This window comes from Vallitalea sp. (assembly GCF_025211055.1).
GTDB lineage: Bacteria > Bacillota > Clostridia > Lachnospirales > Vallitaleaceae > Vallitalea.
Map to the genome: position 1 here is coordinate 115344 of NZ_JAOARO010000094.1, position 41538 is coordinate 156881.

Below are 41538 nucleotides of genomic sequence, written 5' to 3' on the forward strand. Positions count from 1 at the left end.
CTATGGATAAAGTGAAAAACATAACTTTGGTGGTGGCTAAGAGGAATTATATTTATTTAATCTGCTAATATCATGGAAAAATTTTGTGCAAACATATGTTTGCATTTTTTTTGTGATATGGTATAATAATTAAGACTAAAATAATGATTGTTTATATACATATATATTATGTTTTTGATAATTAGTATAAGATGGTAATTATTTTATTTTACTTATAATATTAGCTTAATAAGATTGAATTAATTATCTATAAAGCCTGTGATAATTGATTTGATGTGCAAATAATGAGATAGAGGTGATAATATGGCAAAATTTGAAATTCAATCAAAATTTAATCCTACAGGAGATCAACCTCAAGCTATTAAAAAATTGGCTAAGGGATTCCAAGATGGTAATAAATTTGAGACTTTACTAGGGGTCACAGGTTCAGGGAAAACATTCACTATGGCGCATATTATAAAAGAATTAAAAAAGCCAACTTTGATTATGGCGCATAATAAAACATTAGCAGCCCAGCTGTATAGTGAATTCAAAGAGTTTTTCCCAAATAATGCTGTTGAATACTTTGTAAGTTATTATGATTATTATCAACCAGAAGCATATGTCCCTCATACAGATACTTTTATAGAAAAAGACTCATCAATTAATGAAGAAATAGATAAACTAAGACACTCCGCTACAGCATCTTTAGCAGAGAGAGACGATGTTATTATTGTAGCCAGTGTATCATGTATATATGGACTTGGTAGTCCGATAGATTATAAGAATATGGTACTTTCCTTAAGACCTGGTATGACAAAAGATAGAGATGAGATATTGAGGAAACTAGTAGATATTCAATATATGAGAAATGATATGAACTTTGTCAGAGGTACTTTTAGAGTTAGAGGAGATGTTATTGAAATATTCCCTGCCGCTTCTTCTGATAGAGCAGTTAGAATTGAATTATTTGGAGATGAAATAGATAGGATAACAGAAATTAATGTTATCACTGGTGAAATACTAGGTTATATGGAACATATAGCCATATTTCCTGCGTCTCATTATGTAATTGAGACAGATAAAATAGAAAGAGCTATATACTCTATAGAGAAAGAAAGAACAGAAGTAGTTAAGTCATTTAGAGAAAAAGACAAGTTATTAGAAGCCCAAAGAATTGCCCAAAGAACTAATTATGATGTGGAAATGATAAGGGAAACAGGATTCTGTTCAGGTATAGAAAACTACTCAAGGCATTTAACTGGTTTACCACCAGGGGCTCCTCCACATACTCTTTTTGATTATTTTCCTGATGACTTTTTACTTATTATAGATGAATCTCATATGACGGTTCCACAAGTAAGAGGTATGTATGCAGGTGACCAGTCCAGAAAATCAACTTTGGTAGAATATGGATTTAGATTACCTTCAGCTAAAGATAATAGACCTCTTAATTTTCAAGAATTTGAAAGTAAACTTAATCAAGTATTATTTGTTTCAGCAACGCCAGGACCATATGAATATGATCATAAGCAATTAATGGCAGAACAGATAATTAGACCTACTGGTCTGTTAGACCCTAAGATAGAAGTTAAACCAGTAAAAGGTCAAATAGATGATTTAATATCCAATGTTAGTAGAGAAATTGAAAATAAAAATAAAGTATTAATTACAACATTGACAAAAAGAATGGCTGAGGACTTAACTGATTATATGAAAGAATCAGGTATACGTGTTAGGTACTTACACTCAGATATAGATACTCTTGAAAGAATAGAGATAGTACGTGATCTTAGAATGGATGTTTTTGATGTTCTTATAGGTATTAACTTGCTTAGAGAAGGATTAGATATACCGGAGATTACTTTAGTAGCTATACTTGACGCAGATAAAGAAGGTTTTCTACGTTCTGAAACTGCATTGATTCAGACAGTAGGACGTGCTGCAAGAAATGTTGAAGGTAAAGTTATTATGTATGCAGATATTATTACTGATAGTATGAATAGAGCTATTAGTGAAACTAATAGAAGAAGAAGTATTCAAGAACAGTACAATAAAGAACATAATATAATACCTAAGACCATTAATAAACCTGTAAGAGATATTATTCGTATAACTCAGGTTGCAGAATCCGAAGCAACTTATGAATTAACAAAAGATCCTGAATCTATGAGTAAAGAAGAATTAGAAGTAAAAATACTGAAATGTTCAAAAGATATGAAACAAGCTGCTATGGATCTACAATTTGAAAGAGCTGCACAGTTAAGAGATGAATTATATGAATTAAAAAAACAATTAAATACATTGAATTAAACTTTACTCATATTTAATTCAATTTCAGCTTACCCACTTCAATATTCTATACAGGTAAGCTGATTAAAAGCTTTGCAGAATAAAAGTATCATCATAAATTATAAGAGGTGGCGTATGGGAAAAGATGTAATCACCATAAAAGGTGCAAGAGAACATAATTTAAAAAATGTAGACTTAACTATACCAAGAGATAAATTTGTTGTATTTACTGGACTTAGTGGTTCAGGGAAATCTTCCTTAGCATTTGATACAATATATGCTGAGGGGCAAAGAAGATATGTAGAATCATTATCTGCCTATGCAAGACAGTTTTTGGGTCAAATGGAAAAACCAGATGTAGATAACATAGAAGGTCTATCACCTGCTATATCAATAGATCAAAAGACTACAAGCAGGAATCCAAGATCTACAGTAGGAACAGTTACAGAGATATATGATTATTTAAGGTTGCTATATGCTAGAGTAGGAATACCTCATTGTCCAAAGTGTGGAAAAGTTATCAATAGACAAACAGTTGACCAAATGGTAGATGTAATAATGAAATTGACAGAAAGAACTAAGATAATGATAATGGCTCCAGTAGTCAGAGGTAGAAAAGGTCAACATATCAAACTTCTAGATCAAGCTAAGAAAAGTGGATATGTAAGAGCTAAGATAGATGGCAACATGTATGAATTATCAGAAGAAATATTATTGGAAAAAAATAAAAAGCATACTATAGAAATAGTAATAGATAGACTGATAGTAAGAGAAGGAATAGAAAAAAGACTGACTGACTCTATTGAAACAGTCATGAAATTGACTGGTGGATTATTAGTTATTGATGTCATTGATGGACAACCAATGTCATTCAGTCAAAACTTTTCGTGTCCAGACTGTAATATAAGTATAGATGAGATTGAACCAAGACTATTTTCATTCAATAATCCTTTCGGGGCTTGTCCTGAATGTCATGGTTTAGGTTTCAAAATGAAATTTGATCCTGAATTAATTATTCCTAACCCAAAACTAAGTATAGTTGATGGAGCTATTGTTGCTCCAGGATGGGCTTCGGCTTCTAATGAGGAAAGCTATGTAAGAAGAATGTTTGAAGCTCTAGGGAAAAAATATAAGTTCAAGATTACTACACCATTTGAAAAATATTCTGAAGAAGTAAAAGATATTATCATGTATGGTACCAAAGGCGAAAAATTCATAGTCAAGTACAAATCAGATAAAGGTATGGGACAATATGAAACTGTATTTGAAGGATTGGTTCAAAGTCTCCAGCGTAGATACAAAGAGACAACATCTGATTATATGAAGCAAGAATATGAATCATTTATGACTAATACCCCATGTAGTGTTTGTAATTGTGCAAGATTGAATCCTATAGCATTAGCAGTTACGCTTGGAGGTAAAAATATATCACAGGTAACAGAGATGTCAATAAGAGATATCAAAGATTTCTTTGATAATATACAATTAACTGATAAGCAACTTATAATTGGGGAACAGATTCTAAAAGAAGTTAATGCTAGAATAGGATTCCTAGTGAATGTAGGTCTTGATTATCTATCACTATCTCGTTCAGCTGGTACATTATCAGGTGGGGAAGCTCAGAGAATCAGATTAGCTACACAAATAGGGTCAGGATTAGTAGGTGTGGTATATATATTGGATGAACCTAGCATAGGATTGCATCAGAGAGATAATGAAAAATTACTGCATACATTAAAAAGACTAAAAAAACTAGGAAACACTTTAATTGTAGTGGAACATGACGAAGAAACTATGTTTGAAGCAGATTATATAGTAGATATTGGTCCAAGAGCAGGAGAGCATGGTGGTGAAATTGTTGCTGAAGGTACAGCAGAAGAAATTATGAAGATTGAGGACTCAATAACTGGTGCATATCTAAGTGGAAGAAAAAAGGTAGAAGTGCCACAAATTAGAAGAGCTACTAATGGAAAATGGATTAATATAAAAGGTGCTTCACAGAATAATTTAAAGAATATTAATATAGATATTCCTCTTGGGATTTTTACTTGTGTTACAGGAGTTTCAGGTTCTGGTAAAAGCTCTTTCGTAAATGAAATATTATATAAGAGACTAGCTAGAGACTTGAACAGAGCAAAGATGAAACCAGGTAAACATAAGAATATGTTAGGATTAGAACATCTAGATAAAGTAATAGCTATAGATCAATCGCCTATTGGTAGAACGCCTAGGTCTAACCCTGCTACTTATACAGGAGTTTTTGACCATATTAGAGATATATTTGCAAGTACAGCTGAAGCAAAAATGAGAGGATATCAAAAAGGAAGATTTAGTTTTAATGTAAAAGGTGGCCGTTGTGAAGCCTGTAAAGGTGATGGTATAATCAAGATAGAGATGCATTTTTTACCAGATGTTTATGTACCATGTGAAGTGTGTCATGGTAAGAGATATAATAGAGAAACATTAGAAGTTAAATATAAAGGTAAAAATATATCAGAAGTCTTGAATATGACAGTTGAAGAAGCTCTTGCCTTCTTTGAAAATATACCTAGAATCAAGAAAAAGCTTCAAACACTTTATGATGTTGGATTATCATATATTAGATTAGGACAACCATCAACCACATTATCAGGAGGAGAAGCACAGAGGGTTAAACTGGCTACTGAATTAAGTAAAAGGAGTACAGGTAAAACCATGTATATACTTGATGAACCAACAACTGGTCTACATTTTGAAGATGTTAATAAATTAATTAAAATATTACAACGTTTAGTTGATGGAGGAAATTCAGTTCTTGTAATTGAACATAACCTAGATGTTATAAAAACAGCAGACTATATTATAGATTTAGGACCAGAAGGTGGCGACAAAGGTGGTTTGGTTATAGCAGAAGGAACACCTGAAAAAGTAGTAAAGTGTAAAAAGTCCTATACTGGAAAATTCCTAAAGAAAGTTTTAAATAAATAATATAATACAACCGTTAATAATATAAACTATTATAATTAATATATTATTAGCGGTTTTTATTTTACGTAATGTAAGTAAAACCATTAAAATTAAACAATTGAGTATAACAAGGTTAATAAGCTAAAGAAAACTGATTATTTGACTTAAATTAATAAGATTAATTTTACTTAATCATATATGATGTTAATTTTAAAAATAATTATTTCACAATATTTAATATAAAAAAGTAAAAAAATAATATTCTTAATGAAAAAAACAATATTGAGCAAGTAAAAGAACTAATTTTAGATGGAAGTAATTTACTTAATATATTACGTTTTTTTGTTGAAAAACTCTATTTTCATGGTATAATAAAAAGTGTTATAAAAGCAATAGTAGAATATAGTTTCTTTACATTTATTTCTATTTTTGTTATAATAACAGGGATGTGTGTTTGTCGAAATTGATAAAATATTAACAAAAAATATAGACTATATATGGAGCGAATTTATGAAATTATACTATGATTTTCATATTCATACAGCTCTTTCGCCTTGCGGAGAAGATAGCATGACACCTAATAACATTGTGAACATGTCTTTGATTAATGAATTAGATGCCATAGCTATAACTGACCATAATTCTGCAGAAAATGTCGAAGCAGTAATGAAAGTAGCTAAGGGGAAAGATATTATTGTTGTTCCAGGAATTGAGATAGAAACAAAAGAAGAAATACATGTAGTAGGATTATTCACTAACATTGATAGTGTATACAATGTTCAAAGAAAATTATATAGTAAATTACCCTATATTAATAATAAATCTACTGTCTTTGGACATCAGTATGTTTTGGATGAGAATGATGACATTATAAAAGAACTGGACAAACTTCTACTAGCATCTGTGGCAATGTCATTAAATGAAGTTATAGATTTGATACATGATAACAATGGGATAGCAATACCTGCTCACATTGATAGGCCTAGTTATAGTATATTAGCTAATATAGGATTTATACCAGACGACTTGAATACTTCTATACTCGAGATTTCGAGATTTTCTAACTTAGAAACTTATAGACAAAAATACAAAGACTATCATATTATACAATCTTCAGATGCTCATGAATTAGGGTATATTGGAATTAAAAAAAATTCATTAGAAGTTAATGAAAAAAATATAGAATCAATATTTAACGCACTAAAACAACATGAATAGATAAGAAAATAATTTGAACTAATAATAACAATTCCAGTTCAATTTATATATATTAATGTGTTGGATTGATGTATTTTCTAATGTTATTAATTAAACACACTATTGCATATTTAAACATGAGAATTTTAATAGACTTTCTTTTTTAAGTTTATTATGCATTATACTTTATTGAATAAGGTTAATTATCCTTATCCTTTTATTATCTAAACTGAAAAATACCTAATTACTTGTAAAACTTGTAGAAAAAACATGATATATATGATTCAACCCCATAAAATGGTAATAATGTAGCTTTTCGTGTTAAATATATAACTTTGGTTTATAATTAATAAATTAATATAATTTGTTAATCATTTACATTATATAATAAGGAGGTAAACAAATGGCAGCTAATTCAGCATTAACAGATGAAAAGTTCCAAGAATTAGAGCAGTATATTGATGCAATGCCAACTACAAAGGGAGAACTAATACGTGTTTTACATAAAGCACAAGATATTTTTGGATATTTACCAGAAGAAGTTCAAAAATTTGTAGGAAAAAAATTAAAACTATCAACAGCAAAAGTATTTGGAGTAGTTACATTCTATTCTTATTTCACAATGATTCCAAAAGGTGAATTTAACATTTCAATATGTATGGGTACAGCTTGTTATGTTAGAGGTGCTGAAGATGTTTTGAATGAATTAAAAAAAGAATTAGATATTGAAGTTGGTGAAACAACACCAGATGGTAAATTTTCACTACAATCACTCCGTTGTGTAGGGGCTTGTGGACTTGCTCCAGTTGTTATGGTTGAAGATAAAGTCTATGGTCGTGTTACACCAGATATGGTCAAGGATATTCTTGCAGAATACAAATAATTGTATTTTAAAAAGGAGGAAAAAAAATGGCAAAGATTAAATCTTTTGATGAACTTAAAAAAATCAAGGATAAAGTAAGATCAAATGTAGAATTAAGAGAAAAAGGCGAGAACATTGATAATTTAATACAAATAAAGGTTGCTATGGCTACATGTGGTATTGCATCTGGTGCTAGAGAAGTAATGAATTTTCTAATTGATGAATTAGCAAAAGAAGGCATTAACAACGTAGTTGTAACACAAACCGGTTGTATGGGATATTGTTATGCAGAACCAACAATTGAATTAACTATGCCAAATAGTGAACCAGTTGTATATGGTGATGTAACAATAGAAAAAGCAAAAGAGGTTATTGAAAAACATATTAAAAAAGGCGAGTTAATTGATGGAATAATCCCTGTAACTCATAAAACTATTGAATAAAAAAAGTTAGGAGGCTTAAAAGATGTCTAACTATAAAATGCACATATTAGTTTGCGGAGGTACTGGATGTATATCTGCAAAATCTGATGAAATAGTTGATAATCTAAAGGAACAACTAAAAATCAACAACATGGACAACGAGGTTAAAGTACTAAAAACTGGTTGTTTTGGTTTCTGTGAAAAAGGTCCAGTTGTAAAAATATTACCAGATAATACATTCTATGTTCAAGTACAACCTGAAGATGCTGAAGAGATCGTAAAAGAGCATATAGTAAAAGGTAGAAAAGTAGGAAGATTATTATTTGAAGATCCTGAAACACAAGCAAAAGTTAGTGATTCTAAGAATATGGATTTCTATAAAAAGCAAATGCGTATTGCGCTTAGAAACTGTGGATTTATAGATCCAAGTAATATTGATGAATATATTGCACGTGATGGATATCACGCTTTGGGTAAAGTATTAACTGAAATGACTCCTAGCGATGTAATTAATGTTGTTAAAGAGTCAGGACTTAGAGGCCGTGGAGGCGGAGGATTCCCTACAGGCTTAAAATGGGAATTTGCTAGTAAATATGAAGCAGATCAAAAATATGTAGTATGTAATGCTGATGAGGGAGACCCAGGTGCATTTATGGACCGTTCTATCTTAGAAGGTGATCCACACAGTATTGTTGAGGCTATGTCTATTTGTGGTTACTCAATTGGAGCAACTAAAGGTAAAGTTTATATTCGTGCAGAATACCCACTTGCAATTAAGAGATTACAAAAAGCTATTGATGATGCAAGAGAAGCAGGATTATTAGGTACTGATATAATGGGTACTGGATTTGAATTTGATATTGAACTTACATATGGGGCGGGAGCATTCGTATGTGGTGAAGAAACAGCGCTTATACATTCTATGGAAGGTCAACGTGGAGAACCAACTACTAAACCACCATTTCCAGCTGAATCAGGATACTGGGGCAAACCAACAAATGTTAATAATGTAGAAACATTTGCTAATATCCCTGTTATCATATTAAAAGGAGCAGATTGGTTTAATAAGATTGGTACAGAAAAATCAAAAGGAACAAAAGTATTTGCCTTAGCAGGTAAAATTAATAACGTTGGACTTATTGAAGTTCCTATGGGAACAACTCTAAGAGAAGTAATATATGATATTGGTGGAGGAATTAAGAACGGTAAGAAATTCAAGGCTGTTCAAACAGGTGGACCATCAGGTGGATGTTTAACAGAAAAAGACTTAGATACACCTATTGATTTTGATAACTTAATTGCAAAAGGATCAATGATGGGTTCAGGTGGTATGATTGTTATGGACGAAGATAACTGTATGCCAGCAGTAGCCAAATTCTATCTTGAATTTACTGAAGAAGAATCTTGTGGTAAATGTACACCTTGTCGTGTAGGTACTAAGCGTTTATCTGAATTATTAGAATTAATAACTTCTGGAAAAGGTACAATGGAGCATTTAGATGAGCTTAAGAGATTAAGCCGTGTAATTAAGGATACAGCTCTTTGTGGATTAGGACAAACAGCACCTAACCCAGTATTATCTACATTGGAAGTATTCTGGGATGAGTATGTAGCTCATGTAAAAGATAAAGAATGCCCAGCAGGTAACTGTAAGGATTTATTAAAATATTACATTCAAGAAGATAAATGTATTGGTTGTACAGCATGTTCAAGAGTCTGTCCAGTTGGTGCAATTTCAGGAACTGTTAAAAACCCACATACTATCGACCAAGATAAATGTATCAAATGTGGTGCTTGTATGGATAAGTGTAAATTCGGAGCGATAATTAAGAAATAAATAAAAGTGAATTCTTTAGAATCTAGAAAAGGAGTGTAACCTAATGTCAGAGGTAAAAATTACTATTGATGGTAAAGAAGTACAGGTACCAAAAGGTAGTACTATATTAGATGCTGCTAAAAAGTTAGGCATTGATATTCCAACATTATGTCATTTAGACTTGCATGATACAAAAATGGTTAATAAAACAGCTTCATGTCGTATATGTGTAGTAGAAGTTGAAGGTAGAAGAAATCTAGCACCATCATGTGCTACACCAGCAGTTGACGGCATGGTTGTTAGAACAAATACAATAAGAGTATTAGAAGCTAGAAAAACAGTATTGGAACTATTATTATCAGATCATCCAAAGGATTGCTTGACTTGTGCAAAATCAGGTCGTTGTGATTTACAAGACTTAGCAGAAAAATTTGGAGTAAGAGAAGTTAGAGTAACTGGAAAAGCTCAATCAACATATAAGCAAGATTATTCACCTGCAATTATTAGGGATATGGATAAATGTATTATGTGTAGAAGATGCGAAACTATGTGTAATGAAGTTCAAACTGTTGGTGCGTTATCTGGAATTAACAGAGGATTTGACGCAGTTGTATCTCCAGCATTTGAATCACCATTATCAGAAACAGTATGTACACACTGTGGTCAATGTGTTGCTGTATGTCCAGTTGGTGCTTTAACTGAAAATGATCATACATGGAAAGTTGTAGAAGCATTAGCTGATCCAGATAAATTTGTTGTAGTTCAAACAGCACCAGCTGTAAGAGTTGCAATAGGAGAAGAATTCGGAAAAGAGCCTGGTTCAATTGTTACAGGTCAAATGGTAACTGCATTAAGATCTTTAGGTTTTGATCGTGTATTTGATACAGATTTTGCTGCAGACTTAACAATTATGGAAGAAGGAACAGAATTATTAGGAAGACTTAATAGATTCTTAGCAGGAGACAAAGATGTTCCATTACCAATTTTAACATCTTGTTGTCCAGCATGGGTTAACTTTATTGAAAGTCAATTCCCAGAATTAATTGATATTCCATCATCAGCAAAATCACCACAACAAATGTTTGGTGCTGTTGCCAAATCTTTCTTAGCAGAAAAAATGAATATACCTAGAGAAAAAATGGTTGTTGTTTCAGTTATGCCATGTTTAGCTAAGAAAGATGAAGCTGCTAAAGATGAGTTCAAAGTTGATGGTAATCCAGATGTAGATATATCTATTTCAACAAGAGAGTTAGCTCATTTAATTAAGAGAGCTAATCTTAACTTATTAGAATTAGAAGAATCTGAATTTGATAATCCTTTAGGAGAATCAACTGGTGCTGCTGTTATCTTTGGTTCAACTGGTGGTGTTATTGAAGCTGCAACAAGAACAGCTTACGAAATCCATACAGGTAAATCATTAGATAAAGTAGACTTTGAAGAGTTAAGAGGATTTGATGGTGTAAGAGTAGCATCTGTACAAATGGATGAATTTACACTTAATATTGGTATTGCTCACGGACTTGGTAATGCTAGAAAATTATTAGAAGAAATTGAAGGCGGTAATCCTAGAAACTTACACGCTATCGAAATTATGGCATGTCCTGGTGGATGTATTGGTGGTGGAGGTCAACCTTACCATCACGGTAACTCAGATATTCTTAAAAAACGTATGGCTGCAATTTATGAAGTTGACAAAAATATGCCTTTAAGAAAATCTCATGAAAATCCATCAATCACTGCATTATACGAACAATATCTTGGAGAACCAATGAGTGAATTAGCTCATAAGTTACTTCATACTCATTACTCTGTAAAAGATAAAGTTTAATAAATATATTTATATTAAGTAAAATGGTTTCTGTATTATTATTAATGCAGAAGCCATTTTTAAAATAGTTTCGGATATAATGAAGATACAATTCCATATGAAGAAAATTATTTGCGCTAAATTTTTTTGGGGAAAAATTGTCAGATAACTTTTGTTGACATAAAATATTACTGTTGATAAGTATCCACATTTTTTTAGATAAAAATTGATACGATATTAGGTTATTCACAGAGTTATGCACATTATCCACAGATATTATGAGATTTATAAAATGAAAAAAGATAATTATCAACATGAAAAAACATAAATCTCTTTTATTTAGCAGAAAATTACGAATAGGAATAAATATAAATTTATATCAATTAAAAGGATTTATTGATTGAATATCGAATATAATAATATAGGCTATTATATATAAAAGTCTATGATATTTCGGAAGGAGTTGGTAGTATGCGCTACATCATAAGTGGAAAAAACATAGAAATAACCAAAGCATTAAGGGAAGCAACTATCGATAAGTTGAGCAAAATGGATAAGTATTTCAATCCAGATAACGAAGCTCAAATAACAATGAGTGTTCAAAAATTAAGGCATATAATAGAGGTGACGATTCCGATTAAAGGCAGTATCATTAGAGCAGAAGAATCAGCTGAAAATATGTATACTGCTATAGATAAAGTGGTTGATGTATTAGAAAGACAACTTCTAAAACATAAGAATAAATTAATATCTAGACATCATAGTGCTGGAACTTTTAAAAATGACTTTGTTAATGAAACTATGGAAGAAGACCTTGATGATAAAAAAATTGAGATAGTAAGAACTAAACGCTTTGCAATGAAACCTATGAATGCAATGGAAGCATGTTTACAAATGGATCTATTAGGACACGACTTTTTTGTATTCATGAACAGTGATACAGAAGAAGTTAATGTAGTATATAGAAGAAAAAATGGTGCTTATGGTTTAATAGAACCAACATTCTAATATAAAAAGGAACCTAAAAGGGTTCCTTTTTAATGCCATTTATTAATTGGACAACTTTATGATATAAGGGATATTGGAGGATAGATATATACTAATATGAGCGTATACGCAACCTAAAATTGATTTGTTTCCCCCAAAATTGTTGATTAACTGGATGATATGGGTTATATTATAGATTATACGTTAACTATTCTACCTGACATGATAAAGTATCATTTATAAAAGAGTTTTAATACTTATAATAAAGTAAAAATATATAATACAAGTTAACTTGACAGAATATGTAAAAATGGAGCTGAGATGTATGAATGTATTAAAAAAAGATATATTTCATAATTGTATTGATGTAAAGGTATTAAATAATAAGATGTGTCCTATAAGGTTTAGTAATAAACAAATGGATTTTTATAAGGAATATAAAGAATCATTTATGATTAGAAGCTTTTGCCCTTCAGGAATTTGTATTAAAGGAAAAACCAATTCAACTTTTTTAAAAATAAAATTTTCTATAGAAAAAGGTAAATGTAGAGAATGGGCATATTTTGATTTAGTTATAAATGGTATATTAGCAGAGAGTAGCCTAGCAGAAGTTTTAGAGGAAGGTATTAAACAAACAATAACTTTTGATTTAAGTAAATATTTAATTAATAAAGATGAGCTAGATGTTACGATCTATTTACCCCATTCAGTAGGAATTTTTTTACATGAAATAGATATTTCAGAGCAATCTTATTTTAATAACGTATCCAATGCAGATAAAAAAATAATGTGTTATGGGGATTCAATAACACAAGGAATGAATGCTAAACATCCTTCTTCTACTTATCCCGTTTTATTATCTAATTATTATAATATGGAGCTTATTAATTCAGCGATAGGTGGATTTGTTTTTGATGAAGATAGTTTAGACGAGAATTCAAAATTTAAACCAGATATAATAACAGTGGCATATGGTACTAATGATTGGAACAAGAATTATACAATAATTGATATTGAAAAAGAATGTTATAAATATTTAAAAAAACTACAAACTATCTATAATAAATCTAAAATATATGTTATTTCACCTTTTTGGAGAGCTGATTTTTATGAAAAGAAAACAGCAGGTACGTTGTTTGATGTTATTAACATAATCAATAAGGTGTGCCAAGTATTAGAACTTGAAGTTCTAAATGGCTTTCAACTGATACCAAATATGTGTGAATATTTTGGTGATGGGAAAGTTCATCCTAATGATGAAGGATTTTTACATATTGCATATAATCTCTCTAAGAAACTTAATTATTAGAAATTAAAAGTACTCATATATTGCCATCTAAGTTATTATTAAGGGAAAAATATTACTAAAAAAGAGATATTGCTAAAAAGTTGAATAATCTATAGAATAGTGGTAAAATATTGAGGACTTATAAATTAGATTTAATTATAAAAAACAAATTAAATTCCAATAATACTATTAGGAGGTGCAATATGGGTAAACTATGTAGAAAATATATAACTATATCTGGTATTTTATTAATATACGCAATATGTATACCATCAGCATTTATTTCTCATGCTCAGATAATTAAAGTACAAAACAATTACAATATGCCCATACGTGCTAATGGTCAATGGAATCTAGAGAAAGTTCTTAATGGAACTGTCTTCAAAGAAATAGAAAATACAATAGATAATAGATTAAATAAGAAGGATAAGTTTTTAAGATTATATAGCTTGATACAAAAGTATCTAAATAATAAAATTGAGAATTCAAGGTTAATGTGTGACAAAGAATATACAAATACATATAAACCTGTTTTAATAGATAATAACATTAAGAGTAATATAATTACAGAAGATACCAATGATAAGTTAATTCAGATGCCAATAACATATTACATTGATAGTAATAGTACTCTAGAAGAATATTTCAGGGTTAACTATAAATTAAATACAAATGGAAAATACATTGAATATAAGGTTATATTAAGTAGAATGAATATAAAATATACTTCCACTGAAAGTACAATTTGAAAAAACTAAAAGTGAAAGGTGAAAATAAATGAAAAAATTATTTGAGAAAGTATTTGGAACACATAGTGATAAAGAGATAAAAAGAATAATACCATTAGTAGATAAAATAGAAGCTTTAGAACCAGAAATGGAAAAATTAACAGATGACCAGCTAAAAAGTAAAACTAATGAGTTTAGAGAAAGATTAAAAAAAGGGGAAACATTAGACGATATATTAATTGAAGCCTATGCTGTAGTTAGAGAAGCTGGTAAGCGAACTGTTGGGATAAGAGCTTTTAGAGTTAAAGCTTTAGCTGCTATTATTTTACACCAAGGTAGAATAGCTGAGATGAAAACTGGAGAAGGAAAAACTTATGTAGCTCCGTTTGTAGTTTATTTAAATGCGTTAGAGGGCAAAGGGGTACATATAGTTACAGTAAATGATTATTTAGCTAAACGTGATGCAGAAAATATAGGTTTATTATATCACTTTTTAGGATTAACAGTAGGTGTTATAGTTAATGGAATAGATAATGAAGAAAGAAGAGAAGCATATAACTGTGATATTACATATGGTACCAATAATGAGTTTGGATTTGACTACCTTAGAGATAACATGGTTATTTATAAAAAAGAAATGGTACAGAGAGAACTAAACTTTGTTGTTATTGATGAGGTTGACTCTGTATTAATTGACGAGGCAAGAACACCATTGATTATATCAGGTAGCAGTAGTAAATCAACACATTTATATCAACAGGCAGATATAATTGCTAGAAGATTACAAAAAGGAAGAGTAATCGGAGAAGTATCCAAGATGAGTGCCTTATTAAATGAAGAGATTCAAGAAGAAGGAGATTTTGTAGTTGATGAAAAAGCAAAATCAGTATCTCTAACTGCTGATGGTATCAAGAAAGTTGAACAATTTTTTCAAGTAGATAACTTAGCAGATCCAGAAAATATGGAAATACAACACCATGTTATATTAGCGTTAAAAGCACATAATACTATGTTTAAAGATAAAGATTATGTTATAAAAGAAGAAGAAATAATTATTGTAGATGAATTTACTGGACGTTTAATGCCAGGAAGAAGATACTCTAATGGATTACATCAAGCAATCGAAGCAAAAGAAAGTGTTAGGGTAAGAAGAGAAAGTAAAACCCTTGCAACTATAACTTTCCAGAATTATTTCAACAAATATGATAAAAAATCTGGTATGACAGGTACAGCGTTAACTGAAGAAGAAGAATTCAGAGAAATATATGGTATGGATGTAATAGCTATACCAACTAATAAACCAGTAATAAGAAAAGACCAACCAGACCAAGTTTATAAATCACACCGTGAAAAGGTAAATGCTGTTATCGATGATATTGCAGAATGTTATGATAGAGGACAACCTGTATTGGTTGGTACTATAACAATAGAATCATCAGAAGAATTAAGTAAGATGCTTAGAAAAAAAGGAGTCGTACACAAAGTACTTAATGCAAAATATCATGAGAGAGAAGCTGACATTGTAGCAATGGCAGGTCAGAAAGGTGCTGTTACAATAGCAACTAATATGGCTGGTCGTGGTACTGATATTAAATTAGGTGAAGGTGTTATTGAAACTGGAGGACTCAAAATAATTGGTACAGAACGTCATGAATCCAGACGTATAGATAATCAGTTAAGAGGTCGTTCAGGACGTCAAGGTGATCCAGGGGAATCTAAGTTCTATATCTCATTAGATGATGACTTGATGCGTCTATTCGGTTCAGAGAGAATGAAAAATACAGTTACAAGATTAGGATTACCTGAAGGAGAACCAATTGCGGCAGGTATTTTATCCAATGCAATAGAGAATGCTCAGAAAAAAGTAGAAGGAAATAACTTTTCCATAAGAAAACACTTGCTTGATTATGACCAAGTTATGAATGAGCAAAGAGAGATTATATATGGTGAAAGAAAGAAAGTTCTTGAAGGCGACAACATGAGAGATTTCATAATGAGTATTATAAATGAAGTTATAGGCAGATTCGTTGATATTCATGCAGGAGAAGAGCAAGAATTTGATGAATGGGATATACCAGGACTTATGGAGTCTTTGAATGAGATTATACCAATAAGATCTATTCATACTACTGAAGAAGAAAGAGAATCACTGACTAAAGACAAATTCAAAGAAAAAATATATGAAATAGCAGCTAAACTATATGAAGATAAAGAACATGAATTTGATGAAGAAGAATTTATGCGTGAAGCTGAACGTGTTATCCTACTAAAAGCTATAGATCAAAAATGGATGGATCACATTGATAATATGGATCAAATGCGTCAAGGTATAGGACTTAGAGCATATGGTCAAAGAGATCCTTTAGTGGAATATAAATTTCTTGGATTTGATATGTTCGAAGAAATGTCCAATAATATACAAGAAGCTACACTTAGAGCTCTATATCGTATAAGACCAGCAAGAAAAATAGAGAGAGAAAGAGTAGCCAAGGTTACATCAACAAACAGGGGCGAACAACAAGGGGCTAAACAGCCTGTACGAAGAAAAGAAAGAAAAGTAGGAAGAAACGAGTTATGCCCATGTGGAAGCGGTAAAAAATATAAATACTGTTGTGGTAGAAATCAATAGGCAAGATGATAATATTGAAATGGTAGAAAAATAATAGAGGTGATAAAATGCTAGAACTAGAACAAAGTAAATTAGAACTCCAAGCATACAAAAAGAAATTAGATGAAATGAGTGTTTCACTTTGACTTGGTCAATGTAAAGAACAAGATAGAAGAACTAGATGCTAAGGTTGCATCAGAAGAATTCTGGAACGATGCTGAAAATTCAGGAAAAGTATTAAAGGAAATTAAACAATTAAAAGATAAAGTGGACAACTACAATAATCTTGTACAAGAGTATGAAGACATTGAAACTCTTATTGAAATGGGAATAGAAGAAAATGATGATGAAATTATCAAAGAGGTTTCATCATCATTAAAGAGATTTATTAATGATTATGAAGAACTTAGAACTAGGACACTTTTATCTGGAGAATATGATGGTAATAATGCCATAATATCTTTACATGCTGGTGCAGGTGGAACAGAATCTTGCGACTGGGTAAGTATGTTGCTTAGAATGTATACCAGATGGGCAGATGATAAAGGTTATAAAATAGAAACACTAGATTATCTAGATGGTGAAGAAGCAGGAGTTAAATCTGTAACTATTCAAATAAACGGAGAAAATGCTTATGGTTATCTAAAATCAGAAAAAGGAGTTCATCGTTTAGTAAGAATATCACCTTTTGATTCATCAGGTAGAAGACACACATCATTTGCATCATTGGATGTGTTACCAGAGATAGATGATGACATAGATATGGAAATAAACGATGAAGACCTTAAGATAGATACTTATCGTGCAAGTGGAGCAGGAGGACAACATATTAACAAAACAGATTCAGCTGTTAGAATAACTCATATACCTACAGGTGTAGTTGTTCAATGTCAAAATGAACGTTCACAACACAAGAACAAAGATAGAGCTCTTAAGATGTTAAAAGCTAAGTTATATGAAATACGACGACAAGAACAAATGGCTAAAATGGAAGGAATAAGAGGAGAAGTCAAAGAAATAGGTTGGGGCAGTCAAATACGTTCATATGTGATGCATCCATACAGTATGGTAAAAGATCACAGAACTAATGCAGAAACTGGTAATGTACAAAGTGTAATGGATGGAAAGATAGATTTATTCATTAATACTTATTTACAATGGTTAGCCCTCTAAACCAAGGGATCTATAATTAGATGCTAAAAATTACAAAAGGAGTGAAGAATATGTCTACAATGCAACAGGTTATATTTAAGCTTGATAAAGAAGAATATGGTTTGGATATAATGAAGGTTATAACAATTGAAAAATATCAAGAAGTTGTCAAAACACCAAATACTCCAGAGTATATAACAGGTATCATTAATCTTAGGGGTAGCGTATTACCGGTATACAGCTTAAGAAAGAAATTTCATCTAAAAGAAAAAGAACCAGATGAAAATACAAAAATTATCGTAACAGTTACTAATGGTATGAAGATAGGATTTATTGTTGATTCCGTTCAGGAAATACTGAATATCGAAGATAAAAGTATTGAAGAAGCTCCAAAAATCGTAACGGGGATTAATAGAAAATACATAAAAAGTATAGCTAAGATGAAAGAGCGAATGGTTATTCTAATCGATATAGATTTGATTATATCAGAAGAAGAACAATTAGAATTAGGAAAAGTATCTAAGGAACAAGAATAATTATATATACTGTATATTAGTCTAATAGATTAATATACAAATCGAATTTAATAAAATACTTATAGAAACTTGTGTTTATCTAAGCACAAGTTTTTTATTTTCTTATATAAGAACCTATACTCTACCGTATGAATAGCAGTATTAGCATTTGCATTAATGAAAATTCCTGATTTATTTTATACATAACCCTTGTATTTTTATTAAATTAGTGGTATAATCTCCCTAATAAAAACAAATGTTTTTAATAGAAAAACAACGAAGGTGATGAAATGCCTGATACAGCAAGTTATTATATAATTAAGAGAAAAGCTTTGCCAGAAGTATTTTTGAAGGTTGTTCAAGCTAAAAAACTTTTGGAAAAAGAAAAAGCAATAACCATACAAGAAGCAGTAGATTCTGTTGGAATAAGTCGTAGTTCGTTCTATAAATACAAAGATACAATATTTCCTTTCTATGATAATTCAAGAGGAAGAGCTATAACTGTTGCTCTTGGTCTTGATGACGAACCAGGACTACTATCATGCATATTAAATATTATTGCCCAGTACAAGGCAAATATACTGACAATACATCAAACAATACCTATTAACGGTGTGGCAAACATAACATTAAGTATGGAAATACTTCCAACATCTGGTGATATACAAGAAATGATTATGTCATTAGAAAGTCATGAAGGAATACATCAAGTAAAAATATTAGCTAGGGAGTGAGATAAATGGTAGATGTTGCAATATTAGGATACGGTACAGTTGGTTCAGGAGTAGTAGAAGTACTTACAACCAATAAAGAAAGTATCAATAAAAGAGCAGGAAAGAAGATTAACCTAAAATACGTATTAGACTTAAGAGATTTCCCAGGATCACCAATAGAGGATATACTAACTAATAATTATGAAGATATTCTTAATGATCCAAGTGTTAAAGTAATTGCTGAAGTTATGGGTGGTGTAGAGCCTGCATATACTTTTGTAAAACAAGCTTTATTAAGCGGTAAAAGTGTCGTTACTTCCAACAAAGAGTTAGTAGCACGTCATGGAGCAGAACTACTTAAAATAGCAAGAGACAAAAACATTAATTTCCTATTTGAAGCTAGTGTAGGTGGTGGAATACCTATTATAAGACCACTTAATCAATCATTAACTGCTGATGAAATATATGAAATCACTGGAATACTAAATGGTACAACTAACTTCATTCTAAGTAAAATGGCAGATGAAGGACTAGATTTTGACACTGTATTAAAAGAAGCACAAGATAAAGGTTATGCAGAGCGAAACCCAGAAGCAGATGTTGAAGGGTTCGATGCTTGTAGAAAAATAGCTATACTTTCTTCACTTGCTTTTGGTATGCAAGTTGACTTTGAAGACATATACACAGAAGGTATAACAAAAATATCAGATATTGATATGAAATACGCCAAACAATTAGGCTACGATATAAAATTATTGGCAACAAGTAAGAAAAAAGATGAAAAAGTATACGCCATGGTTTCACCTATGATGATTGGAAAAGATCATCCATTATCAAATGTCAATGGAGTTTTTAATGCCATTTTTGTTAAAGGAAATGTTATCGGAGACGTTATGTTCTATGGTAAAGGTGCAGGTAAATTACCTACAGCAAGTGCAGTTGTAGCAGACATTGTTGATGCTGTAAAACATCTTGAAAGGAATATAGTTTCATTTTGGAGTACTAAGAAGATGGAGTTAATGAATGTGGATAACGTTTTATCAAGATGCTTTATTAGATTAGAACCTAAAAGGATAGATATGGTACATAATCAGATAGAAGAGATGTTTGGTGATGTACAGTATGTAAAAATCGACGACAAAGTTGATGAGATAGCATTTATTACGGATGCCTTCAAAGAAGGAATATTGAAAGAGAAAATTAATGCCCTTGATACTAAAGACATTGCATCAAAAGTAGTAAGTGTAATAAGAATAGATAAATAATAAATACTTATAATGAACATATCTACCGCCTGACAGCGAAGGGATGATAATGTATGAAATATGTTGTAATATTAGGAGACGGTATGGCTGACGAACCTGTAAAGCAATTAGGTGGTAAAACACCTTTACAGGTAGCGGATAAAGAAAATATAGACTCATTAGCTAGAATAGGAGAAGTTGGATTAGTGAAAACTATTCCAGATGGATTAGCACCAGGAAGTGATACAGCCAATCTATCAGTATTAGGATATGATCCACAGAAATATTATACTGGAAGATCACCACTAGAAGCTCTAAGTATTGGAGCTGATATGGAAAGTAATGATGTTAGCTTTAGATGTAATCTAGTTACATTAAGTGAAGATGGTTCATATGAAGACAAAACTATAATTGATCATAGTGCAGATGAAATCACAACTGAGGAAGCATATGAATTAATAAAATATCTAGAAAAGTATTTAGGAAATGATACAATTAAATTCTATACAGGAACAAGTTATAGACATGCTATAATATGGCATAAAGGTAGTACAGATGTGAATCTTACACCACCTCATGATATACTAGAAAAAAGTATTAAAAAGTATTTGCCAAAAGGAACTAATTCCGATAAAATAAAACAAATGATGGTGTTAAGTAATGAATTACTTAAGAATCACCCTATTAACATAAGAAGAAAAGAAAAAGGGTTAAGACCTGCCAACTCCATATGGATATGGGGAGAAGGGACAAAACCAACATTAAAATCCTTTAGTGATAAATATAATAAAAAAGGTGCTATGATATCAGCTGTTGATTTATTAAAAGGGATAGCTATAGCAGCCGAAATGAAAAATATTGAAGTTGAAGGCGTTACTGGTAATATTAATACCAATTTTGAAGGTAAGGCAAAAGCTGCAATTGATGCTCTAAAATCTGGTCAAGACTTTGTATATGTACATATAGAAGCACCAGATGAATGTGGACATAGAGGGGAAATTGATAATAAAGTAAAATCAATTGAACTTATAGATTCCAAAGTGGTCAAATACATAAAAGAAGAACTTGATAAACTTGAAGAAGACTATAAGATAATGATACTACCTGACCACCCTACACCTCTAGCCATTAGAACACATACAAATAAGGCAGTTCCTTATTTAATATATGATAGTTCTAGAAAAATTGAATCTAATGTAAAATATGATGAAGAATCATGTAAACTTAAGGGAAATGTATTTATGAAAGGTCATGAACTAATGGACTATTTCTTAAAATAAATACATATACTAATTAGATACCTAAAGAGGAGGAAACAACTTGTTAATAGTAAAGAAATTTGGCGGTAGTTCTGTAGCAAATAAAGAAAGAGTATATAATGTTGCAGAAAGAATATTAGAAGATTATAAAAAAGGTCATGATGTCGTTGTAGTTTTATCAGCACAAGGAGATACTACAGACGAATTGATAGCAAAAGCAAAAGAAATTAATCCAAATCCTTCAAGAAGAGAAATGGATATGATTCTTACAACAGGTGAACAACAATCTGTAGCACTAATGTCTATGGCATTACAGAATTTAGGATACCCAGCAATATCACTAAATGCTTATCAAGTTAAGATGCATACAACATCTGTTTATAGTAATGCAAGACTCAAAAGAATAGACGCTGAAAGAATAAATTCAGAACTTGAAAGAAAGAATATTGTACTTGTGACAGGATTCCAGGGTATCAATAAATATGATGATATAACGACATTAGGTAGAGGTGGATCAGACACAACAGCAGTGGCAATAGCAGCTGAACTTAATGCTGATAAATGTGAAATATATACAGATGTAGATGGAGTTTATACTGCTGATCCTAGAGTTGTCAAAGACGCAGTTAAATTAAATGAGATTACCTATGATGAGATGTTAGAATTAGCTTCACTTGGTGCAAAAGTTCTTCATAACCGTTCAGTAGAACTTGCCAAGAAATATGGTGTAGAATTAGTTGTACGCTCAAGTTTGACAAAAGCTGAAGGAACCATTGTTAGGGAGGAATGTAAAATGGAAAAAATGTTAGTTAGCGGAGTTGCTGCGGATAAGAATGTTGCTAGAGTTGCTGCAATTGGAATTAAAGATGAACCAGGAAAAGCGTTCGGACTATTTTCTCTACTTGCAAAGCATAATATCAATGTTGATATTATCTTACAATCAATTGGAAGAAACAATACAAAAGATATATCATTCACAGTACCTAGAGATGAATTAGAAGAAACTAAACAAATTCTTCAAGATAATCTTTCAAGAATATCTGCTGAAAGAATAGAATATGATGATTCAGTATCAAAAGTATCTATTGTAGGTGCAGGTATGGCATCTAACCCTGGAGTAGCAGCAGTAATGTTTGAAAGTCTATATGATGCTGATATTAATATAAAAATGATATCAACTTCTGAGATTAAGATTTCAGTGCTTATCAACGAAAAAGATACTGATAGTGCTGTAAATGCAATACACGAAGGTTTCAAAGATAGATTCTAAGGATGAATAGATTAATATAATGTTTATATTTATATAAGAAAGTTGCTCTTTATAATAAGGGTAACTTTCTTTTTTAGATAATATCCTTGTCCTGTAAGTATCATTAATATATAATATTTAATAGAGTTTACAGTAAAGGAGCTAGTAGGTTATGAATATATTAAAAGTACTAGAAAAGGAATTAGATATCAAGGCTTGGCAGGTTGAAGCAACAGTCAAGTTAATTGATGAAGGCAATACTATTCCTTTTATTGCAAGATACCGTAAGGAAATGACAGGATCTCTAAGTGATGAGATATTACGTGAATTTAACGACCGTCTCACGTACCTAAGGAATTTGGAAGCTAAGAAAGAACAAGTTATCGCTAGTATTGAAGAGCAGGGAAAATTAACTGCTGAACTTAAAAAGTCTATACTATCAGCCAAGACATTAGTAGAAGTTGATGACCTCTATAGACCATATAGACCAAAAAGAAGGACAAGAGCCACTATAGCTAAAGAAAAAGGACTAGAACCATTAGCTATAAAAATATGGATGCAGAACCTAAAATCACCTGTAGAAGATATTGCTATAGAATATATAAATGAAGAAAAAGATGTAAAAACTGCTAAAGATGCAATAAATGGAGCAAAAGATATACTTGCTGAAATGATATCTGATGAAGCAGATTACAGAAAAGAAATCAGAAGAAGAACCTTTACAAAAGGCAAATTAGTTGTAAAAGCAAAAGATAAAACAGCTCAATCAGTTTATGAGATGTATTATGAATATGATGAAGAGATCAAGAAAATAGCTCCTCATAGAATATTAGCAATAAATAGAGGAGAAAAAGAAAAGATATTAGTTGTTAAGATAGAAGCACCTATACAAGAAATAGAAAGTTATCTAAGAAATAAAGTTATAAGAGATTCTAATATATATACAACTCTAGTACTAGAAGAAGTTATTTCTGACAGTTACAAAAGATTGATTTCACCAGCTATAGAGAGAGAAATAAGATCTGACTTGACAGAAAATGCTGAAGAAGGAGCAATAAAAGTATTTGGTAAGAATTTGGATCAATTACTTATGCAGCCACCTATTGTAGGAAAAGTAGTACTTGCTCTAGACCCAGCCTTTAGGACTGGATGTAAAATAGCAGTAATAGACGGGATAGGTAAAGTATTAGACACTACAGTGGTCTACCCAACACCACCACAAAATAAAATAAAAGAAGCTAAGATTAAATTAAAGGCATTAATTGAAAAACATGATGTAGATATTATAGCTATTGGTAACGGTACTGCATCAAGAGAATCAGAACTATTTATTGCAGAAATGTTAAAAGAAATAGATAAAAACATTCATTATATAATCGTTAATGAAGCAGGAGCATCAGTTTACTCAGCGTCTAAACTTGGTACTGAAGAATTTCCACAATTTGATGTTGCATTAAGAAGTGCAGTATCTATAGGAAGAAGATTACAGGACCCATTAGCTGAATTAGTTAAGATTGATCCAAAATCTATCGGTGTAGGACAATATCAACATGATATGAACCAAAAAAGATTAGGAGAAACATTGACTGGTGTAGTAGAAGACAGTGTTAACAAAGTAGGGGTTGACCTAAATACTGCATCACCATCCTTATTACAATATATTTCAGGTATTAGTAAAACAATAGCAAAAAATATTGTAATCTATAGAGAAACAGAAGGTAGATTCACTAATCGTAAACAATTGTTAAAAGTGTCAAAATTGGGTCCAAAAGCATATGAGCAATGCGCAGGGTTTTTAAGGATAGTAGGTGGAGATAATCCTCTTGATAACACAGGTGTTCACCCTGAATCATATACTGCCAGTAAACAATTGATAGATGAAATTGGTAATACTATTGAAGACTTAAACAGTAAAAAAATTAACGGGATCAATAGTAGAATTAATAATGTTGAAGACATGGCTGATAAGCTAGAAATAGGAGTGCCAACATTAAGAGATATTATCAAGGAATTAGAAAAACCTGGACGTGACCCTAGGGAAGAAATGCCAAAACCAATACTAAGAACTGATGTATTAGAAATGGAAGATTTACAAGAAGGTATGGTCTTAAAAGGAACTGTCAGGAATGTTATTGATTTCGGAGCATTTGTTGATATTGGAGTTCACCAAGACGGATTAGTGCATATATCTGAAATGGCAGACAAATATATAAAACACCCTCTAGAAGTTGTAGCTGTAGGAGATATAATTAATGTAAGAGTAATGAATGTTGATCTCAAGAAGAAGAGAATTGCATTATCAATGAAACTATAATATTATTCATTAAGATATAGCTAAATATAATATGGACTATCTCATAATAATTAATTGTAATGAGATAGTCCTTATTATATAGCATAAGAACCTGTCAGATAATCGGTTTTTATTATACATAAACTTTATAATATAAACAAAGATATAATAATGTTAATGATATCATTCAATATATTTAATTAAAACATTAATATATTTAATTCAAAAATTAAATATATTAAAATTGATATTGACAAAATTAATTTTATGATATATATTATTAATATAAGATGATCAATTATTATTAATGAGGTGAAAAAATGAAATATAAAGCACCGGGGAAATGTCCAGTTTGTGGTGAAAAATTAGAAATAACAAAATTAAACTGTCCAAAGTGTTCTACATCAATAGAAGGGGAATTCAGACCTTGCAGGTTTTGCAGATTACCAAAAGATGAACTTGAATTTATTAATACATTTATTATGTGTAGAGGTAACATTAAAGATGTTGAAAAAGAATTAGGTATATCATATCCTACTGTTAGAAGTAAGTTAGATTCTGTAATAAAATCTTTAGGATTAGAGGATGAAAGTAAAAAAAGAAGTGAAAGAAAAGAAGTTAATTCTCAGAAAAGAGATTCCCTAAACCAGTTAAAAGAATTAAAACAACAGATATTAGATAAGTTGGCTAATGGACAATTAACAACAAAAGAAGCTATGGATAAAATAAAAAAATTAAAGAGTTAAATAACTTGATTTACAAAATAAAGGTGATATAAATATTTTTATAGAGAGGATTGTTAGTATGAGTGAAGAAAAGAAAATTTTAGAAATGATTGAAAAAGGTCAAATTACTGCTGAAGAAGGTATGGAATTACTACAAGCGTTAAGAGATGTAGACATAGAGCAGGAAGAAAATATTATTGAAGAATATAAAATACCTGTTCCAAAAAGAGAATTCAAATTTTTACGGATAAAAGTAATAACCGAAAAAGGTGAAACAAAAGTCAATGTTAATATACCAATAAAACTTATTAAAGCATTAGGTGGAATATTACCTCAAGCTAATAATTTAATCCCAGAGGATGTTAAAAGCCAAATGAACGAAAAAGGTATTAATCTTGGGTCTATAGATGTTAATAAAATATTAAGTGCTTTGGAATCAGGTGAATTAGAAGATACGGTATTAGTTGATGTAGAAACTTATGATGAAGAAGATGGTAAAACTCAGGTAAAAATATATGTGGAATAGAACCTGGCTACTTAAGATAAAAATCAAATCCAAAAAAACAAGAATAGTTATTCCTGTACCATTATTCATATTTAGTCAGTTGTTAGATTGTACTATGGACCTATTAGCAATTATAGCTTTTTTTACTCCAAGAACCAATATTGCAATAAAAAACAGCAAATATAACTTAAAAGAAATTATTAGAACAATATATAAGATATTAGAATCTCTAAAAGAAATTAAATATTGTAAGCCTTTTGATTTTGTTGATATTCAGACAAAAGAAGACATAGTTAAAATAAGTTTGAAATAAAAAGGAGTGTGGTATTATGTTAGATAGTAATTTACATTATTACAGTGTGTTTGGTAATATACAGCCTAATAGAAGTATTAAGGATTATAGAGAGATATTACTTAGGGAACAGTTCATTAGATTAAACAAGAATACCAATGTAAAATATAGAAATAAGTCTGAAACTAATATATAATAAAGGAGAATAATAGTGAATAGAATATGCTATAAATATATACTATATGTGCTGGTATTTATTATTAGCCCATATGTCTTTCAAGGGGTAAGTCTTGATCATCCATCTACAGCACTTATAGCAGCACTGGTTTTTGTTTTGGTAAATACTTTAATAAAACCGTTATTATTACTTGTTACACTGCCTATTAATATAATTAGTCTTGGATTATTCAGCTTAATCATTAATACTTGGATGATAATGTTGATGGATAAGATGGTAGGCGGGATAAATATATCAGGATTTTGGTTATCTGCGATAATTGCATTAATCATAACTTTGTTGAACGAAGTGTTACTTGATGAAAAAAGGACAAAAAGAAGATATAGGAAAAATTGAATTATATTGTAAGTAAGTTAGAAAAATAATAACTATATTGACAATTATATAATAATGAAATATAATATAAATTGTAGTAAGAAACATAAAAACAATAAAACTTTATATTAAAATTCTTCAGGGCAGGGTGTAATTCCCGACCGGCGGTTATAGTCCGCGAGCCTAATGGCTGACTTGGTGTAATTCCAAGACCGACAGTATAGTCTGGATGAGAGAAGAGATTAAATTTATTATTTATGATAATAACACCTTGGAGATATTTCTAAGGTGTTTTTTTATTATTTAATCGGTCCAGAAGATTTTTATGGAAGGAGAGAATTAAATGGAAAAAATTAGTAAGTGTAATATCAATGGAACAAATAGTGGTAAGTCAATAAGATTTAATACCATGTATCTAGTAAAAATAGCTTTATTATCTGCAATAGCATATATCATATTTTTATTTGAATTCCCGCTACCTTATTTTCCACCTTTCTTAGAAATTGATTTCAGTGACACAGTAGCAATCTTGGGTGGAATAATACTAGGTCCTATGGCAGCTGTTATAATTCAATTCATTAAGAATCTACTTAGATTATTACTTATGAATTCAGGTACTGGTGGAATAGGCGAATTGGCTAATTTATTAGTTGGAATAGCTTATGTATTACCATTCTGTCTTATATTCAGACGAAATAATTTAAAAAGATTTATTACTGGTAGTGTAGCTGCAATTATAATTATGACAGTTACAGCAGGACTTGTTAATTATTTTATCAATATTCCAGTGTATCTAGGTAGTACACCACATGCAGAGAAAATGAATATGATATATTCTTTCTATATTCCTTTTAATCTAATAAAAGGGGTTATAGTTACAATAGCTAGTTATGTGGCAGTTAAAGCATTTAAACAAGTAATTAATAAACTGCAATAATAGAATAAGAATCTTTAAAGACCTAGATTATATCTAGGTTTTTTTGTTAATAAATATTAATAAAGGATAATTTTTTTAAAGAATAAAATAAAACAGTGAGACTAGTTTTGTACTAGCTAAATTCTCTTAAAAGTGCTATAATACCTATCAAAAGATATTGTTAAATAATTGGAGGTTAATATGGCAACGAAAAAAAAGAATAAAAATAGGAATAATAATAACAATAATACTAAAAATGGCAAAAATATAAATAACAACATCAAGAAAAATAATAATGACAAAACTAATATAAAAAATAAAAAAAACTTCAAAAAGAATACTGAGATAGAATTAAGTATAAAAATAGTTGACAAAGATATGTTCTATTTCATGCTGGGACATGTTTATTCAAAGCTAAGTAGTAAAATAACTCTATTATTTAGTATAGTATGTCTTATATTATTTCCTATATCCTTTTTATGGAAAGATACTTTTATGACGCTTGTGTTATTGTTTGGAGCATTGACTTATCTTGTTATTTCTCCATTAATGCTATATCTACAATCAAAAAAACAAGTTGCAACTAACCCAGTATTCAAAGAACCTATTTTGTACAAAATCAATAATGAAGGATTTTATGTATCACAAGCTGGTGAGTGGATAGAATTTCTTTGGGAAAATTTATACAAAGTGGTTCAAAGAAAGTATAATATACTATTTTACATAAGTAAGGATCAAGCGTTTATTATTCCAGTCAGACTAATAGAAGATGGAAAAAACATAGTTAAAATAAAACAAATTGTATCTAATAAAATGGATACATCCAGATATAAATTTACGAAAGAAAAGAATGAAGGGAAGATTTGATTGATATATAAATCATTTTCAGCAGATGAAACTAAAAAAATCGGTAAGGAACTTGGACAAGATGCAAAAAAAGGTCAGATATATTGTCTTATAGGTGATTTAGGAGTAGGAAAAACAGTGTTTACTAAAGGTTTTGCCGAAGGACTTGGAATTGACGAACATATTACTAGCCCAACATTTACTATAGTGAACGAATATCATACTGACAAATTTAATTTCAATCATTTTGATGTCTATAGAATAGATGATCCTGATGAAATGTATGAAATAGGTTATGAAGAATACTTTTATAATGATGGAGTATGCTTAATAGAATGGGCAAATTTAATAAAAGAAATAATACCAGAAGAAGCAATATGGATTAATATAGAGAAAGACCTAGACAAAGGTTTGGATTACAGACAAATAACCATTGCTGGAGGAATAAACAGATGAAAGTTTTAGCTATTGAAAGTTCTGCTGTAGCTGCATCTATTGCTGTTGCAGAAGATAATAAGTTACTATGCGAATATACAACGAATTATAAGAAAACACATTCACAGACTTTAATGCCAATGATAGAAGAAGTTACCAATATGATTAATCTTGAACTTAGTGAATTAGACATAATAGCAGTTTCTAAAGGACCAGGTTCCTTTACAGGATTAAGAATTGGTGTTGCAACGGCAAAGGGGTTGGCTCATACTTTGGAAATTCCTATAGTTGGAGTACCAACACTGGACGCTTTAGCTTATAATATTGGATATACAGACAAAATAATATGTCCATTAATGGATGCTAGAAGAAGTCAAGTATATACTGGATTATATTCATATAATAATAATATATTTAATACTATCTTACCTAGTACAGTTGTTCCAGTAGAAGATATATTTGAAGAGATTAAAAAAATAGGTAGAGGAGTTATTTTCTTGGGAGATGGTGTAGCTCCTAATATTGATAGAATAAAAAATAATTTTTCTAATAACGAATATGTATTAGCCCCTTTAAATAATAATATACAAAGAGCATCCTCAGTTGCTGCTTTGGGCATATTAAATGCATTAAAGGGAGAGACGGAAAGTTATATGAACTTCAAACCTATCTATCTAAGAAAGTCCCAGGCAGAAAGGGAATTTGAAAGGAAACATAATACATGTATCTAGCACGTAGAATGAAGCTTAAGGATATAGAGGAAGTACATTCTATAGAAAAAAATACTTTTCCTAGTCCTTGGTCAAAAGATGCATTTACCAACGAGTTAATGAGTAATACACATTCAATATATATGGTAATACAAGAAGACGATACTATAATAGCATATGCAGGATTATGGAATATTGTGGGAGAAGGTCATATTACCAATATAGCAGTTAAAAAAGAAAGAAGAGGAGTTGGGTTTGGTAGAAAAATAACAGAGGCTCTTATATATGAAGGGAAAAAACAAGGCATTACATCTTTTACTTTAGAAGTTAGAGTAAGTAACGAAAATGCAATTAAATTATACGAAAAGTTAGGATTTGAAATAGCTGGATTAAGAAAGAATTTTTATGATAAACCTAATGAAGATGCATATATAATGTGGAAACAAGACTTATAGCCTTAGCAGGGCTATTTTTTTTTATTAATTATTAACAACACACCTTATAAATGTATAAGATAAAGTATATGAAACTTTAAAGGGCAAAGGGTATAGGGAGGAGCTGCTTAATGAAAGAATGTTATGAACTTTCCCATGAAGATTTAGATTTGAAGTCAGTTGTTCTAGAGCAATCTGATAATGTCGAAGATGAAGAAGATATATTTGTTGGGAATGGCAGAGTAAGAGAGATACTAGATTTTGGTCTTAACCTAAATGGATCTGGATATAATATATACTTATCAGCTGAAGAAGGATTAAACACTGTAGAATTCTTAAAAAAATTTCTAAAAGAAAAAAGTAAGAAGAACAATCCTCCTGATGATTGGTGTTATGTTTATAATTTTAAAAATGAGGATAAACCAAGAGTGTTACGACTCAAATGTGGAAAAGGTAAGAAATTCAAAAAAACTATTGAAAACTGTGTAAAAGATGTAATATTACAATCAAATATAAAACTAAATAGTTCCGAATTTAAAAAAGTTGAGACTTGTTTAAAGGATGAATTTTTATCCAAAGGTGAAACAAAATTAGAAGAATTAAAAGACGATGCCAAGAAATTTGGTTTTTCAACTAATATAACAGATAAAGGCATCTTTTTTATTCCTATTGTAGATGGAAAAAAAATAAGTGAAGAGAAATACGATGACCTTACAGTGGAAGAACAAGAAATAATATTAGAGAATCTCAACATAATGGAAAATAAATCAGAAGATATAATGAAGCAAGTAAAAAGATTAAAAAAAATATCAGAAGCTAAAGTTACTAAACTCCATAATAAAATCTTAAAAATTATAATTGATGATATATTCGAGAAAATAGAGACTGACTTTGAATGTAATAAAAAGGTTATGGGCTATATAAAGGAGTTAAAAGAACATTTATTCAAAAATATTAGGAATATACTATCCGAGACAGATGGTCATGAGATTCTCAACTCTTTACTGAATGATGATGAAGACGATAATCTAGAAAAATATAGAGTTAATCTATTTATTGATAATTCCAATGTAAAGACATCACCTATTATATATTGTGATAATCCATCTTATTACGAAATGTTTGGTAAAATAGAATATGAAAATGAATTGGGAGTTTATACAACTAATTATACTATGATTAAAAAAGGTATACTTCATAATGCTAATAGTGGATACTTGATCATTAATGCAGAAAATATACTTAATACGGCATTGACATGGGGAACACTTAAAAAAGTTTTGATAAATAAAAAATTAATATTTGAGAACATTAGAGAACAATTAGGTACACTTCCAATAAAAACCATTAAACCAGAACCAATCCCTATGGATTTAAAGGTTATATTAATTGGAAATGAACGTATATATAGATTACTGTATGCATATGATAGTGAATTCAAAGAATTATTTAAGTTACATGTTCAGCTTAATACTGAAGTGGAAAAAAATAAAAAGATAATAAGAAAATACTATCATTATTTCGATGATGTTTGTGATAAAAAGAAATTAAGGATGCTAACAAAAGACGGAAAGAATGAACTTTTGAAATATGCATCATATATAGCAGAAGATAGAAATAAGCTTACTACAAAATTCTCTGTTTTAATGGATTTAATAGAAGAAGCTGATTTATACGCTGCTCATTCACAGATGAATGTAATTAATTCTAACACAATAAAAAAAGCTGTAAATAACAAAAATAATAGGTCTACATTATTAAAAAAAAATATTCAAGACTTGTATGACAAGGATAAAATAATAATTGACTATAGTGAAAAGAAAGTAGGACAGATAAATGGAGTTGCATTAAGCGATTATAGTGAAAATACAATAGCAAGGATAATAAGGATTACTGCTGTAACATATATGGGTAAATTAGGAGTAATTAATATTGAAAAAGAAAATAAACTTAGTGGAAATGTTTTTGACAAAAGTATTGGTATTTTATCAGGTTATATTGGAAACAAGTATTCACAAGATTTTCCCCTAATGTTAAACTGTCAGCTATGTTTTGAGCAGGTATATAATATCATTGATGGTGATAGTGCTTCATGTGCAGAATTATATGCTATTTTATCTAGTTTGTCAGAAATCCCTTTTGACCAAAGTATAGTTGTAACAGGTTCTGTAGACCAATTTGGTAATGTTCAGCCTGTAGGAGGCGTTACTCATAAAATTAGAGGTTGCTACGAGTTATATAAAACAAAGGGTCTGACTGGTAATCAAGGTATTATCGTACCAAAACAAAATGTTGATGAAATAATAATGGATGATGATATATTAGATGACATTAAAGAGGGGAAATTCCATATATATGCCATAGATAATATAGAACAAGGTATAGAAATATTTACGGATGTAAGTATGAATGAGATAGATAAAGCTATAGAAAATAAGTTGAAGTCTTATTATAAAAAACTAGATTTGAAAAATTTTGAATAAGTTGAGTTATAAATTAAAAGGTTATTGTAATAATAAAAGAAGAAACCATTATAGTATTAAAAAGGATAGATAAGACTATCCTTTTATAATACACTTATTTTTTTGGACATTTGGGCTTGCTATTATTCCAAAATATGATAAAATGCATATGTAAAGAGTAAAGTCTTCCAACAACGTATAATTATTAGTTCTATGAACAAATTTAAATATATTACTAAAAACTTTTGAAAGGTAACATCATAAATAATTAATTTATGTAATTTAATAATTAAAGGTAACTATTAATGCTAGATACTTATATTTAATAAGGAATCTAAGTGTTACTATTATAAGGAGGAAGAATACGAGATGAGAAATATTGAGACAACAACGATCAACACTATTAGAATTTTATCTGCTGAGGGTATTCAAAAGGCAAAATCAGGACACCCTGGATTGCCTATGGGAGCAGCCCCTATGGCTTATGAGTTATGGGCTAATCATATGAAACATAACCCAAGTGATCCAAATTGGATAAATAGAGATAGATTTATTTTATCAGCTGGACATGGTTCCATGTTATTATACTCATTATTACATTTATTCGGATACGGTCTTACAATTGAAGATTTACAACAATTTAGACAATGGGGTAGTAAAACACCTGGACACCCTGAATTTGGACATACTGTAGGAGTAGATACAACTACTGGACCATTAGGAGCAGGATTTGCAACTGGTATAGGTATGGCTATGGCTGAAGCTAACTTAGCAGCAAAATTCAATAAAGATGAATATAAAATAGTAGACCATTACACATATGCTATAGCAGGTGACGGTTGTATGATGGAAGGAATTACATCAGAAGCAGCATCTCTTGCTGGAACTTTAAAGCTTGGGAAATTCATTGCATTTTATGATTCTAACAAAATAACTATTGAAGGTAGTACAGATATTGCCTTTACCGAAGATGTTGGAAAAAGATACGAAGCATATGGATGGCAAGTGCTACAAGTTGAAGATGGAAACGACTTAGAGGCTATAGGAAAAGCTATCGGGGAAGCAAAAGCTGATTTGGAGCATCCATCTCTTATTATAGTAAAAACACAAATTGGATATGGATGTCCTGCAAAACAAGGTAAATCATCTGCACATGGAGAACCATTAGGTGACGATAACATTATTGAAACTAAGAAAAACTTAGAACTTACATTAGATAAGGAATTCCATGTACCAGAAGAAGTATACGACCATATGAAAGATTTACAGGAAAAAGGTACTAAAGAGCAAGCAAAATGGAATGAACTATTTGAAGAATATGCAACTAAGTATGCTGATTTAGCAAAAGAATGGGAAGTATGGACAAGTGAAGACCTTCCAGTTGATTTATTAAATAATGAAGAATTCTGGACATTTGATAATAAACCATCTGCTACAAGAGCTATTTCAGGACAAATAATAAATAAACTAACAAAATATATTCCTAATTTATTTGGTGGAGCTGCAGACCTTGCACCTTCTACTAAAACATATATGAATGATAAAGGTGATTTTTCAGCTGAAGATTATTCAGGAATGAATTTACACTTTGGTGTACGTGAATTAGCTATGTCAGCAATGGCTAATGGTATAGCACTACATGGAGCACATAAACCATTTATAGCTACATTCTTCGTATTCAGCGACTATATCAAACCTAGTGTAAGATTATCGGCTCTAATGAAGCTTCCTGTAACATTTGTCTTAACTCATGATAGTATCGGAGTTGGAGAAGATGGACCAACTCACCAACCTATAGAACAATTAGCTGCTCTTAGAAGTATGCCTAATGTAGTTACATTCAGACCTGCTGATCCAAGAGAAACAGCAGCTGCTTGGTATTATGCTATTACATCTAAGGAAACTCCTACAGCTATTGTACTGACAAGACAAAATGTTTCATACTATGAAGAATCGGAGAAAAAAGCTTTGAGAGGTGGATACATTTTAGTAGATTCTGATAAAGAAACACCAGATATGATATTAATGGCTAGTGGTTCAGAAGTAGAATGTATATATGAAGCTGCTAAGAAGCTTAAACAAGATGGAATTGATGTAAGAGTAGTTAGTATGCCATCTATGGATGTTTTTGATGCACAATCAAAAGAGTACAAAGAAAGTGTATTACCTAATAACGTAAGAAAGAGAGTTGCTATAGAAGCTGCGACAACATTTGGATGGTACAAATATGTAGGATTTGATGGTGAAGTTATTGGTCTTGACCATTTTGGAGCTTCAGCACCAGCAGCAAAAGTGTTTGAGGAATTCGGTATTACAACTAAAAATGTTTATGAAGTTGCAAAAAAAGTGTACACAAAATAATTATTTTTTGTTCATACCCTAATCTAGATTCTTATACATTGAAGAAATTACCTATATACAGATTAAAATTAGGACGTTATAATAATGATAAGTATAGTTCGTTTTTATAGAGAATTTCATAATCAATTTTTTATCCTATCGGCAAATTTGCTTTTTTTGTCCTAGTCATAATTATGGATTTCTCTTCTGCTTATCATTAAAGACACCTAGTGAGGGGATAAAAATGGAAAAATTTGAGAAGAAAATAATTAAAAACAATGTCCTATCAGAAGTTTACTGTAATAAATGTGGTAAATTAATTTATAGTGAAGACTCAAAAGAAAAATCTGACTATATTAATATTACTAAAGAATGGGGATATTTTTCTAATAAAGATATGGAAACTCATAGCTTTGATATATGTGAAGAATGCTATGATGAATTAATCAAAACTTTTAAATTCCAGCCAACTAGAACAAAAAGATAATGTACAAGTTAACTTAATTATTATAAAAAGAATGCAGTCAATGCATTCTTTTTTCGTGGTAGAAGTTAATCTGGAAGAAATATTCTCTTATACATTTAAGCTATATAGAAGTTTTTCTTGGCAATAATATTAAAAGTGATGAGATATTAATTGAGTATAACAGATTTTATTCATAAAAATGGGGAGTTAAATATTTTAATATGGTGATAACTTGCGTTTTATGATACAATAAGAAAAAATAAGGAAGAGGATGAAATATGTTAGATGTATGTTTGTTAGGTACAGGCGGAATGATGCCTTTACCAAATAGATGGCTAACTTCTCTAATGACAAGGTACAATGGTAGTAACTTGCTTATAGATTGTGGAGAAGGAACTCAAATAACTATACGACAACAAGGATGGAGTTTCAAGTCCATCGATATTATATGTTTTACACATTATCATGGTGACCATATTGGAGGATTACCAGGATTATTATTAACCATAGGTAATTCTGATAGAAGAGAACCTATCACGTTAATTGGGCCTAAAGGTCTACAGAGAGTTGTTAAGGGGTTACGAGTCATAGCTCCTGAATTACCATTTGAATTGAACTATATTGAGTTAAAAGAAGATTATTCTTGTTTCAATATAAAAGGATATGAAATAGAGGCTTATAAACTTAACCATAATGTTATTTGTTATGGATATAATGTTAACATTAACCGTCAAGGTAAGTTTTTAGTAGAGAAAGCAAAACAACTAGAATTGCCCATAAAATATTGGAACCTACTTCAAAAAGGAGAAACAGTAATATATGAAGGCAGAAGTTATGACCCTCAATCAGTTCTTGGACCACCTAGAAAGGGTATAAAATTAAGTTATTGCACTGATACTAGACCTGTAAAAAACATTGAAACATATGCAAAGGATGCAGATCTTTTTATTTGTGAAGGTATGTATGGAGATGAAGAGAAAGAAAATAAGGCAAATGAATATAAACATATGACATTTGAAGAAGCAGCAACTCTGGCTGCAAAAGCTCAGGTTAATGAGCTATGGCTAACACATTTTAGTCCATCATTAGTTAGGCCAAAGGATTCATTACATGTGGCTACAAAAATATTTGAGAACTCCAAAGTTGGGAAAGACAGATTAACTAAGACATTAAAGTTTGATGAATAGTATAATAGTATAGTGAATAGATTTCGATATATAATATATAATATATTCAAGAATTATCCCATGGGATAAACTAAGAACATTAATGGAGTGGTGAATATGAGAAAATTTATAGCAATTCTAATTCTAGTAAGTTTAGGAATAATGTTGTTTGTGATATTTTCAAATAAAACAAGTAAAGATAGGTTTGATAAGAGTTTACTATCAAATTCAGATAGGATTTTAGAATATCTAAAAGAAGACTATGAAGGCACAATAAACAAAATACATGATCTACAAAAGATTCCAGAACAAGTATTAGAATTAAATAATATCATTATGCAGAAATTATATAGTCATGAAATAACAGATGAAGAAATTAAAGTTCTCTTAAAAGCACAAAGAGAACTATATGATGATGAATTACTAGAGAAAAACCCAATTGATGTTCATTTAAAAAAAGCAAAAGAAGAAATAAATAAATTCAAAGAAAATAATACTAAAATAATAGGTTATGATATTCAGAAAAATAATGATGTTAATAATAACAATATTACATTTATAAAAGTGGTTTATTATTTGAATAATGTAGGTCCAGAAGGGGAAACATTTGAAGAATATGTATTGGTAAAAGTAAATGAACTATGGAAAATTAAAGGATGGCAAAAAACAGAAGAATTTATTGTAGTAGGTGATTAAATGAATAAAGACGTAATAATAATGGCTATAGAATCCTCATGTGATGAAACCTCAGTATCTATTGTGAAAAATGGAAAACATGTTTTATCTAATATTATTTCCTCTCAAATAGATTTACATAAGAAATTTGGAGGAGTTGTTCCAGAGATAGCATCAAGAAAACATATAGAGAATATTGATCCTGTTATAAGTGAAGCATTAGAAGAAACTGATATGACCATTAAAGATGTAACAGCCGTAGCAGTTACATATGGACCAGGATTGGTTGGAGCTTTATTAGTAGGGTTAGCAGAAGCAAAGGCTATAGCATTTGCAGCTAAAAAACCTTTAATAGGTGTTCACCACATAGAAGGACATATTAGTGCTAATTATATAGAAGGAGAATTTAAACCACCTTTTGTTTGTATGGTAGTATCAGGAGGTCATACCCACTTGGTTCATGTTAGAGACTATGGTAAATATGAAATAATGGGGAAGACGAGAGATGATGCTGCTGGCGAAGCATTTGACAAAGTTGCAAGATCAATAGGGTTAGGATATCCAGGTGGACCAAAGATTGATAATATTTCAAAAGAAGGTAATGAAAACGCAATAGAATTTCCTAGATCATACTTAGAAAATGGATCTTACGATTTTAGTTTCAGTGGAGTAAAATCAGCAGTTCTTAACTATATAAATCAATGTAAGATGAAAGAGCAGGAAATCAATGTTCCAGATATTGCAGCAAGTTTTCAAAAATCTGTTGTAGAAGTAATAGTAAATAAAACTATAAAAGCTGCAAAAGAATTGAAACTAGATAAAATTGCTTTGGCTGGTGGTGTAGCAGCTAATAGCAAACTAAGAGAAGAAATGAAGAAAGCATGCGAAAAAGAAGGAATAACACTACACTATCCATCACTTGTATATTGTACGGATAATGCTGCTATGATAGGTGTAGCTGCTTATTATGAGTATATAAATGGTGTAAGACATAATATGGATTTGAATGCTATACCAAACTTAAAATTAAGCGATAGATTTTAATTCAAGAAGAGGGTTATCTTATGGACAGCCCTCTTTATTATGTGTGCCAAGTATGGCACTAATCTAGCTGGTGCAAGTCCACCAGAAATACTTCAAATGAAAACAAAGGACCGAGTAGTTTTACTCAATCCTTTATAATACTATCTAAGAAGTGTTGGAATAAAAATTGTAGAGCCGTATACGAGACCTGTATATTTCTCTACTCTATTACTATTAGATAGATTCTAATTGATTAATATACTTTTTGGATACTATGCTTTAGTTGGTGGGGTAAAAACACGCTGAGCCATTTCTGAGTCAATAGAATAGATTATTGAGACATCTTTATTAGCTCTCTTTAATTTTTGTAAAATACCCTTAACAGTAGCTTCTTCTTCTACTTGCTCATCAATAAACCATTTCAAAAAGCTTATAGTAGCATGTTCCCTTTCTTCCATGGCAATATCCATTAGTTTATAGATACGACTTGTCACGAATTTTTCATGATCTAAAGTCTTGGAATAAACATCTTCTATATCATCATAATTACTTGATGGTGTTTCAAGACCTTTAATTTCAACTTTTTCATCCATTTCATTTACAAAATTGAAGAATTTCATTGCATGAAATCTTTCTTCTTCTGCTTGTACCATAAAAAAGTTAGCGAATCCATCTAGATCTATTGAATAACAATATGATGCCATAGCTAGATAAAGATGAGCAGAGTAGAACTCATAAGTAATTTGTTCATTTATTTCTTTTAATAATTTTTCACTTAGCATAATCTTACCTCCTAATATGTTATAAAAATTCATATGATTATTATACCAAGAAAATAATGGTATTGGAAGAAACTTTTTATAAAAATTATTTCTTTAAATTTAATATACAATAGTTTAAAATAAAATATACGACAATGTAATTAGTTAGTTTATTATACTTGAGTTATATTGATGCTAAGCTAATGATTCTACTTTAATAATTGTTAATTAATATAAATAAAAAAATATATGAAGTCAATAGTTATTTATGGAGGAGTAATTAAATGAATAATGTGCAATGTACAGTAATAATACCTGCTGCTGGAAAAGGCAAAAGAATGAAAAAAGATAAATCAAAACAATATATAGAATTAGATGGTAAACCTATACTAGCATATACTTTAGATGCTTTTGAAAAATGTAATGAAATACAAAATATCATTTTAGTGGTAGGAAAAGAAGAAGTCGATTATTGTAGAAAAGAAGTTGTAGAAAAATATAATTTTAAGAAGATCATAGCTATATTAGAGGGAGGAAAAGAAAGACAGGATTCAGTATACGAAGGTATAAAGAAAGTGCCAGAGAATAGTGATATAGTTTTGATACATGATGGTGCCAGACCTTTTGTAGGTGCAGAGCAAATAAAAGAAACAATTGATAATGGGATCAGATATGGTGCTTGTGTCTTAGGAGTCAGGGTTAAAGATACAGTTAAAGTAGTTGATGATGATAATAACATTGTAAATACCCCTGACCGAAATAATCTCTGGGCAATTCAAACACCTCAAACATTTAAAAAAGACTTAATTACATTAGCTTATCAAAAAGCTCAAAATGATAATTATTGTGCTACAGATGATTCTATGTTAGTTGAAAAATATTTAGATATTAAAATAAAGATTGTTGAAGGAATATATTCAAATATAAAAATAACTACTATTGAGGATTTAACTATTGCTAAAAATTTTATTGCTCAATGATAGTGGCTTATTATTATACAAAACTATACTTAAATAATAGATTTAAATAAATTAACAATTATTATCTGACAAAATTTTTTAAACTTCAACAAGTAATTTTATAGAAAAATAAAAGCTAATAACGTAATTATTGATAGTTGTTTATTATAATAATCCATCTCACGTAATTTGAAAATAAATTAAGGATAATGATGAAAATGCCTATATATCAGTGTTAAGAGATGGATTAACAATATATGGATTTGTCTGAATATAAAAATAATGAATTTATCTATTGACACTTAAAATAATATATGATATCATACCGCTTGTCGTTAAATACTGACGAAAAAAACAAGCAAAAAAACAACTCGAAAAAAGTTGTAAAAAAGGCTTGACACATTGGCTAAGATGTGATAAATTATTAAAGCACTCGATAATGAGTTGCTAAATACGGAGAGGTGTCCGAGTGGCTTAAGGAGCTGGTCTTGAAAACCAGTGACTCCGAAAGGGGCCGTGGGTTCAAATCCCACCTTCTCCGCTCCAATAATTATAAACCACATACTGGTGGTTTTAATTATTGCTAAAATGCAAATAATCGCGAAGTGTTTAAAAACAGCTTGGAGAAGTACCCAAGCGGCTGAAGGGGCTCCCCTGGAAAGGGAGTAGGTCGTTAACGCGGCGCGAGGGTTCAAATCCCTCCTTCTCCGTTTGATAATTAATTAAAAAAGTTGTTGACAAACATCAAAAAATATGATAAAATATTTTTCGCTAACGCATTAAAAGATAATAAAAAGAACCTTGAAAACTGAACAGTGAAACAACCAAAAACTTAGTAATAAGTTTTACCCAAGAAAATTCCTTAGTAAATTAATGGATAAAGACGATAGTCTATAAAATATAAGCCAGAGCA

General features: G+C 30.3%; 36 protein-coding genes, 2 tRNA genes and 1 riboswitch. Of the genes, 37 read left to right on the top strand and 1 reads right to left on the bottom strand.

Annotated elements, in window-relative coordinates; translation table 11 throughout:
* Positions 1-303 precede the first annotated feature (303 nt).
* From uvrB to tsaD, 34 genes are all read left to right on the top strand, one after another.
* Complete coding sequence (uvrB, locus tag N4A55_RS15015; RefSeq protein WP_293757838.1) at positions 304-2292, top strand: excinuclease ABC subunit UvrB; 1989 nt, start codon at positions 304-306, stop codon at positions 2290-2292.
* 114 nt (positions 2293-2406) lie between these two features.
* Positions 2407-5238, top strand: a complete 2832-nt coding sequence (uvrA, locus tag N4A55_RS15020) for an excinuclease ABC subunit UvrA (RefSeq protein WP_293757841.1) — start codon at positions 2407-2409, stop codon at positions 5236-5238.
* A gap of 489 nt (positions 5239-5727) precedes the next feature.
* Positions 5728-6435: a PHP domain-containing protein gene (locus N4A55_RS15025; protein WP_293757843.1), complete on the top strand. Its 708-nt coding sequence runs from the start codon at positions 5728-5730 to the stop codon at positions 6433-6435.
* Positions 6436-6817: 382 nt separating this feature from the next.
* Complete coding sequence (locus N4A55_RS15030) at positions 6818-7297, top strand: NADH-quinone oxidoreductase subunit NuoE family protein (RefSeq protein ID WP_293757846.1); 480 nt, start codon at positions 6818-6820, stop codon at positions 7295-7297.
* 26 nt (positions 7298-7323) lie between these two features.
* Positions 7324-7719 carry a (2Fe-2S) ferredoxin domain-containing protein gene (locus N4A55_RS15035; protein ID WP_293757849.1) on the top strand — a complete coding sequence of 132 codons (396 nt, stop codon included), beginning with the start codon at positions 7324-7326 and terminating at the stop codon, positions 7717-7719.
* Between the two features lie 22 nt (positions 7720-7741).
* On the top strand, positions 7742-9535 hold the full coding sequence (locus N4A55_RS15040; protein ID WP_293757852.1) for an NADH-quinone oxidoreductase subunit NuoF: 1794 nt from the start codon (positions 7742-7744) through the stop codon (positions 9533-9535).
* Positions 9536-9578: 43 nt separating this feature from the next.
* Positions 9579-11342 carry an NADH-dependent [FeFe] hydrogenase, group A6 gene (locus tag N4A55_RS15045; RefSeq protein WP_293757855.1) on the top strand — a complete coding sequence of 588 codons (1764 nt, stop codon included), beginning with the start codon at positions 9579-9581 and terminating at the stop codon, positions 11340-11342.
* A 450-nt stretch (positions 11343-11792) separates the two neighbouring features.
* The gene (gene hpf, locus N4A55_RS15050; RefSeq protein ID WP_293757859.1) at positions 11793-12329 is read left to right on the top strand and encodes a ribosome hibernation-promoting factor, HPF/YfiA family; all 537 of its coding nucleotides are present in this window, start codon (positions 11793-11795) and stop codon (positions 12327-12329) included.
* Between the two features lie 304 nt (positions 12330-12633).
* The gene (locus tag N4A55_RS15055; RefSeq protein ID WP_293757862.1) at positions 12634-13617 is read left to right on the top strand and encodes an SGNH/GDSL hydrolase family protein; all 984 of its coding nucleotides are present in this window, start codon (positions 12634-12636) and stop codon (positions 13615-13617) included.
* Between the two features lie 182 nt (positions 13618-13799).
* Positions 13800-14345 (top strand): hypothetical protein, encoded by a 546-nt coding sequence (locus tag N4A55_RS15060; protein WP_293757865.1) that lies wholly within the window; start codon positions 13800-13802, stop codon positions 14343-14345.
* Positions 14346-14373: 28 nt separating this feature from the next.
* Positions 14374-16953: a preprotein translocase subunit SecA gene (gene secA, locus N4A55_RS15065; RefSeq protein WP_293757868.1), complete on the top strand. Its 2580-nt coding sequence runs from the start codon at positions 14374-14376 to the stop codon at positions 16951-16953.
* 47 nt (positions 16954-17000) lie between these two features.
* Positions 17001-18105, top strand: a protein-coding gene (gene prfB / locus N4A55_RS15070; RefSeq protein ID WP_293757871.1) for a peptide chain release factor 2 whose coding sequence is annotated in 2 segments (ribosomal slippage) — positions 17001-17075 and positions 17077-18105 — 1104 coding nt in all. Because the reading frame shifts where the segments join, the coding sequence is not laid out codon by codon here.
* Between the two features lie 50 nt (positions 18106-18155).
* Positions 18156-18620 carry a chemotaxis protein CheW gene (locus N4A55_RS15075; protein ID WP_293757874.1) on the top strand — a complete coding sequence of 155 codons (465 nt, stop codon included), beginning with the start codon at positions 18156-18158 and terminating at the stop codon, positions 18618-18620.
* Between the two features lie 269 nt (positions 18621-18889).
* On the top strand, positions 18890-19333 hold the full coding sequence (locus tag N4A55_RS15080) for an ACT domain-containing protein (protein ID WP_113673695.1): 444 nt from the start codon (positions 18890-18892) through the stop codon (positions 19331-19333).
* A 5-nt stretch (positions 19334-19338) separates the two neighbouring features.
* On the top strand, positions 19339-20577 hold the full coding sequence (locus tag N4A55_RS15085) for a homoserine dehydrogenase (protein ID WP_293757878.1): 1239 nt from the start codon (positions 19339-19341) through the stop codon (positions 20575-20577).
* 53 nt (positions 20578-20630) lie between these two features.
* Positions 20631-21836, top strand: a complete 1206-nt coding sequence (locus N4A55_RS15090; RefSeq protein ID WP_293757881.1) for a cofactor-independent phosphoglycerate mutase — start codon at positions 20631-20633, stop codon at positions 21834-21836.
* Between the two features lie 40 nt (positions 21837-21876).
* Entirely contained in the window at positions 21877-23085 is a 1209-nt protein-coding gene (locus tag N4A55_RS15095) for an aspartate kinase (RefSeq protein ID WP_293757884.1), read from the top strand.
* Between the two features lie 151 nt (positions 23086-23236).
* Positions 23237-25378 (top strand): Tex family protein, encoded by a 2142-nt coding sequence (locus tag N4A55_RS15100; protein WP_293757887.1) that lies wholly within the window; start codon positions 23237-23239, stop codon positions 25376-25378.
* Positions 25379-25677: 299 nt separating this feature from the next.
* Positions 25678-26103: a DUF2089 domain-containing protein gene (locus N4A55_RS15105; protein WP_293757890.1), complete on the top strand. Its 426-nt coding sequence runs from the start codon at positions 25678-25680 to the stop codon at positions 26101-26103.
* A gap of 58 nt (positions 26104-26161) precedes the next feature.
* Entirely contained in the window at positions 26162-26608 is a 447-nt protein-coding gene (locus N4A55_RS15110) for an SHOCT-like domain-containing protein (RefSeq protein WP_293757893.1), read from the top strand.
* On the top strand, positions 26598-26900 hold the full coding sequence (locus N4A55_RS15115) for a hypothetical protein (RefSeq protein ID WP_293757896.1): 303 nt from the start codon (positions 26598-26600) through the stop codon (positions 26898-26900). The genes N4A55_RS15110 and N4A55_RS15115 overlap by 11 nt, the downstream gene beginning before the upstream one ends.
* A gap of 16 nt (positions 26901-26916) precedes the next feature.
* Positions 26917-27075: a hypothetical protein gene (locus N4A55_RS15120; RefSeq protein WP_293757899.1), complete on the top strand. Its 159-nt coding sequence runs from the start codon at positions 26917-26919 to the stop codon at positions 27073-27075.
* Between the two features lie 15 nt (positions 27076-27090).
* Positions 27091-27453 (top strand): phage holin family protein, encoded by a 363-nt coding sequence (locus N4A55_RS15125; RefSeq protein WP_293757902.1) that lies wholly within the window; start codon positions 27091-27093, stop codon positions 27451-27453.
* 109 nt (positions 27454-27562) lie between these two features.
* Positions 27563-27677, top strand: a riboswitch (FMN riboswitch).
* Positions 27678-27775: 98 nt separating this feature from the next.
* A complete protein-coding gene (locus N4A55_RS15130; RefSeq protein WP_293757905.1) occupies positions 27776-28369 on the top strand; it encodes an ECF transporter S component in 594 nt (197 codons plus the stop codon).
* Between the two features lie 180 nt (positions 28370-28549).
* On the top strand, positions 28550-29215 hold the full coding sequence (locus tag N4A55_RS15135; protein ID WP_293757908.1) for a YcxB family protein: 666 nt from the start codon (positions 28550-28552) through the stop codon (positions 29213-29215).
* On the top strand, positions 29216-29650 hold the full coding sequence (gene tsaE, locus N4A55_RS15140) for a tRNA (adenosine(37)-N6)-threonylcarbamoyltransferase complex ATPase subunit type 1 TsaE (RefSeq protein ID WP_293757911.1): 435 nt from the start codon (positions 29216-29218) through the stop codon (positions 29648-29650). It begins immediately after the preceding gene.
* The gene (gene tsaB / locus N4A55_RS15145; protein ID WP_293757914.1) at positions 29647-30360 is read left to right on the top strand and encodes a tRNA (adenosine(37)-N6)-threonylcarbamoyltransferase complex dimerization subunit type 1 TsaB; all 714 of its coding nucleotides are present in this window, start codon (positions 29647-29649) and stop codon (positions 30358-30360) included. Before tsaE ends, tsaB begins: the two co-directional genes overlap by 4 nt.
* Positions 30351-30794 (top strand): ribosomal protein S18-alanine N-acetyltransferase, encoded by a 444-nt coding sequence (gene rimI, locus N4A55_RS15150; protein WP_293757917.1) that lies wholly within the window; start codon positions 30351-30353, stop codon positions 30792-30794. Before tsaB ends, rimI begins: the two co-directional genes overlap by 10 nt.
* 110 nt (positions 30795-30904) lie before the next feature.
* Positions 30905-33256 (top strand): ATP-binding protein, encoded by a 2352-nt coding sequence (locus N4A55_RS15155; protein ID WP_293757920.1) that lies wholly within the window; start codon positions 30905-30907, stop codon positions 33254-33256.
* Positions 33257-33604: 348 nt separating this feature from the next.
* The gene (gene tkt / locus N4A55_RS15160) at positions 33605-35596 is read left to right on the top strand and encodes a transketolase (RefSeq protein WP_293757923.1); all 1992 of its coding nucleotides are present in this window, start codon (positions 33605-33607) and stop codon (positions 35594-35596) included.
* A 223-nt stretch (positions 35597-35819) separates the two neighbouring features.
* A complete protein-coding gene (locus N4A55_RS15165) occupies positions 35820-36062 on the top strand; it encodes a hypothetical protein (protein ID WP_293757926.1) in 243 nt (80 codons plus the stop codon).
* 257 nt (positions 36063-36319) lie between these two features.
* Positions 36320-37228, top strand: coding sequence for a ribonuclease Z (locus tag N4A55_RS15170; protein ID WP_293757929.1), 909 nt, complete (start codon positions 36320-36322; stop codon positions 37226-37228).
* A 96-nt stretch (positions 37229-37324) separates the two neighbouring features.
* Positions 37325-37903 carry a DUF6715 family protein gene (locus N4A55_RS15175; protein WP_293757931.1) on the top strand — a complete coding sequence of 193 codons (579 nt, stop codon included), beginning with the start codon at positions 37325-37327 and terminating at the stop codon, positions 37901-37903.
* The gene (tsaD, locus tag N4A55_RS15180; RefSeq protein WP_293757934.1) at positions 37904-38926 is read left to right on the top strand and encodes a tRNA (adenosine(37)-N6)-threonylcarbamoyltransferase complex transferase subunit TsaD; all 1023 of its coding nucleotides are present in this window, start codon (positions 37904-37906) and stop codon (positions 38924-38926) included.
* Between the two features lie 251 nt (positions 38927-39177).
* On the opposite strand, the gene N4A55_RS15185 is transcribed toward tsaD, so the two are convergent.
* Complete coding sequence (locus N4A55_RS15185; RefSeq protein WP_293757937.1) at positions 39178-39687, bottom strand: ferritin; 510 nt, start codon at positions 39685-39687, stop codon at positions 39178-39180.
* A 263-nt stretch (positions 39688-39950) separates the two neighbouring features.
* Between N4A55_RS15185 and ispD the strand changes: the two genes are divergently transcribed.
* From ispD to N4A55_RS15200, 3 genes are all read left to right on the top strand, one after another.
* On the top strand, positions 39951-40646 hold the full coding sequence (gene ispD / locus N4A55_RS15190; protein ID WP_293757940.1) for a 2-C-methyl-D-erythritol 4-phosphate cytidylyltransferase: 696 nt from the start codon (positions 39951-39953) through the stop codon (positions 40644-40646).
* A 434-nt stretch (positions 40647-41080) separates the two neighbouring features.
* Positions 41081-41166, top strand: a tRNA-Ser gene (locus N4A55_RS15195).
* An 81-nt stretch (positions 41167-41247) separates the two neighbouring features.
* Positions 41248-41335 (top strand) — tRNA-Ser (locus tag N4A55_RS15200).
* The last annotated feature ends 203 nt before the right edge of the window (positions 41336-41538 follow it).

What these genes read in the sequence shown, in the direction of transcription:
- N4A55_RS15025 (WP_293757843.1), top strand. Translation starts at nt 5,728, where the DNA reads ATGAAATTATACTATGATTTTCATATTCATACAGCTCTTTCGCCTTGC.
- tkt (WP_293757923.1), top strand. Translation starts at nt 33,605, where the DNA reads ATGAGAAATATTGAGACAACAACGATCAACACTATTAGAATTTTATCT.
- N4A55_RS15035 (WP_293757849.1), top strand. Translation starts at nt 7,324, where the DNA reads ATGGCAAAGATTAAATCTTTTGATGAACTTAAAAAAATCAAGGATAAA.
- secA (WP_293757868.1), top strand. Translation starts at nt 14,374, where the DNA reads ATGAAAAAATTATTTGAGAAAGTATTTGGAACACATAGTGATAAAGAG.
- hpf (WP_293757859.1), top strand. Translation starts at nt 11,793, where the DNA reads ATGCGCTACATCATAAGTGGAAAAAACATAGAAATAACCAAAGCATTA.
- N4A55_RS15175 (WP_293757931.1), top strand. Translation starts at nt 37,325, where the DNA reads ATGAGAAAATTTATAGCAATTCTAATTCTAGTAAGTTTAGGAATAATG.
- N4A55_RS15060 (WP_293757865.1), top strand. Translation starts at nt 13,800, where the DNA reads ATGGGTAAACTATGTAGAAAATATATAACTATATCTGGTATTTTATTA.
- N4A55_RS15105 (WP_293757890.1), top strand. Translation starts at nt 25,678, where the DNA reads ATGAAATATAAAGCACCGGGGAAATGTCCAGTTTGTGGTGAAAAATTA.
- tsaB (WP_293757914.1), top strand. Translation starts at nt 29,647, where the DNA reads ATGAAAGTTTTAGCTATTGAAAGTTCTGCTGTAGCTGCATCTATTGCT.
- rimI (WP_293757917.1), top strand. Translation starts at nt 30,351, where the DNA reads ATGTATCTAGCACGTAGAATGAAGCTTAAGGATATAGAGGAAGTACAT.
- N4A55_RS15155 (WP_293757920.1), top strand. Translation starts at nt 30,905, where the DNA reads ATGAAAGAATGTTATGAACTTTCCCATGAAGATTTAGATTTGAAGTCA.
- N4A55_RS15110 (WP_293757893.1), top strand. Translation starts at nt 26,162, where the DNA reads ATGAGTGAAGAAAAGAAAATTTTAGAAATGATTGAAAAAGGTCAAATT.
- tsaD (WP_293757934.1), top strand. Translation starts at nt 37,904, where the DNA reads ATGAATAAAGACGTAATAATAATGGCTATAGAATCCTCATGTGATGAA.
- N4A55_RS15135 (WP_293757908.1), top strand. Translation starts at nt 28,550, where the DNA reads ATGGCAACGAAAAAAAAGAATAAAAATAGGAATAATAATAACAATAAT.
- N4A55_RS15130 (WP_293757905.1), top strand. Translation starts at nt 27,776, where the DNA reads ATGGAAAAAATTAGTAAGTGTAATATCAATGGAACAAATAGTGGTAAG.
- uvrB (WP_293757838.1), top strand. Translation starts at nt 304, where the DNA reads ATGGCAAAATTTGAAATTCAATCAAAATTTAATCCTACAGGAGATCAA.
- N4A55_RS15120 (WP_293757899.1), top strand. Translation starts at nt 26,917, where the DNA reads ATGTTAGATAGTAATTTACATTATTACAGTGTGTTTGGTAATATACAG.
- N4A55_RS15085 (WP_293757878.1), top strand. Translation starts at nt 19,339, where the DNA reads ATGGTAGATGTTGCAATATTAGGATACGGTACAGTTGGTTCAGGAGTA.
- N4A55_RS15185 (WP_293757937.1), bottom strand. Translation starts at nt 39,687, where the DNA reads ATGCTAAGTGAAAAATTATTAAAAGAAATAAATGAACAAATTACTTAT.
- N4A55_RS15045 (WP_293757855.1), top strand. Translation starts at nt 9,579, where the DNA reads ATGTCAGAGGTAAAAATTACTATTGATGGTAAAGAAGTACAGGTACCA.
- N4A55_RS15170 (WP_293757929.1), top strand. Translation starts at nt 36,320, where the DNA reads ATGTTAGATGTATGTTTGTTAGGTACAGGCGGAATGATGCCTTTACCA.
- N4A55_RS15090 (WP_293757881.1), top strand. Translation starts at nt 20,631, where the DNA reads ATGAAATATGTTGTAATATTAGGAGACGGTATGGCTGACGAACCTGTA.
- N4A55_RS15030 (WP_293757846.1), top strand. Translation starts at nt 6,818, where the DNA reads ATGGCAGCTAATTCAGCATTAACAGATGAAAAGTTCCAAGAATTAGAG.
- N4A55_RS15075 (WP_293757874.1), top strand. Translation starts at nt 18,156, where the DNA reads ATGTCTACAATGCAACAGGTTATATTTAAGCTTGATAAAGAAGAATAT.
- N4A55_RS15165 (WP_293757926.1), top strand. Translation starts at nt 35,820, where the DNA reads ATGGAAAAATTTGAGAAGAAAATAATTAAAAACAATGTCCTATCAGAA.
- N4A55_RS15100 (WP_293757887.1), top strand. Translation starts at nt 23,237, where the DNA reads ATGAATATATTAAAAGTACTAGAAAAGGAATTAGATATCAAGGCTTGG.
- N4A55_RS15055 (WP_293757862.1), top strand. Translation starts at nt 12,634, where the DNA reads ATGAATGTATTAAAAAAAGATATATTTCATAATTGTATTGATGTAAAG.
- N4A55_RS15115 (WP_293757896.1), top strand. Translation starts at nt 26,598, where the DNA reads ATGTGGAATAGAACCTGGCTACTTAAGATAAAAATCAAATCCAAAAAA.
- N4A55_RS15080 (WP_113673695.1), top strand. Translation starts at nt 18,890, where the DNA reads ATGCCTGATACAGCAAGTTATTATATAATTAAGAGAAAAGCTTTGCCA.
- N4A55_RS15040 (WP_293757852.1), top strand. Translation starts at nt 7,742, where the DNA reads ATGTCTAACTATAAAATGCACATATTAGTTTGCGGAGGTACTGGATGT.
- uvrA (WP_293757841.1), top strand. Translation starts at nt 2,407, where the DNA reads ATGGGAAAAGATGTAATCACCATAAAAGGTGCAAGAGAACATAATTTA.
- ispD (WP_293757940.1), top strand. Translation starts at nt 39,951, where the DNA reads ATGAATAATGTGCAATGTACAGTAATAATACCTGCTGCTGGAAAAGGC.